This is a genomic window from Streptomyces sp. NPDC060000 (genome assembly GCF_042737375.1).
In the GTDB taxonomy this organism is placed as follows: Bacteria; Actinomycetota; Actinomycetes; order Streptomycetales; family Streptomycetaceae; genus Streptomyces.
This window is the reverse complement of the sequence record NZ_JBHWUU010000026.1, coordinates 1-55,074: the sequence shown is the minus strand read 5'-3', so window position 1 is coordinate 55,074 and position 55,074 is coordinate 1. Positions and strand designations below refer to the sequence as shown.

The following is a 55,074-nucleotide window of genomic DNA, read 5'->3' as shown; positions in this document are numbered from 1 at the left end:
GAGAGAGGTGGCGGCAGGCCATGGCGGACACGGGCACGACGACCCCGCGCGAGCGCTATCGCGCCCAGGTGCGGGCGGAGGTCAAGGAGCGCGCGTGGGAGCAGATGGCCACGGCCGGAGCGTCCGCGCTCTCCCTCAACGCGATCGCCAAGCAGATGGGGATGAGCGGCCCCGCGCTGTACCGGTACTTCGCCGGCCGCGACGAGCTGATCACCGAGCTCGTCCGGGACGCGTACCGAAGCCTCGCCGACGCCTTCCGCGCGGCCTCGGCGGCCGGTCCCGGCCTTCCCGGACTGGCACACGCGCTGCGTGACTGGGCCCTGGACGATCCCCAGCGGTACTTCCTCATCTACGGCACACCGGTACCCGGCTACCACGCGCCCGACGACGTCACCACGATCGCCGGCGAGATCATGACGGCCCTGCTCGACGCCTGCGCCGACCTGCCCCCGGACGGCCCGAAAACCCCGCTCGCCGCTCACCTCGAGGGCCTCGGCGACCGGTGGACGGGCGGCCACCCCGCCCCACCCGCCGCCCTCCAGCGAGCCCTGACCTGCTGGACCAGGCTGCACGGCGTCCTGTCCCTGGAACTCGCGGGCCACTTCACCGGAATGGGCTTCGACCCGGCACAGCTCTTCGCGGCGGAACTGACCTCCCTGACCGGCCCGACGGCGGACTGATCACTTCGGCGGCACCCTGACGCGGCGGGTCGACGTGTACGTCCACGGGGGAAATACCCGCAGGGCAAGGGGAGTTGAACGAGGTATGACTCAAGGTCCCGCGCCTCGCACGTTGTCCGACGAAGCTCTGTCCGACCTGCTCGGCCGACAGCGGTTCGGCACTCTCGCCACCGTCAGGCGCACCGGTCACCCGCATCTGACCACCATGGTCTACAGCTGGGACGCCGACGCCCGTATCGTGCGGTTCTCCACGACGGCCGACCGCATCAAGGTCCGGCAGCTGCGACGCGACCCGCATGCCGCTCTGCACGTACCGGGCGACGACGTGTGGTCGTTCGCCGTCGCCGAGGGCGAGGCCGAGGTCTCCGAGGTCACGGCGGTCCCCGGTGACGCGGTCGGGCGGGAGCTGCTCGGGATGATCCCGCTCGACGCGCGGCCGCAGGACGAGGGGGCGTTCCTGGAGCAGCTGGTCGCCGAGCGCCGGGTGGTCGTCCGGCTGAAGGTGGACCGGCTGTACGGGACGGCGCTCGACATCGACGGCTAGGACCCGTCCCGGACCGGGTGTACGGGTGCGAGGACGAGGCCCCCGCACCCTTACCGGCTGCTACAGCGTCACCCTGCTGCCGCCCAGCGTCACCACCAGTTGCCCGTTCGAGGCGAAGGACCAGGCGAGCGCGCCACCGTAGGAGGAGGCGCACCGCGAGCCGTTGGTGCCGGTCCAGAACTGGTTGGTGCTGTCGGCGTCACCGACGGTCTTGTCGTTGGAGCCGCTGACGTTGTAGCGGCAGGACGTGTCGGTACGGAACACCGAGGTCCCCGCGTCCCACGAGTAGTTGCGCTCGGCGTTGTCGATGCTCAGGTTGTTCGACACGGTCATGGAGCCCGGGTTGCTGTTGTACGTGAACCCGTGATGGCCGTTGTGGTAGGCGATGCTGCGCCGTACGACGTGGTTGACGGCGATGTCGTCGCCGCCGAGTTTGTAGCCGTTGCGGTCGCCGTTGGAGTTCACGGTGCCGTCGGAGAGGGTGCCGTTGTTGTAGGAGAGGGAGTCCTCGATGGTCACCGGGCCGATGGCTCCGGTGTCCGTCTTGGTGTAGAGGTCCCAGCCGTCGTCGATGTTGTTGTGCGAGACGGCGTACCGGAAGACGTTGCCGGTGCCTGTGGTGAGCTTCGCGGCGAAGCCGTCGGCGTCCTCGCCGTCGGAGTCGGCGTTGTCGTGCGACTCCGCGCTCAGGATCAGATTGCGGGCCGGCCACTGGGCGGCAGGGGTACTGGAGGCGATCCGGCCGAGCTGGAGCCCGGTGTCGCGGTTGTAGCGGGTGACGGTGCGCTCGATGACGTTGTCGCTGCCGCCGACGTAGATCCCGTTGTCACCGGCGTGTTCCACCACCAGGCCGTACACATGCCAGTACGAGCCGAACAGCTGGAGCCCGCGGTTCGACGAACTCTCGCTCTGCGCCGAGAAGTTGAGCACAGGAGTCTCGCCCGGGTAGGCGGACAGGGTGGTGAGCGCGCTCGCCGTACCGCTGCTGGTCGCCGGGACGGTGACCGTCGACGAGGGCGTGTACGTCCCGCCGCGCAGGTAGATCGTGCCGCCCGCGGCGACGCGGCTGATCGCCGAGGTGAGGGTGGTCGGGGCCGACTGGGTGCCGGCCGCCGCGTCGGTACCGCTCGGCGAGACGTAGAGCGCGCCGCTCGCCGGGGGTGTGGTGCTGTCGGCGGTCGTCGCCTCCAGGTAGTCGACGTTGGGCAGCCCGTCAGCGGTGGTGGGGCTGAGCCGGATCGTGTTGCTGCCCGCGTTCAGCGTGACGGTGAGCGTCTTGGTGACCCAGGTCGACCAGGCGCCCGTGGCCTCGAAGGACGGCGTCTGCACCGTCGTACCGTTCACGACGAGCGAGGCCGCTCGCGCGGCGGTGGTGCCGTTGGCGAAGCGCACGTTCAGCGTCGCCGTGCCGGCCGTGGCCGCGTTCACGGTGAACTGGGCGTAGCCGCTGGTCGCGTTGGTGCCGTTGCAGAATCCGCTGCCGGAGTAGCCGGCCCAGTCGGAGTCGATGGTGCCGGTGCAGACCGCCGGGGAGGTCTCGGCCTCGTAGCGGGTGGTGGTGGCGGCCTGGGCCGTGGTGCCGGACAGTGCGACGAGCGCGCCTGCCACCAGGCTGACGCAGGCCGTGAGGGATCTCAGCTGCATGGGTCATCTCCAGGAACGGAACGGAACGAGTGCGGGTCGGCCGAACCAGAAAGCGCGCTCGGGGAACGTAACGAGAAAGCGCTTTCTCTCGGAAGTTAGAGGCGTGACTTGAGCACGTCAATAGACGCGTACCTGTTTTCCGTTCACATGGATGGACGAGATCTGTGCGTGTTCTCCATCCCCTCAAGGGATCCGTGCAGGAGCGTCACACAGACTGCACACAGTCTTTCGAACGACTGGTTAGCGTTGCCGCCCATCGGATCCCCGCGTAGGAAGACCGCAGATGGACTACTGCTCCACGTGTCGCCGGCATCTCAACGGCGCCCTGGTGTGCCCTGGATGCGGCGCCTACGCCCCGGACATCGCGCCGATCAGGGTCGAGCGCGGCATCGCCCCGGCCCGGGCCGCGATGTCGACGACACCGCTGACGCCGCCGGCACCGCTCACGCCGCTGACGCCATCGGCACCGCCCCCGGAACCGGCATCGACTCCGGCGTATGCGGGTGCCGGACCCCGCACCGCCCCGGCACCACAGCCCCAGCCCGAGCCCGAGCCCGAGAGTGTGCCGTCCGGGCCGTCCGTTCCGTACGCGCCGCAAGGGCGGGCGGCGCGGCGGCGGCAGCTGGCCCGCTGGAAGAAGAACCAGCGCCGGGCCGTGGTCGCCACGGCCGTCGCCCTCGTCGGCGGCGGGCTGACCTTCGCCGCGCTGGACCGGCAGACCGGCGACCAGGCGCAGGCGGCCACGACGCCGGAGATCCCGCCCACGGCGGGCGGGAAGGAACCGACGTCGGAGCACACCCGCCCGACGGTGAGCCGGTCCGACGCGCACCGGACCCCGCCCTCCGCCGAGCTCCCGGCGCAGTCGCCCGCGAACACCCACCCGGACTCGCTGGCCTCCTCTCCCGCGACGGCACCGGCGGTTCCCCAGCAGCGACGAGCCGGGTCCTCGTCCTACGACGGGACGGTCACCGCTCGCACCGGCGGTACGGGCACGTCCGGGACGGCCGGCACAACGGGCAAGACCGGGACGAGCGGCTCGACCGGTCAGCAGTCGTCCGCTCCCGCCGCCGGTGACGGCACCGGGTCTTCGACCTCGACCTCGAACACGTCGTCTTCGTCGAACTCGTCGTCTTCCTCGAACTCTTCGACCTCTTCGAACTCGTCGAACTCTTCGAACTCGTCGTCTTCCTCGACGGGCACCGCGCCCGCGGGGACCTCGCCGTCGGACGTCTGTCTGCTGGGGCTGATCTGTCTCAGCTGACCTGATCGGGCCTCGCCCGACCCCAGTTCACGGACGTGCACCGGGCCCACGACGGACGCGCGCGACGGGTCCCGTTCCAGGAAGCAGGACGCTCTTGGTAGCGGGACCCGGCTCCGGTAGAGACGCGCCCCATGATTCACGAGCCCTTGGTGCGACGCCTGGTCATCGACCTGTGCCGACGCCCGGCTGCGTGTTGTTGATCCCGCGTTGCTGAAGCCTCTCCCCCGCCGTGCGGTCGTGCGACCCGACGGGTCCCTTCCCGGTATTCCGGCGCCCCTGGGAGGCCGCCCGTGTCCTCGACACGCTCTCCTTCCCGAGCCGCGCCCGCCGCCGACCCGACCCCCCGAAACGGTTTCCGCGAACGTCAACCCACCTGAGCTCCGCCGCACTTGGGCCCGGTCGCGCCAGGTGCGGCACCGATGGCGGCCCGGGGACATGGCCCTGGGACAACCGCCGCACGACCCACCGCGCCAACCGCGACTACGGCGAGCAGCACCGCGTCGCGCACCGCATCACGCTGCGCGGGGACGAGCCCCTGGGAGCCGGGGCTGAGACGACGAGGCAGGCAGGCAGGCAGGCAGGAACCGAGGGAACTTATCGGGGTGGCCACTAGTTTCTACGGTGCTGTGGATGTGGCTGTGGAGATGGCCGTAGACACTGATCCCCCCCCGACCTTCTGGAGTTCTCATGGCCCTGTGGGACCGCGTCAAGGAGTCCGCGTCGACGATGCAGACCCAGCTCGTGTCGAAGAAGAACGACCTCAAGAGCGGCGCCTTCCGCGACGCGAGCATGGCGATGTGCGCTCTGGTAGCGGCGGCCGACGGCACCATCGACCCCGCCGAGCGGCGCCGGGTCGCGCAGCTGATCGCCACCAACGAGGTGCTGCAGAACTTCGACGCCACGGATCTCCAGCGGCGCTTCGACGAGAACCTCAACAAGCTGACCACCGACTTCGACTTCGGCAAGGTCAGTGTCCTCCAGGAGATCGCCAAGGCGAAGAAGAAGCCGGCCGAGGCGCGGGCCGTCATCCAGATCGGCATCGTCATCGGCGGCGCCGACGGCGACTTCGACAAGACCGAGCAGGGTGTCGTACGAGAGGCGTGCTTCACCCTCGACCTGCCCCCGCACGAGTTCGACCTCTGAGCGACAGGCCGGCCGGGTGGAGCACACATCCCACCCGGTCGACCCCGTCGGCCCTGTCCGAATCGTCGCCAGACCGGCCGCCACCGGCCACCCGCCGCCGGGCCTCACGCCAGGCCGGACGCCAGGCCGTTCTCGTCCCAGCGGACCTCCAGGACGCGGACCACGGCGTCCCGGCCGATCGGTCCGAACACGTGCGGGAACAGGGTGCCTTCGGCGACCCCGGGCGGCGGAGCGGGCGCGGCCGCCTCCCACTCGACGGTCGCGGTGAGCCGCTCCTCGTCCAGGACCAGCGCCAGCAACGGCCGGGGACCGGTCCGGTAGAACGCGTTGACGACGGCTAGCGTGACCCCCTCGTCGGGGGAGCAGTGCACGAACCCCTCCTGCGCGAGGGAGGCGGGCGCATAGGGCCGGTCGGGCGCGGTGTTCCAGTCGTCCAGCGGCACGACGTGATAAATCATGACCCGGTTATACAACGGGCGTTCAGGCGTTCACGGGCCCTCGGGGATCGCGATGACCGCGCCGTTCTCGTCGAGGGTGTGGGTGCTCCAGTAGGTGTCCCACCGGTCGCCGACCTTCTCGGGAACCTTGCCCTCGGGATAGCGGGCCCAGCCGTCCGCCGGCTCCTCGCCGTCCGGCACACAGTCACTGCCGGCGCTGTTCACGGCCAGCACCGGGTACTGGCCGCCGCCGCAGCTCGCCTCCTCGATCCGCAGCGAGCAGCCGGTCAGCGCCACGACGGCCCAGACGGCCGTCGCGGCCGCCACGGCCGCTCCGGCCGGCCTGCGGCCCACGCCCGCTCGGCCCCTGGTCATGCTGGTTCTGCGCACGGTCGGCTCCTCTGCACGGGTGGACAACTGTGCCGGGCTGCACCGGCTGTGCGCTCAGCTTGCCGAGCGGTAGGAGTGTTCCTCTTGAGTACGGGTACTCATCTGTTCGGGTGGCGTCCCCAGGGCGCGCGTCGAGCTGTGCCACTCCCGGGCCCCGCATCCGGACCTGTGCTACCGTGAGAAAAGTGGCAGTTTCGGTTACCAGAGACTTTTGAGTGCTCTTCGACCTTCCGTCGACGGGCACTCTTTCTGTTTCCGGGGCTTTCCCGATCCTGCTACGCCGGGTCCGTAAGGTGCGGACTCCGGGCATTGCCCCATAGGGAGATTCAACATGGCATCTGGCACCGTGAAGTGGTTCAACTCGGAAAAGGGCTTCGGCTTCATCGAGCAGGATGGTGGCGGCGCTGACGTGTTCGCCCACTACTCGAACATCGCCTCGTCCGGCTTCCGTGAGCTTCAGGAAGGCCAGAAGGTTACCTTCGACGTCACTCAGGGCCAGAAGGGCCCGCAGGCGGAGAACATCCAGCCCGCCTGAACCGCCTGACGCCGCCTGACGCTGACGCTGACGCGATCGGCTGCGCATCACGCGGACTACGTGGCCGGGGCCCGCACTCCTGAGTGCGGGCCCCGGCCCATGGCATTTTCCAAGTTCGAGGAAGGTATCGGATGAACCGCAACAGCTCCGTCCGCTCCCGTACGGACAGGCGCCAGGGCGCCCCCTCCCGTTCGGCCAAGCCGGGGCGGAGCGGGCGCGGGAGTCGTCCCGCCGCGTCCGGCGGTGAATTCGCAGTACCCGTCAGCCTCACCCCGGGGCTGCCGGCGGTCGAGGCGTTCGCCGAACTCGACATGCCCGAGCGGCTGTTGACCGCTCTTGACGCCGAGGGCGTGACCACCCCGTTCCCCATCCAGGCCGCGACGCTGCCGAACTCGCTGGCCGGCCGGGACGTCCTGGGCCGTGGCCGCACCGGTTCCGGCAAGACCCTCGCCTTCGGCCTCGCTCTGCTGGCCCGTACGGCCGGGCAGCGGGCCGAGCCCCGGCAGCCGCTGGCCCTGGTCCTCGTCCCGACCCGGGAACTGGCCCAGCAGGTCACCGACGCCCTCACCCCCTACGCCCGCGCGCTGCGGCTGCGGATCGCCACGGTGGTCGGCGGTCTGTCGATCGGCCGCCAGGCGAGCGCCCTGCGCGGTGGCGCCGAGGTCGTCGTGGCCACGCCCGGCCGGCTCAAGGACCTCATCGACCGGGGCGACTGCCGCCTGGACCAGGTCTCCATCACCGTCCTCGACGAGGCCGACCAGATGGCCGACATGGGCTTCATGCCGCAGGTCACGCAGCTGCTCGACCAGGTGCGTCCCGACGGCCAGCGCATGCTGTTCTCGGCGACCCTGGACCGTAACGTCGACCGGCTGGTGCGCAACTACCTGCACGATCCCGTCGTCCACTCCGTCGACCCGTCGGCAGGCGCCGTCACCACGATGGAGCACCACGTGCTGCACGTGGAGGACGAGGACAAGCACGCCACGACGACGGAGATCGCCGCCCGCGAGGGTCGCGTGATCATGTTCCTGGACACCAAGCACGCGGCGGACCGGCTGGCCAAGAAGCTGCTGGCGGTCGGGGTGCGCGCCGCGTCCCTGCACGGCGGCAAGTCCCAGAACCAGCGGACCCGGACCCTGGCCCAGTTCAAGGACGGCCATGTCACGGTGCTGGTGGCGACCAACGTCGCGGCCCGCGGCATCCACGTCGACAACCTCGACCTGGTCGTCAACGTCGATCCGCCCGCCGACCACAAGGACTACCTGCACCGCGGCGGTCGTACGGCACGCGCCGGCGAGTCCGGCACCGTCGTCACGCTGGTGCTGCCCAACCAGCGCCGGGAGATGACGCGCCTGATGGCCGACGCGGGCATCACCCCGCAGACCACCCGGGTCCGTTCGGGAGGCACCGAGCTGAGCCGTATCACCGGTGCTCAGGCGCCCTCCGGCGTGCCCGTCGTCCTCGCTCCGCCGGTGGCCGAGAACCGTCCCGCGCGCACTCCTTCCGCCTCGCGCTCCCGTCGTGGCCGTCCCGCCGGCCAGGGCAGCGGCCGTCCCGCGGCCCAGGGCAGCGGCCGTCCCGCGGCCCAGGGCAGCGGCCGTCCCGCGGCCCAGGGCAGCGGCCGTCCCGCGGCCCAGGGCGGGCGGCCCGCGGCCCAGGGCAGCGGCCGTCCCGCGGCCCAGGGCGGGCGGCCCGCCTCCCAGGGCCGCCGCCGCTCCTCGGCGGGCGGCAACGGCAACGGCAACGCCTCGAACGGCCGCTGAGGCCGGGCCCGGTCCCGGTCGGCGCCCGGCCGGGGCTCACTCGCCGGCGTCCTCCGCCAGCGTGTGCGCGACCAGCGCGTTGGCGTGGCCGTGGCCCAGGCCGTGCTCCGACTTCAGCCAGGAGACGAGCTCCATGTGCCGGGTGAGCGGCGAGGTGCGGATCAGCGCCTTCCACTCGGCGATCGGACGCCCGTACTTCTTCTCGATCGACGGGAAGTAACTGGCGGGGCCTTTCACGGGCGTGGTCATCTCGGTGGGTCCCTTCGTCTCCGGCAAGGCATGCCGGTGTCTGCGTCGACGTTTGCGTCTGCGTTCTTGTCTGTGTCTGTAGATACGACGGGCGGGGACCCGGTAAGTGAGCGGGACGTGAAGGTGACCTGTGTCACGGTGGATATCCCGGTGCGGGCCGTGCGGGTCTCGGGGGCGAGCCTGCCTGGCGGTTCGATCGCTGGGCGGCGGACGGCAGGCGCAACGCGGCGGGAGCGGGCGCTCGGAGCGGCCAGACGGTCAGAGCGGTGAGAGCGGTCAGAGCGGTGCGCCGCCGAAGCCGAGCTCATTGCCGTCGGGGTCGTGATAGGTGACCTTGCGTACACCGTTGGCGTAGGTCTCGCGGTGGACGGGGGCCAGGCCGCGGCCGGTGATGGCGGCGACCCGGGTGTCGAGGTCGTCGACGAAGAGGGTGTGCATGGCGTGGCCCGCGCGGCCGGGGCGGTGCTCGATGTAGAGGTAACGGTGTTCGGCGAGTTCCCAGACGGCCTCCGTGTCGTTCGGGAGGAACGCCGGCGGGGCGCCGAGCAGCCGCTCGTACCAGGCGAGGGCCGCTGCGTAGTCGTTGACGGGGATGCCTGCGAAGAGGTCGACGGCCATGACCTCATCGTAGGTCGGGCGGCCCGCGGCGACCCGGCGCCGCGCAGCCGCCTCAGTCGCCCGGCAAGCCCCCCAGCACGCCCCGCAGCTCGCCTCTCCGCCGTATCCCCAGCTTCCGGTACGTGCTGGTCAGGTGGGTTTCCACGGTGCGGCGGGCCACATGCAGGAGGTCCGCTATCTCGGTGTTGGTACGTCCTTCCGCCGCGAGTTCCGCGATCCGGCGTTCGCTGCCGGTGAGCGCCCCGGAGCCGGTGTGGGCGGGGGTGGTACGACGCCCGCCCGCGGTACGGAGGGCCTGTTCGGCGTGGGCCAGGAGACGGACGCTGCCCAGCCGTTCGGCGCGTTCGGCGCCCTCACGCAGGTGGTCGCGGCCCCGCCCGCGCTCGCCCGCGGCGGTCAGCTGCCGGCCGTGGGCGAGGAGGGAGGCCACGAGTTCCGCCTCGGCCGGGGAGTCCCGCAGGACGGCCACCGCCTCCTCGCCCAGTTCCAGGCCGCGCCTGCCCCGGGTCGCCCGGCCCAGGACACGCAACGCCCGCCCCGTCGTGCGCGGGGTGTTCCACACCCGGGCCAGCCGTAGCTCCTCCGTCGCGAGGGCCAGCGCCTCCTGGGGGTTGCCCAGCGCCAGCCGGCACTCGGCGGCCGCCGACCGCCACGGCGTGACCACCGGGCTGAGGACGGCGCGCGCGGACTGGCGGCGGCCGCACTCCAGGAAGTCGTGCAGGGCGCCCGCGACATCCCCTTCGGTGAACCGCAGCACGCCCCGGGCGTACAGGAAGCGGTTCAGTTCCCAGGAGTCGGGCGTGTCGCGGAGGTCGAAGGTGTCGGCCAGGCCGCGGGCCTCCGGCAGGCGGCCCGTCTCGACCAGGGCGAGCAGGGTGTGCGCGTCGGCGTTGACGGGACCCGCGCCGCTACGCCGGGCACGGGTCGCCTCGGGACGGCCGGCGAGCAGGGCACCGTACGCGCCCCGGGCCGCCACGATGTCCCACCTGGTGTCCACCAGGGCCTGCTCCATCGGGTGCAGGAGCGACGGGTGCTGACCCGCCAGACCGCGTTCCACCAGGCGTTCCGCTTCGTCGAGCTCGTCGGCCCACTGCGCCACCGCCGCGGCCGTGCCCAGCAGGAACGGCTCGGCGAGGGGATCGGCGGGTTCCGTCAGCAGGGTGCGCAGCCGTCGCATCGCCTCCCGCGCCGGAAGGTCGCCCGCGGTCGCCGCGTACCGCACCAGCAGGGCCTGGCCGGAGGCGCCGACGAGTTCCGGGGACCGTTCGGCGGTGTCGGTGAGCCAGCGGTAGGCCTCCCGGCGGACCGTCTGGTCCTGGTCGGAGAGGAGCGCGGACGCCGTCTGGAGGGCACGCGCCAGGTCGGGGTGGCCTGCCAGCCGGGATTCCAGCCCGCGCAGCACCTCCACCGCCGTGCGGACCTCCCCCCGGCCCACGAGCGCGGTGCCCAGCGCGATGGCCGTACGCACCTGGTCGCGGGGTTCGGCGGGCAGGTCGAGCGCCTCGGCCAGCCGTGGGATGCCCGCCGGGGTGTCGGCGGAGGCGTACTCCAAAGAGCCGAGTTCGGTGAGCAGGCGCTGGCGCAGGTCGTCGGGCAGCGGTTCCTGGAGGGCTCGGCGCAGATAGCGGACGGCGTCGTCGGGGCGGGCCTCGCGCGCGGCCACGGTGCCGGCGTCGCGCAGCACGCGCAGTGCCCAGGACAGGCCCGTGGGGGCGCTGCCCAGCAACTGCCGGGCGACGGCGTCGAGATGGTCGCCCCGGCGCAGCATCGCCTGGGCCACCGCCCGGTGCGCGTCCTGGCGGCGGGCGGTCGCCCAGCCGCTGAGGACGGCGTCCCGCAGGAGGGGGTGGGCGTAGCGAGGGCGGCCGGCCGCGTCCGGGCGCAGCACCCCGAGCCGCGTCATCGCGGTGAACCAGCCGGAGACGCGGGCCGGGTCGGCGCCGGAGGCGTCGGCGACGAGGGCGGCGAGGCTGTCGGCGGCGAGGACGCCGAGGGTGTCGACGGCGAAGGGGTCGTGAGGGTCGGTGGCGTGGGTGTCGTGAGGGTCGGCGGCGAGGGCGCCGAGGGGGTCGGTGGCGGTTACGGAAGAGGTGCCGGGGGCGTAAGGGGTTTCGGGTGCCCTGCCGTAAGGGGTGCCGGGGGCTGTGCCGGAAGCGGTTTCGGGTGCCCTGCCGTAAGGGGTGCCGGAAGCGGTTTCCAGGGCCGCGAGGGTCCGGGCCACCTCCGCCGTCGCCGGGCCCGCGCTGTCCAGCCACCAGGACACGGCCGCCGGGTAGGAACCCGGGTACAGCGCGGCGCACGTCCTCGGCACGGCGGTCGGCGGCGGGGCGCCGTCGAGGTCGTCGAGGAGGGCGTGCAGCAGCAGCGGGCTGCCCGCGCCGGCCCGTACGCACTCCGCCGTCCACCGGTCGGATGCCGTCGGGAAGGCGGCCCGGACCAGGTCGGCCGAGGCGTGGCCGGTGAGCGGGCCGAGGGTGTGGGTGCGGAACGCGGAAGGGGACAGGGCATGGGTGAGACCGGTGGGACGCGGGCCGATGTCGTACTGACTGCGCTCGGTGGCCACCAGGAGTACCGGTAATCGGTCGATACGGCGGGCCGCCTCCACGAACCAGCGGCGCGAGGCCTCGTCGGCGAGGTGGACGTCGTCCACCGCGACCATGAGCGGCGTCTCGTCCGCGTACGAACGCAGCAGCCGCCACAGCCGGGCCGCGCTCTCCCGGTCGTCGCCGCCCGGTCCGAAGTCCGCGAACTCCGGTACGGAGCCGAGGAGATGCAGCACCGACGAGAACGGCAGCGCGGTGTCCTCGGGGGAACAGCGGGCACGCAGGACGCGCAGGCCGAGCTGGGTGGCGTGCGTGGCGGCGGCCTCCAGGACGGCGGACCGGCCGGTGCCGGTGGCCCCGCGCAGCAGGACGAGACGGCCGCCCCCGGCGCGGGCGCGCTCGGCCTCCGCCGCGAGCAGCGCGTGCGCGTCCTCGCGTTCCCGCAACGGTCCGGTCATCCCTGCCTCCTGTTGTCGGGCACATCGGACTTGTCCATGTACACGTAGAGGTCGTGCGGTTCGGTACGGGTCCGCGCGGCCGCTGTGTCGAGGCTCACGGTCGTGTGGCACAGGACGATACAGACGGCTCTGACCTGCGATGACGCAGGCGAACCGTGGTGGTCGGGGGCTTGCTCTCGTGGTCCGCCTCGTGGTGCTCCACGATTGCGCGCGCCCCAGCGGTCGCAGAAGGCTGGACCGGACCCACCCGTCACCGGTCCCCGCCGGAGGGCGGGCTCGTGAACATGGGGGATTCGGTTGCTCAGCTCACCACGGACACCAGAGACCGGCGCCGCGGGTATCGCGGCCGCGGGTACCGCCGCCCAGGGTGCCCCTGCCCTCGGCACCACCGTCGGTAGTGGCCTCGGCAGCGGCCTCGGCACCCGGCGGCGGATTCCCGTGGCCGTCCAGGCATCGGACCCGCTCTCCCGCGACGGCGCCGTCAGCCAGTTGCGCGGGCGTCCCGAGGTCGAGGTCCGCGAGGAGGTCTCGGCCGCCGCGGGCACGGTGGCGCTGCTGATCGAGGACACCCTCGACGAAGCGGCGCTGGCCCGGCTGCGGCGGATCGTGCGCAGCGAGGGGGCACGGGCGGTACTCGTCGTGGGCACGATCCGCGAGACCGAACTGCTGGACGTCATCGAGTGCGGGGTCGGGGCCATCGTCTGGCGCCGGGAGGCCACCGCGCACCGGCTGGTGCAGGCGGTGCTGGCCGCCCACCGCGGCGACGGCGACCTGCCCGCCGACCTGCTCGGCAGGCTCATCAGCCAGGTGGGCACGCTGCACCGCGGTACGGCGGGCCGGCCCGGCGCCCCCTCCCTGGGACTCGCGCCCCGGGAGGTGGACGTCCTGCGGCTGGTCGCCGAGGGCCTGGACACCGGAGAGATCGCCAGCAAGCTGTCCTACTCCGAACGAACCGTCAAGAACGTCATGCACGGACTCACGACGCGGTTGCATCTGCGCAACCGGGCGCACGCGGTGGCATATGCCCTGCGGGAAGGCTACATCTGACCGAACGGGCAATCGAAGGCGGACACGCGGGCAGCATGCCCTGCCCGGCCGCCGACCCTGTCGTGCCTGCGGATCCGTGGCCGTCCGGGGCACGATCGTCGGACAGTGGGTGCAGCACGGCAAGTTGAGGAGCACGACGGTGATCCACGAGGTGGACGAGGTCCTCAAAGAGCTGCTCGGAGGTGGCGCGCTCGCGGGTTCCGGCATCGACGTCTCCTTCGAGGCGCCGACCCGCGACTGGGCGGCCCGTCGCAACGCCCCTGTCATCAACACCTACTTGTACGACATCCGTGAGGACGTGACCCGTCGGCAGCGCGGCCAGATGGCGGTGCGGGACGAACGGGACATCGTCGTGAAGCGCCGTCAACCGCCGCGCTGGTTCCGGCTGTCGTACCTGGTGACCGCCTGGACGCGGACCCCGCAGGACGAACACCGCCTGCTGTCCGCCGTGTTGGCGACGCTGCTGCCGCGCGAGATGCTGGCGGCCGACGAGCTGCCCGGCTCTCTGCGCGCGTTGGGGCTGGCGATGCCGGTGACGGTGGCCGGGATCCAGACCGAGTCGCGTTCCCTCGCCGAGATCTGGTCCGCGCTGGGCGGCGAACTCAAGCCGTCCCTGGACCTGGTCGTGACGGCACCCTTCCCCGCCTACCCCGAGTACGACGCCGGGCCGCCGGTCACGGAGGGTGCGGCGGTCCGCCTGCGGGGTATGGACGGCGACCCCCCGGAGTCCGGCGAACGCGCCCATCGCCCCCACCAGGTGGCCGCGGCCCGCGCCGCCCGCGAGGCCGCCGCCCGCCGCCCGGACCAACGGTGACCGACGCCTACGCCGGGGCCTCCGCACCCGACGTCGAGGCACCCGACGTCGAGGCGCTCGCGGCCCACGCCGACGCGGCCCCACCCCACGCCGATACGTCCGCGGCCGACACCTTCGACGCCTACACCTTCGAGGCCGACACCTTCGAGGCCGACACCGGCCCGGCCGTGGCCGGCCCTGGGGGGCGCGGGAGGCTTGGGGCGCACAGCGTCCCCGGGGCCGGGCTCGGCCTCGCTCTCGGGGACAGCCCCGGCCCCGGCCCCGAGAACGAGGCCGTCGCGCTGCTCGTGCGGCTCGGTGCCCTGCGGGATCGTGTCGGCGCGCGGGTCGACCAGCGCCCCGCCGTCGACCCGACGGCCGCCGACCCGCTGCGCGGCCTGTACCTCTCCGAGGAGGCGGTACGTCACCTGCTCGTGCCGGTCCCGTCGGCGGCGCACCCGCCGCGACACCGGCCCCGGCCGACTCGTTCACCGTCCCCGGAGGCGCCGCCCCCGCTCCCGCCGCGGCGCCGGCCGCCGCCGACTCGCTCACCGTCCTCGCCGCGCGTCTGCGGCTCACCGAACTCGACGCCGCGATCCTCCTCATCGCGCTCGCGCCCGATCTGGACCGGGATTTCGAGCCGCTCTACGGGTACCTCAACGACGACGTGAGCAGGCGGCGGGCCACCGTGGGGCTCGCCCTCGAACTGTGCGGGGCGCCCGCGCACCGGGCCGCGGCCCGGGCCCGCTTCCACTCCTCGGCCCCGCTGCGCGCGTACGGCCTGCTGGACGTCGAGGAGCCCGAACGGCCTTTCCTCTCCCGCACGTTGCGCGTGCCGGACCGGCTGCTCGCGCATCTGCTCGGCGACGACACCCCGGACTCGGCCCTGCACGGACACCTGTGTCCGCTGCCCCCGCCGCTGCCGGCCGACGACGAGGACTTCGTCCGACGGCTGGCGCACCGGATGCGGGACGGCGGCCCGCTCGTCGTCTACCTGCGTGAACACCGGGAGGGCGACGGCCTGGCCGCGATCACCTCGGCCCTGCTCGCCGCCGGGATCGGTGGCCTCCGCTTCACCGGACCCGACGACCGGGTGCGCGGACTGCTGCGCGAGGCGCGCCTGGGCGGCCGGGCGGTCGTACTGTCCGGGCTGCCGGACCGGCCCGAGCCGCTGTTCGGGGCGCTGGCCGAGGCGACGGACGTCACCGTCCTCCTCACGGACCCGCGCCCCTACGACCCGCACTGGTCCACCCACGACCCGCTCGTGCTGGAGGCTCCGCGCCGCCGGGCGGGCGGGACGGCCGCCTGGGCGGCCGCACTGGACTCCGCCGGCACCCCCGCGACCTCCCCCGGCTTCGACCTCGCCGCCGTCGTCGCCCCCTACCGCCTCGGCGGCGAGCGGGTCGCGCGGGCCGCGCGGGCCGCCTCCGTCCTGGCCGCCTTCGACGGCGGGCCGCTCACCGCCGACCATGTGCGGCTGGCCGCCCGGCAGCAGTCGGCGTCCGGACTCGAACGGCATGCGCGGCGGATCCGGCCGGACGTCGGGTGGGAGGATCTCGTGCTGCCCGAGCGGCCGTTGACCCAGCTGCGCGAACTCGCCCTGCGTGCCCGGCACCGCGACCGGGTCCTGGGCGACTGGCGGCTCAGCGCCGGCGGCGGGCGCGGCCGAGGAGTGCTCGGACTGTTCGCGGGGGAGTCCGGCACCGGCAAGACGCTGTCCGCCGAGGTCGTCGCCGCCGAACTCGGCCTCGACATGTACGTCGTCCAGCTGTCCTCGGTCGTCGACAAGTACGTCGGCGAGACCGAGAAGAACCTGGAGCGCATCTTCTCCGAGGCCGACCGCACCGACGCCGTGCTGCTCTTCGACGAGGCCGACGCCGTCTTCGGGAAGCGGTCGGAGGTGAAGGACGCGCACGACAAGTACGCCAACATGGAGAGCGCCTACCTGCTCCAGCGGCTGGAGTCCTTCGACGGCATCGCGCTGCTCACCACCAACCTGCGCGCCAACATCGACGAGGCGTTCACCCGGCGCCTCGACCTGGTGGTCGACTTCCCGTTCCCGGACGCCGGGCAGCGGCTCGCGCTGTGGTGGCACGGGTTGCGTCATGTGCCGTGCGCCGCCGGCGTCGACCCCGGGCCGCTCGCCAAGGACTTCGAGCTGGCCGGCGGTTCGATCCGCAGCGCGGTCGTCACCGCCGCCTACCTCGCCGCCGGACGCGACGAACCGGTCGGCGACGGCGACCTGTTGGAGGGGGCCCGCCGCGAGTACCGCAAGGCGGGCCGCCTGGTCCCGGGCGAAGCCAACTGGTAGGCGTCGCCCGGCACCAGGCGTTTCCTCGCCGTGCCTACTCGGCGCGCCACTTCTGGTTGGGCGTCCCCGAGCACGTCCACAGCTGGAGCTTGGTGCCGTTGCCGGTGCCGTTGTCCTTCGCGTCGACGCACTTGTCGGCCTGCGGGTTGACCAGGTCGCCGTCCTGGCTGAGCACCCACTGCTGGGCGGGGTTGCCGGAGCAGTTCGCCACCTGGATGACCGCGCCGTCGTCCTTCGACCCCCAGGCGACGTCCATGCACAGACCGAGCGCGCGCACCGTGCCGTCGCTCTTGAACACCCACTTCTGATTGGCCGAGCCGGCGCAGTCCCACAGCTGGAGCGGGGTGCCGTCCTTGCCCTTGCCGTTCTTGGCGCCGGTGATGTCGACGCACCGGTTCGAGGCCTTACCGATGATCACCGCGCCGGGTACCGGAGCCGTCGTCTTCGAGCTGCCCGAACCGCCGGACCCGCTGCCACTGCCGCTGCCGCCGCCCGATGCCGGGGCACCGCCGGACCCGGAACCGCCGCTGCCGTCCTCCTGCTTCGCCGGGGCGGAGGAGGTCTGCTGCTCGGGCAGCGGTGCGGCGGAGGCGTCCACCTTCGGCGCGGACGGCGCGGAGACGGACGGGCTGGGCAGCGCGGTGCTGCCGGCCTCCGCGAGCTTCTCGCTCGCGCTGGTGGTGATGTGCGGCTTGTGCGCCAGCCAGATCATCACGAACGCGATGCCCAGGGCCAGCGTGAGGCTGAGCGCCGTCGCCAGCCAGCGCGGCAGGAACCCGCGCTGCACGAAAGTGCCGTCCACCGACAGCGGCACCGCGCCCGACCGCTGCACGCTCACCGCGTACGGCCGCTGCTCCTTCGAGCCGAACCAGATGATCTGCCGGGGGCGCAGCGTCGTGTCCACGAACACCGCCCGCCCCGGCTCGATCTGCACACTGCCCGGCCGGAACTCGTACCCGAGGTGGTCGCCCATGTCGGTGCCCGCGACGGACGCCGTCACGCGCGTGTTGCCGAGGTTGTCGATCGCGAGGCGCGGCCGGCCGCGGAACCGGCCCTTCACGGTCGGCGGGACCAGTTCCGCGCGGACCTCGGTGAAGGGCGTGATCGTCAGGTTCCCCTCGGGGACGGTCACCGCCTCCGGATGCTCGGTCGGCGTGATGCGTACGGCGTAGGGGTTGGGGCCGGCCGTCGCGTCCGGGGTGCGCGGCGGGGCGAAGGTCAGCTCGACCGTGCCCGTCGTCCCGGGGTACAACCGCAGCGTCTGCGGCTCCACCGTCGTCCACGGCGCGATCGCGCCGACCGGCTCGAAGCGGTACTCGTCGACGACGTCACCGGTGTTGCGCACCCGCAGCCGTACGGTCGTAGCACCGCCGGGGTCCACGGTCGCAGCGGCCGGTTCCAGGGAAGTCCACAGAGTCACACCTGTCGACGCTATGAGCGGGGCGCGCGGCCGTCAGGAGGCCGTGGGGCACGACCGCTGCCCGAAAGGGCCGAGCGGCCGTGCCCTTCACACGATTTTCGGACCCTGCGTCAGACCGTGAGGCGGACGGCTTCCAGTTGGAGCTTCTGATCCATCGGGCTGCCGGCGTACATCCACTTGCCCGCCGGGGTGCAGCCCATCGCCAGCCACCCCGTGTTCTTGATGTGCGTGCTCTGGCAGACGGAGCCGTCCGTCACCTCGATGGTGAACCCCTCCATCGGCGAGAGCGCCTCCTTGGTGCTGCCGATGTACATGTCGACGCCGTCGGCCGCATGCGACCACTTGGCCCCCGTGGGCCAGCCCTCGACCACGTGCGCGCCGTTGCCCGCGACGCCCTTCGTGCCGGACACGGCGATGTTGAGCGCCTTGATGGGGATGCCCTTGCCGGTCGTGCCCGCGATCGCGCCGTCGCAGACCGGGTCCTGCCAGCCGTTGTCCGCCACATAGGCGCGGTAGCAGATGTGCCGCCCGTCGCTGCGCGCCGCCAGCTTCGCCACGGCGACGGCCGCGGTCTCCTGCTTGGGCTTCGCGGGCGCCTTCGACTCGCTCCCGCCGCCACCACCACCGCCACCGCCACCGCCACCACCGCCGCCACCAGCGGCGGCGGTAGGAGTGGTGGCCGGGGCCGCGGGTACGACGGCGGCCGTCGGGGTGGGCACCAGGGGCGGGGCGCTGGGCGCCGCCGAGGGGCTGGGCGCCAGGGTGCTGACGCCGGCCTCCGCGAGCTTCTCGTTGGCGCTGGTCATGACCCGGGGCTTGTACGCGAGCCAGATCATCACGAACGCGATGCCCAGGGCGAGCGTGAGGCTGAGCGCCGTCGCCAGCCAGCGCGGCAGGAACCCGCGCTGCACGAAGGTGCCCTCCACGTCCAGCGGGTGCGCGCCCGACCGGCGCACCGCCAGGCTGTACCGCTGCTCCTCCTTCGAGCCGAACCAGATGATCTGGCGCGGGCGCAGCGTCGTGTTCACGAACACCGCCCGCCCCGGTTCGATCTGGACGTTGCCCGGCTGGAGTTCGTACGACAGCCGGTCACCGGTGTCGCTGCCGCTGAGCGAGGCGGTGACCTTGGTGTTGCCGAGGTTGTCGATCGCGAGGCGCGGCCGGCCGCGGAACCGGCCCTTCACGGTCGGCGGGACCAGTTCCGCGCGGACCTCGGTGAAGGGCGTGATCGTCAGGTTCCCCTCGGGGACCGTCACCGCCTCCGGATGCTCGGTCGGCGTGATGCGTACGGCGTAGGGGTTGGGGCCGGCCGTCGCGTCCGGGGTGCGCGGCGGGGCGAAGGTCAGCTCGACCGTGCCCGTCGTCCCGGGGTACAACCGCAGCGTCTGCGGCTCCACCGTCGTCCACGGCGCGATCGCGCCCACCGGCTCGAAGCGGTACTCGTCGACGACGTCACCGGTGTTGCGCACCCGCAGCCGTACGGTCGCCCGGCTGCCGGGGTCCACGGTGACGGACGTCGGCTCAAGAGATGTCCACAGGCTCACGCACCGACGTTACGGGGAGGTCGGCGGCCGGGGTCAGAGGCGAGGGGGCAGGGTGTGTGCCCCGCCGGGCCCCGGCCGGCTGCCCGAGCGGACCGCGCGGCCGTGCCTCGCCCCCCGGGTCCGGTCCCGTGCCCCCGGCCGGGACACCGCCGGGCCGGTACCGACGAGGGCGCACCGGCCGGACGGGGGGACGGTGCGGGCCCGTCCCGGCGGCCCGCACTGCCCCCGAGGGCAGGAGCCGTGCCCCGAACCGTGCACCGGAAGCCGTTTCGACGGACGCGCTTCGCGCGTGACGGTGAAAGACGTCCTGACGCGTACCCCGAGGAGAGCACAGCATGCCGTCCTACCTGTCGCCCGGCGTATACGTCGAGGAGGTGGCCAGCGGCTCCCGCCCGATCGAGGGGGTGGGCACCTCGGTGGCGGCCTTCGTCGGGCTCGCCCCGACCGGCCCACTCAACGAGCCGACCCTGGTGACCAACTGGACCCAGTACGTGGCCGCGTTCGGTGACTTCACCGACGGCTACTACCTGGCACACTCCGTCTACGGGTTCTTCAACAACGGCGGCTCGGCGGCGTACGTCGTCCGCGTCGGCGGTTCCGCGGCCGGTGCCGCCGGGGACGACCGGTCGCCCGCCGCGGTGACCGGTTCCGGTGCCGCGCCCGCCGCCCTGCCGGCCGGTGAGCCGAAGCAGCTCGGCACGTTCACGGTGACGGCCGTGGCGCCGGGCGAGAGCGGCGGCCCGCTGAGCGTCGAGGTAGCGGACGCGGAGGGCGAAGGCCCTGCCGAGCGCTTCAAGCTGATCGTCAAGGACGGCGACAAGGCCGTCGAGACGTTCGACGTGTCGGCGAAGAAGGGCAACCGCTCCTACGTCGTCACCCAGGTCAAGGAGCGCTCCAAGCTCATCACCGTGGCCGAGGCCGCGCCCGCCGCGCAGCTCGCCCGCCCCGACAACCAGACGGTCGCGCTGGCCACCCCGCCCGCCGGGGCGCCGGCCGGCGCCACCGGTGCGGTCGAGGCCGCGCAGCCCGTCGGCCCCGCGCAGTACCTGGGCGACAGCTCGGACCGCACCGGCTTCGGCGGCCTGGAGGCCGTCGACGAGGTGTCCATGGTCGCGGTGCCCGACCTGATGGCCGCCTACCAGCGCGGCGCGATCGACCTGGAGTCCGTCAAGGCCGTCCAGCTGGGTCTGATCGCACACTGCGAGCTGATGGGCGACCGCGTCGCCATCATCGACCCGCCGCCCGGCCTCAACGCCCGTCAGATCCGCGTCTGGCGCCAGGAGACGGCCGGTTACGACTCCAAGTACGCGGCGCTGTACTACCCGTGGATCAAGGCCTTCGACCCGGCCGCGGGCAAGGCCCGGCTGATCCCGCCGAGCGGTCACGTGGCCGGTGTGTGGGCCCGCAACGACTCCGAGCGCGGTGTCCACAAGGCCCCCGCGAACGAGGTCGTGCGCGGCGCGGTGGACCTGGAGATCCAGATCACGCGCGGTGAGCAGGACCTGCTCAACCCGATCGGCGTGAACTGCATCCGGGCGTTCCCGGGCCGGGGCATCCGCATCTGGGGCGCCCGCACCCTCTCCTCCGACCCGGCCTGGCGCTACCTGAACGTCCGCCGGTACTTCAACTACCTGGAGGAGTCGATCCTGATCGGCACCCAGTGGGTGGTGTTCGAGCCGAACGACCACGCCCTGTGGGCCCGGATCCGGCGCAACGTCTCGGCGTTCCTCGTGAACGAGTGGCGCGCGGGCGCGCTGTTCGGCGCCCGCCCCGAGGAGGCGTACTACGTCAAGTGTGACGAGGAGTCCAACCCTCCGGAGTCGGTCGACCTCGGCCGTGTGATCTGCGAGATCGGCATCGCACCGGTCAAGCCCGCCGAATTCGTGATCTTCCGGCTGGCCCAGTTCTCCAGCGGCAACGGGGAGCTGGAGGAGTAGGCGGGGCGCAGGCCCCTCCGCTCCACCCCCGTACCGCCCTCCGCACCACACCTAGAAGGAAAGCCAGATGAGTCTCCAGCCGGGTGACGCCCTAACTTCACACAATTTCGGCCTCCAGATCGACGGCGTGATGGTCGAGTACCTCGCCGAGGTCAGCGGCCTCAGCCTCGAACAGGACGTCATCGAGTACCAGCAGGTCTCCGCGCAGGGCAAGCCCGTCACCAAGAAGCTGCCCGGCGTGAAGAAGGCGGGCACCTGCACGGTCGTGCGCGGCATGACCCAGTCCGCGGCGTTCAACCAGTGGATCACCGAGTCGATCAACGGCGTGATGGGCACCGCCCGCAAGAACGCCACGATCATGGTGATGGACTACCAGAACAACCCGGTCAAGCGGTACAACATGCGCAACGCCTGGTGCAGCAAGATCGACACCAGCTCGGTGAAGGCCGGCGAGGCCTCCGCGCTGACCGAGACCGTGACGATCACGTTCGAAGAACTGGTCATCGAGTAATGCGGCGCACGGCTGTCCGGGCGGCGGCGGCGAGCGGGGAGCCGCAGGAGGCGCTCCCGGCCACCGCCGTGCCCGAATCCACGTCCGGAACCGGGACCGGGTCCGCGTCCGCGTTCTCCGCGCCGGGTGCGGCTGCCGCCCCGGCTCCGGCGGCGTACCGGCTCCAGACGGAGTTCCCCTTCGAGCTGCCGCGCGGTTACGTCGACGACGCGGGCACGGTCCACCGCGACGGCGTGATGCGGCTGGCGACGGCGCGGGACGAACTCGTCCCGCTCCGGGACATCCGCGTCCAGGAGAACCCGGCGTACCTGTCGGTGGTGCTGCTGGGCCGGGTCATCACCCGGCTCGGCAGCCTCCCCCTGGTCCACGACGGCGTCGTGGAGAACATGTTCGCCTCCGACCTGGCGTTCCTCCAGGACTTCTACCGCCAGGTCAACGCCGAGGGGCACACCCGCGCCTCGGTGCAGTGCCCCCACTGCTCGGAGCCCTTCGAGGTGGAACTCGGCGGGAGCCGCCTGGGGGAATCGTGACGTACGCGACCGACCGGCTGCACGAGGAGATCGCGTACGTCGCCTACCACTTCCACTGGGGCCAGGACGAGATCCTGGACCTGGAACACCACGACCGGCGCCGTTACGCCGACCAGATCGCTTCCCTGGTGACCCGGGGCGGGGCGGAGGGCTGAGCCATGGGGTTCATGGAACGGTTGCGGGGCCGACGCGGGGACGAAGGCGGGCGCGGGGGTGGCGCGGGTGCGTCGCCGGACGGGTCGTCGGCCGTCGGGTCGTCGGCCGTCGGGTCGTCGGCCGTCGGCCCTGGTGGTACGTCGTCCGCGGGCGCCGGCGGTTCGGCTCAGGTTCCGGCGAGTGGCGCCGGTGCGGCGCCCCGCGTCGTCACGGCCGCCTGGCCGACGCTTCCGCCCATCCAGCGTGCGGCGGCCGGGGGGACCTCGGGTGTCGCGGACGCCGGATTCGGCGGCCGGCTGGCCACCTGGCAGAACCCCTCCTTCACCGGTACGGGCTTCCGCGCGGTGCTGGACGCGGCGCCGGGCGGCTCGATGAGCAGCCTGCGGGCGGCTCCGCCCTCCGCGGAACCGGAGCGGGCGGTCGCGCCGCCCCGGCCGACACCCCTTCAACGAGCCGTACCCACGTCCCCGGCGACCGGTCCTCGTCCGGCTGCTGCGGCTGCTCCGGGTGCGGCTGCTTCGGGTGCGGCTGCGCCGGGTGCGGCTGCTTCGGGTGCGGCTGCTTCGGGTTCGGTTGGGCCGGGTGCCGCGCCGCTGCCGTCCGGGCCCGCCACCGCCGCGTACCCGACGCCTTCCGCGACAGCGGCGGCTCCGGTTCCGCCGGTCGCGTCCCCGGTGCCCGTGGTGCCGTCGCGACCGACGCAGCCGTCCACTCCCGCTGCCGCCCAACGGTCACGGGGCATCCGGGTGTCCCCGGCGAACCCGGTCCCGTCAACGGGTCCGGCCCCGTTGACGCGGTCCATGGCGGCGCCGGTACAGCGACGCAGCCTGCCTGCCCGGCCGGCGTCCCCGGCCACCTCTGCGACCCCGGCTCCGTCGCCGTCTGCCGGGAGCGGTTCCGCCCAGGGCTCCGGCCGGGGTACCGGCACCGACGGCGCAAGCCCGGCGACCGGCAAGGAACCCGCTCCCGGCCCGCGACGGGCCCCGACCGCCGCCGGGAGTTCCACGGTGGCCACGAGCACGAGTACGAGTACGAGTACGAGCACGACGACCGGCGCCGACTCCGCTGTTGGGACGGCCCGTACGGCTTCCCACCCACCTGTCGGACTCCAGCGAGCGGTGCCCCGGCACGAGGGCTCGGCGGCCGGCGGCGACCCGGTACGAGTACAGCGAGCGGTACCTGGCACGGGTGAGGTCGGTACGACTCCCGGCCCGTCGGCGGTGGGCGGCGCCACGCCCGCCGTGCCCGCCGTGCCCGCCGTGCCGACCGGTTCAGCCCCGCCGTCGTCGGCGAAGTCACCGACGGTGTCGGGCGGTTCGGCGTCGGAAGGTGCGTCGGGGGTCGCGAGGACTCCGTCGGCCGCTCCCGCCGGTTCCCCTGCGCCGGGCGCCGGGCACAGCGTGCAGCGTGCCGTTCCGGCGCGTACGGCACCTTCCTCCTCACCCGGTGGGACACCCGGGGGCACGGGCACGCGGACCCCGGGCAGCGGTCCCGCCGTTCCCCGGCCGGGCGCGGGCCAGGGGCGTCCCGGCGGAGCTGCGGGTGACGTGTCGCCCACACCCACCCACGGTCCACCCGCCGCGACCACCCCGCGCTCCGAAGGGGCCACGCCGGTCCCCGTGAGCAGACGCCTCGCCCCCCGCACAAGCTCCACTTCCAGCGCCGACAGCCCCAACGGGCCGTCGGCCGAACGCAGTTCCGGCTCCGGTTCCGGCAGCATCCCGATCTCCCCTTCCGGTTCCGGCTCCGCCCGCATCCCGGGCTCCCCTTCCGGCTCCGGTTCTGCGACGGCCCATGGCTCCGGCTCCGCCTCCGTCCCGAGCGCCGGCCCCGGTTCGCCCACTCGGCCCGGATCGGCTTCCGGTGGTGGCGGTCGTACGTCGTCCCCCAGCGTGCAACGGGCGGCAACTACGCCGGGTCCGGCCTCGGGCCCCGGCTCGTCCTCGATCAGTGGTGGCCCCGCGTCGATCCCCGACGTGCGGCGGGCGGCCGCAGCCCCGACTTCGGGCGCCGGTGCCGGTGCCGGTGCCGCCTCGGTGCCGGGCCCCACCGCGGGCTCCGGTGATGGTGGCAGCGCACCGGCCCTGCCCGTGCAACGAGCGGCGACGTCACCGTCCTCGGGCCCGGCACCCGGCCCCGCCCCGTCCTCAACTGCTGGTGGCCGTACGTCCGCCCCCGGAGTCCAGCGCGCGGCGACCACCCCGCCCTCGGACCCCGGCTTCACCTCGGGCGCAGCCCCGACGCCGAGGCCGAACTCGACGCAGGGCCCGGACCCGATCCCGGTCCCGCCCACCGGCGCTCGTACGCCGTCCACCGACGTGCAACGTGCGGTGGCCGCCCCCGTTTCGGTCACCCCGCCGGCGCACCCCGCCCCGGGTACCGCCCGCCCTGTGAGCGGCGCAGGCGGTCCGGCGCCGAGCGGTTCGGTGCCCAGTGCTTCGGTGCCGAGCGGTTCGGTGCCCATCGGTCCGGTGCCCAGTGGTTCGGTGCCGACAGGCGCAGGCCCGGCGCTCCCGTCGCGGCCCGTCGCCAACTCCCCGGCGTCCGACCCTGGTTCGGTGGCCCCTCGCGCGCCCAGGACCACGTCCCCGGTCGCGCCCGCACCCGCTTCCGCTTCCGCTTCCGCTTCCGCGACGAGCGTCCAGCGGGCCCCCTCCGGTACGGCCGCCGCCCCGCGTCGCGTGGGCCTCGGGGCCCCCACGAAGAACCCTCCCCCGGGTCGATCGCATCCGACGACACCGTCGAACGCGTCCTCGGTGGGTCCGACGGCTCCCGCACCCGGCACCACCGCCACCCCGGCGTCCCGCACGACACCGGCCCCCACGACACCGGTCCCCGCGACACCGGCCCCCGTCGGTGCGCTCCCCGCCGCCGCGGCCGCCCACGGCGCCCCGGGTGCGCGGACCGAACCGCTGCCCGCCCTTCAGCGTGCCACTCCCCTGGGCGCCCCGGTCCAGCGTGCCGCCCTGCCGGTCGCCGCCACCGGGCAGCCCTCGCGCCCCGCGTCCGCCCGCCCGGCGCTGGGCGCCCCCCTCTCCTCCCGCCCCGCCGACGCCACGCCCCTCGACGCGCCGAGCGGCATCCCGCTCGCGCCACCGAGCCCCGCCCCCCGTACGACGGCGGGCCCCGGAGCCGTCACCGCCGCCTCCTCGGGGCGCCCTCCGCTCCCGTCTCCCGCGGTACAACGCAGCACCGCGACACCCGGCGCTCCCGCACTCCCGGTCCCCACCCCCGCGTCCGCGTCCGGCCACAGCACCGGCACCGCCACCGGCACGCCCGCACACGGTCCGGCGGCCCCGCTGCCGCACAGCCTCACCGCCGCCCCCGTAAGCTCCGGCTTCGTCCCGCGCACGGTCCGCCCCACCACGACGACCGGAGCCGGGCACCCTCTGCGCCCCGTCTCCCTCGCCGGCGGGCCCCCGGTGTCCCCGTCGTCCGGGAGCACCCCGTCCGCCGTGCAGCGCAGCGCGGTCAAGGCCCCCGTGCCATTGCGCCGGACGGCTCCCGGCGTGCCCGGCACGGCCGCGGGCCGACCCGTGGCCCGCCCCTACCCGACGCCAACCTCCGCCTCCGCCCCCGCCCCCGACCTCGGTCCTGCGCCGGCTCCCGGTGCTGCGCCCGCGTCCGCAGCCCCGTCGGTCCCGGGCGGGCTCGTCTCCCCGTACCATCCGACCACCTCCGTGCCCCCCGTCGTCCAGCGACGGCCGCTGTCCGCCCCGGTGTCGGCGGCCACCGGCCCCGTACGTCCCGCGATCCCGACCGCACCGTCGGCCCAGGGGTCGCCGGTCCCGCTCCCGGTCCCGGCGGTCGCCGCGCGGCCGCTGCCCGCACCGCCCGTGCCCCCCACTCCCGTGGTCCAGCGGCGCGCCGCCCCACCGCCTCCCGCACCGCCGAAGACGCCCCGTGCCGCCGCCGGTCCGCTCCCCGACGCCCCGCTCGGCGCCGACCGGGGTGCGACGGACCCGGTTCCCGCGAAGGCGCAGCCCGGCTTCGATCCCCGCGCGCTCACCGACTTCCAGCTCGACGAGCTGACGCACCGCCTGACCGGCCGCATCACCCGTCTGCTGCGCACCGAACTGCGGCTCGACCGCGAGCGCGTCGGCAGACTCCGCGACCCCCGCCACTGACCCCTGACCCCTGACCCCACAGTCCTGACCCCACAGTCCTGACCCCAGAGCCCTGCCCCCAGGCCACTGGCCGCCCCCGCCGCCCCTCTCCCAGAAAGGCCAGGCTCCCGATGCCGTCCGATCTCGACCCCGGCTCAACCATCTTCTTCACCCTGACCATCGACGGCGAGAGCCTCGGCTACTTCAACGGGTGTGAGGGGCTCTCGTCCCAGGTGGAGATCGAGCACCGCCAGGAGGGCGGCAACAACGGCTTCGTCTGGCAGCTGCCCTCCCGGGTCACGTTCTCCACGATCCGGCTGACCCGTCCTCTCACCCCGGACACCACCAAGGTCGCCAAGTGGATCTCCTCGGTCACCACGGGCGTGACCCGGCCGACCGCGCAGATCGCGGCGCTGCGCGCGGACGGTTCGGAGGTCGCCCGGTGGGGCCTCATCGACGTGCTGCCGGTCAGCTGGCAGGGGCCGTCCCTCAGCCCGGACAGCCCGGGTGTGGCCACGGAGGTCCTGGAGATCACCCACCACGGCTTCACGGACTGACCGGACAGGACCTCGGCAGCCCAGGACCTGAGCGGCGGGACGCGATCAACAGGCCTGAGCAGCACGACGCGAACAGCAGGACCAGAGCAGCAGGACCAGGACCAGGACTAGGCAGGGAGTACAAGCCATGGCCAAGGGAAGCAAAGGCGGCGCCGGCAAGAGCCTGGTCCGTGCCACCCTCGCGATCCACGAGCCGCCGGTGGGCACGAGCACGACCCCCGGCGGGCTGATCAAGTCCTTCGGGTTCGACTTCAACCCGTCACAGCTCCAGCTCGGCCGCCGGGCCCAGTGGAAGGTCACCCCCACGGCGGCCGTCCGGGACGGCTCGGTACCGGAGTTCATGGGCCCGGAGCCCCGCGAGATGACCGTCGAGATCTTCCTCGACACCTCGGACCAGCCCGGCAGCAACTCCGTGCTGAAGAAGGTCGAGTCGCTGCTGGAGTGCTGCGAGGTCACCACCAAGAGCATCGCCGCCAAGCAGCCCTCGCCGCCGTGGGTGGTGTTCCAGTGGGGCTCGTTCTCCACGGCCCGCTTCACCGCCTACGTCAGCAGCATCGACGTCACGTACTCCCTCTTCGGCACCACCGGCGTCCCGATCCGGGCCACCTGCCAGGTGCGTCTGCACGAGATCCCCAGCAAGACCAAGGGCCAGAACCCGACCTCCGGCGCCCTCACCGCGCAGCGCGTGCACCGGGTCGTCGCCGGGGACTCCCTCCAGTCCCTGGCCTGGCGCGAGTACGGCGACGCCGCCGCCTGGCGGTCCATCGCCGAGGTCAACGGCATCGACGACCCCTCCCGGCTGCCGACCGGCATCGAGCTGGTCCTGCCGGCCGCCGAGGAGGTGCGCCACTAGTGGTCCAGTCCGCGTTCTCCAGCGTCATCCAGGTCACCCTGGGCGGCGACCCCCTGCCCGCCACCGTCGCCCCGCTCCTCGTCGAGGGCTGGGTCGACCAGGGCCTCGGCGTGCCGGCCGCCTTCCGGCTCACCTTCCGCGACCCCTACCACCAGGTCCTCGGCAAGCTGCGCGTGAAGTTCGGCACGCCTGTGGTCCTGGCCCCGATCGCCGACGGCAAGGGCGCCGCCGATCCGCTCCTGACCGGCGAGGTGTGCGGCCTGGAGGTCGACTACGACGGCACCGGCACCTTCACCGTCATCCGCGGCTACGACTTCGGCCACCGTCTGATGCGCCAGCGCCGCGTCGCCGCGTACCGCAACCAGAGCGCCTCCGACATCGCCCGCAAGCTGGCCGCCCAGGCCGGCGTTCCGGTCGGGAAGATCCAGTCCACGAAGACCGTCTACGAGTTCATCAGCCAGGCCAACGTCACCGACTGGGACTTCCTCGCCCGGCTGGCCGACGAGAACGAGATGGTCATGTCCGTCGACGCCAAGGGCAAGTTCCAGTTCGTCAAGCCGGACCCGGCGTCCGGCGCGCCGCCCACCTCCACCCCCGGCGACAAGAGCCCCTTCGTCCTCGAGGCCGGCACCGACATCCTCCGGCTGCGCGCCGCCGTCACCGCCGCCGAGCAGGTCGGAACCGTCGAGGCGCGCGGCTGGGACGTGACGACCAAGAAGGCGCTCACCGCGACCGCGCCCGCCAAGACCAACCCCGGCATCAGCATCGGCACCACCCCCGGTGAGGCCGCCGCCAAGTTCAAGCCGGCCAAGCTGGTGGACGCGCAGACGCCGTACGACCGGCAGTCGGAGGTGAAGTTCGCCGCGGAAGCGCTCGCCGACGACGTCACGGGCTCCTTCGCCGAGCTCGAGGTCATCGCGCGCGGCACCCCGAAGCTCCGCCCCGGCCTGCCCGTCACCCTCGCCGACGTGGGCGCTCCCTTCGAGGGCAAGTACACCGCCACCTCCGTACGGCACGTCTTCGGCGACGGCAAGCACTACGAGGCCTGGGTCACGGTCAGCGGGCGCCAGTGGCGGTCCCTGTACGGGCTCACCTCCGGCGGCGGCGGCACCAACGGCCTGAACCTCCCCGGCACCGCCAATGCCCTGGTCACCGACGTGGGGGACCCGCTCAGGCAGGGACGCGTCAAGCTCCAGTTCCCCTGGCTCGACGACGCCTACGTCAGCGACTGGACGCGCGTGGTGCAGTGGGGCGGCAAGCGCGGCGGCTCGATCTTCCCCCTCGACGTCGGCGACGAGGTGCTGGTCGGCTTCGACCGGGGCGCCCTGGACCACCCGTACGTCATCGGCGGCCTCTACAACGGCAGGGACAAGCCGACCCCGGTCAAGGACGTGCCCCTGCACGACGGCGCCCGGCAGCGCGCCTCCCGGCACACCCTGTCCGACCGCGAAGGCAACCGGGTGGACCTGCTCAGCCAGCGCGTCGGCGGCAAACAGGGCGTGCGGCTGACGAGCGGCGACGACAAGCTCGTCATCAATCTGGACCGGGCGCAGACCGAGATCACCGTCGACAGCAAGGGCACCGTCAGCATCACGGGCAGCCGCTCGGTGTCCGTCAAGGCGGGCACCGACCTCACCCTCACCGCGGGCCGCAACATCGCCATCCGAAGCGGCGGCTCCATCACCCTGCGGGGCAACCTGGTCAACATCAGGTCGATGACGGGCATGGTGTCGGTGGACGCGGCGGGCCTGCTCAACCTCAAGGCGGGCGGCGCCGCCACGTTCAGCGCGGGCGCCGCCGTCCAGATCAACTCCACCGCCAACGTGGGCATCCGGGCCGCGACCCTCATGCTCCAGGGCGTGGTCATGGTCAACGCCAAGCCGTACCCGCTGCCGTGACGCGCAGACCGCACGCCGTGAGAATCAGGAAAAGGCAGGTGGCCCTCTGATGGCCGAGCAATTCGTCGGATCGGGCTGGGCGTTCCCCCTCCGTATCGGCCCCACCGGGGGCATCGCCCTGGTCAGCGGGGAGCGCGAGATCGAGGAGGCCATCCGGCTGATCCTCGCCACCTCGCCGGGCGAACGTCCCATGCGCCCAGAGTACGGCTGCGCCATCCACGACCTGGTCTTCGCCCCGGTCAACGAGGCGACCGCCGGGCGCATCCAGCACGAGGTGTACACCAGCCTGGACCGCTGGGAGCCGCGCATCGAGGTCACCGACGTCGAGGTCACCGCCGGCGCCGAACAGGGCGTGCTCTTCATCGACGTCCGCTACGCGATCCGCGGCACCAACAATCCGCGCAGTCTCGTCTTCCCCTTCTACGTCATTCCGTCCCATGACGAGCCGGGTCTTCCCGGCCCGTCCGGCACGGCTTCCGAAAGCGACCGCTGATGGCCCTGCCCTCCCCGAACCTGGACGACCGCCGCTTCCAGCAGTTCGTCGACGACGCCAAGCGCTACATCCAGCAGCGCGCACCGGAATGGACCGACCACAACGTCTCCGACCCGGGCGTGACGCTCGTCGAGACGGTCGCCCACATGGCAGACCAGATCGTCTACCGCCTCAACCGCGTCCCCGACAAGAACCACCTTGCCTTCCTGGACCTGGTCGGCATCCGGCTCTTCCCGCCGTCGGCCGCCCGCACGGAGGTGACCTTCTGGCTGTCCGCGCCGCAGGACGAGCCGGTCCTCCTGCCGGTGGGCACCGAGGTGGCGACGGTCCGCACGGAGAGCGAGGAAGCGGTCGTCTTCGCCACGGAGCGCGAACTCGACGTCGTGCCCAGCCGGTTGCGCCACCTGGTCGTGCAGCACCGGGGCGAGCCGGTCACCGACCGGACCAGCGACCTCACCGAGGGCAAGGACCTGCTCTGCTTCGCCGAGGCGCCGCAGCCCGGCGACTGCATGCTGTTCGGCCTGAGCGCGGCCGTCCCGCACTGCGCGGTGGTCCTGGAACTGGACAGCCGCGTCGACGGTGTCGGCGTCGACCCGCGCCAGCCCCCGCTCGTCTGGGAGGCGTGGACCGAGGACGGCTGGCAGGAGTGCGAGATCGACCGCGACGGCACCGGCGGGCTCAACCGCCCCGGCGAGGTCGTCCTGCACATCACCGGCGGCCACGTCCTGTCCCGCTCCGGCGGCCAGGAGGCCGGCTGGCTGCGCTGCCGGGTCACCGAGCCCCTGCCCGCCCAGCCCTTCTACACCACCTCCCCGACCGTGCGCTCCGCCGAGGTCTTCACGGTCGGCGGCACCGCCCCCGCCGTGCACGCCGAGACCGTCTACGACGAGGCCCTCGGCGAGTCCACGGGCCTGCCCGGCCAGCACGTCGGCCTCGCGCACGCGCCCGTGGTCGGCGACGACCCGCCGCTCCTGCTCCAGACCGCCGAGCACGAGGGCTGGATCGACTGGCAGGTAGTGCCGCACTTCGCCGCCTCCGGCCCCGACGACCGCCATGTCACCCTCGACGCGGCCACCGGCGAGATCGCCTTCGGCCCGTCCGTCCGCGAACCCGACGGCAGACTCCGCCAGTACGGCGCCGTCCCCGCCAAGGGCTCGGTCATCCGGGCCCGCCGCTACCGCACGGGCGGCGGCCGGGCCGGCAACGTGGCCCGGGGCGCGGTCCAGGTGCTGCGCACCTCCGTCCCGTACGTCTCGGAGGTCGTCAACCGGGAGGCCGCGCGCGGCGGGGTCGACGGCGAGACGGTGGAGGAGGCGAAGCTCCGCGCGCCGATCACCCTGCGTGCCCAGGAGCGGGCCGTGACCCTGCGCGACTACGAGGAACTGGCCCGCCGCGCCGCCCCCGAGACCGCCCGTATCACCTGTCTGGAGGGCGAACCTAACGAGCACGGCTCCTACGCCGTACGGGTGTTGGTGGTCCCGCAGGCCGTACCGGACCCCGGCGGACGGCTCCGCTTCGAGCAACTGGTGCCCGGCGACTCCCTGTTGGACCGCATCACCCGCCACCTCGACGAACGCCGCCTGATCGGCACCAGGCTGGCCGTCGGGCCGCCGTACTACCAGGGCGTGACGGTGGTGGCGACGGTCCACGCCTTCCGGGGCGTCGACACGGACCGCGTCCGCCGCCAGGCCCACGACGCCCTCTACCGCCATCTCGACCCGCTGACCGGCGGCGCGGACGGCAAGGGCTGGCCCTTCGGCCGTCCGGTGCAGTCCGGCGAGGTCTTCGCCGTCCTCCAGCGGGTCCCGGGCGTGGAACTGGTCGACCAGGTCACGCTGCATCCCGCCGACCCCCTGACGGGCAAGCGCGGCGAGGCGACCGACCGCATCGACCTGGCCGCCCCCGCCCTGGTGTTCTCCTACGACCACCGGGTGCGAGTGATCGGGGACGGCGCATGAGCATCGCGAACTCACTTAAGGAGACGGGGCGTTGAGGGGCTCGGTGGACGGACTCGGCTCCTCGGTCCCGATCGGCGGGATGCTGCCGGCCGTCTTCGCCGACGACGATCTGGCACAGCGCTTCGTCGCGGGCCTGGACGAGGTGATGGCCCCCGTCCTCAACGTCCTCGACTGCCTGCCCGCCTACTTCGACCCGGCCCTCGCCCCGGTCGACTTCACCCGGTGGCTGGCGACCTGGGTCGGCGCGGAGACCGACGGCACCGAACCGGAGCGGAGGCTGCGGGCCGCCGTCGCGGCGGCCGCGTACCTGCACCGGGTACGCGGCACCCGGCGCGGCCTCTCGGAGACGGTCCGGCTGGCCTTCGGCGTGGAGCCGGAGATCTCCGAGAGCGGCGGCGCCGACTGGAGCGCCCGCCCGCTCGGCCCGGTCCCCGGCGCACACCGGCCGCACCTGCACGTCACGGTCCGCCTGCCCGACCCCGGCCCGGCGGACGAACACCGCCTGGACACCCTCGTGGCCGCCGCCCGCCCCGCCCACATGCCGTACTCGGTCAAGGTGACCGCCGCCGAAAGGACCCCGGAGAGATGACCACCCAGAACTGCGCCGAGTGCGGCACGCGGGCCGAGCCCGGCCAGTCGTTCTGCGACGCCTGCGGCGCCGTACTGAGCTGGACGGACCGAACCCCGGCCCGCAGCACCGCGGGCACGGGCACGGGAACGGGCTCGGGGTCGGGGTCGGGTTCCGGAACGGGTTCGGGGCCGGGGGCGAACCCCGTTGCCGGTGCCGGGTCGGCTTCGGGCGCCGGGTCCGCTTCCGCTTCCGGTCCCGGTCCCGGTCCCGGGTCGGCTTCCGGTCCCGGGTCGGGCTCGGCCGCCGGGTCGGCTTCGGGCGCCGGGTCCGCCACGGGCACTGGGTCCGGGACGAGTTCCGGGTCGGCGTCCGGATCTGGATCCGTGTCCGGGTCGGCATACGGATCCGCGCCCGGGTCGGCTTCCGGCTCCGGGTCGGCGTACGGATCAACGTCGGCGTACGGGTCCGGGTCCGGGGCGGATTCCCGGTCAGGCGCTGGGTCCGCTCACCGACCCGGGACGGCGCCGGGTTCCGGCTCCGGATCCACGTACGGATCCGGGTCGGCCACCGAGGTCGGCTCCGGCACGGACGCGGCGTACGGGTCCGGGCCGGGCTCCGGCCCGGGGTCGACGTACGGCTCCGGGGCCGGTGGCGGCTCCGGTGCCGTCAGTGGTGGCTCCGGGGCCCGGTACCGCTCCGGGGAAGGCGGCGGGGAGCCGTCGGGCACCGCACGGCCGGAGGCCGGTGCGGTCTCCCGTGCGGCCTCCGCCACCAGCGCCCCGCGCCCCGCCCCCGTCCCCGGTACGGCGGTGGACAACGGAGCCGTATCCGCCTCGCCCCACGCCACACCCGACCCCACTCCCCAGGCCGCCGCCCCGGCCTCCGACGACGACCACGACCTGGACGACGAGGACACCACGGAAACTCCCCTGCCGGTCATCCCGCCGGAGGACGGCACCGCCGCTCCGTCAGGCACCGCACCGGCCCCCGCGCACACTCCCGCCCCCGACGCGACCGCCCCCACCACACCCGTACCGGCGGCAGCCGCCCCCGCTCCCGCTCCCGCCCTCGGCGACACGATGGCCGCCCGGGCCCGCTCCCTCCTGGTCCCCGTCGCCGACGCGGAGCCCCGCCCCGCCGTGCCCCCGTCCGTGGCCCCGGTCCTGCCGGGCAGGCCGGTCGCGGACCGGCCGCAGGTACGCGCGCCCGGCCCCGTCCAGGGCGAGCAGCACGGCGTCGCGTGTCCCTGGTGCGCCACCCCCAACAACCCCGACCGGCACTTCTGCGTCCGCTGCGCGATGCCCATGACGCTGGAGGACCGTTCCTCGGTCCGCCTCCCCTGGTGGCGCCGCCTGTTCAACCGCAACGGCGAGGCCCACTGGGCCGGCGACCGCCCGCGTCTGCGCCGTACGTTCGACCGCATCCTGAGCTGGGTGGTCGCCGCGGTCGTCCTCACCCTCCTGATCATCGCGGGCGTGAACACACCGGCCGCGATCCAGGCCACCCGCGACCACTTCGCCAAGCGCGCCCCGGTCGCCCCGGACTCGTTCGCGGCCTCGCGCTCCTACCCGGGGCACAAGCCGGAGCTGGCCTTCGACAAGATCAACAACTCCTGGTGGGGTCCCGGTGTCTCACAGTCGGGCGAGGGCGAGTGGATCGAGGCCCGCTTCGACGAGCCGACCCGCCTGCTGGACCTGATCATCACCTCGGGCACGTCGGTCCGCCCCGACCAGCTCAGCCAGTCGGCGCTCCCCCACCGCATCAAGGCGACGATCACCTTGAAGAACGGCAAGACGACGACCCGGGAGATCACCCTGGACCAGAGCGCGGGGCCCCAGCCGCGCGCCTTCCGCGTGGGCGAGGTCACCAAGGTCCGCTTCACGATCGAGTCCTCGTACATGGCCTCGGGGAGCAAGCAGGTGTCGATAGCCGAGATCGAGTTCATCGGCCCGTCGAGCGCCAACGCGACGTGACGGCCTGACGGCCCGACCTGGTGGTTCAGGGCCCCGGGGTGGCCGGAAGGAATGTCTTCCGGTCACCCCGGGGCCCTTCCCTCTGAGCACGTACTTGCGTAAGTCAAGCAAGCTCTTTATGGTTGCCTGAGTTAAGCAATCTACTTGCCCGCTGTGGAAGGAACCGCCGTGAAGTCGCTGACCTCCTTCGCCCGCTTCGTGGCCTTCGGCGGCGGCACCGGAGTCCTGTCCAGCCTGGCCGTCCCGCTGCTGGCGGTCCTGATGCCGTGGACCGTGTCGAACGCGCTGATCACCCTCGCCTCGACCGTCCTGTGCACCGAGCTCCACGCCCGCCACACCTTCCGCACCGGCCGCCACGCGGGCTGGCGCCGCCACTGGCAGTCCGCGGGCTCGGCGGCGGCCGCCTACGCGGCGACCTCGGTGGCCGTGTTCGCCCTCCACGCGGTCCAGGCCGCCCCCAGCATGCTCACCGAGCAGCTCGTCTACCTCTCCGCCTCCGGCCTCGCGGGCATAGGCCGCTTCATGATCCTGCGCCTGTTCGTCTTCGCGACGGCGGACGACCACGAGACGCCGAAGACGCACAAGACGGCAGAGCCGGCCGGGACGCCCGGTGCCATCAAGGCGGCCGAGCCGGCCAGGATGCCCAGTGCGATCAAGCCGGCCAAGGCGCCGACGGTCTCCCGCCCCACGGCCTCCCGCTCCACGATCTCCCGCCCCCGCCGGACGCCGGCCCCCGCCACCACCCTGACGGCGGTCCTCATCCCCGGCTGACCTGGCCGCACCGTCACCCTCACCGGCCGGCACCAGCACCGGCCCGCACCCGCACCGGGTACGCGCCCGCCCTCACCGTGCGGCCCGGCCCGCCCTTCTCGCCTCGCGGTCGATCGCCCAGGCGTCCGCCACCGGGCCCAGGTGGGCGAGCTTGTCGGGGTTGATCACCAGGCGGATCGCGCGGATGCGCCCGTCGAGTGCGTCGAGCGCCAAGGTGTGGAGCACCCTGCCGTCCCGGTCGCGGAAGACCGCGCCGGGCCGGCCGTTGATCTCGTGCGGCTCGAACGTCACGTCGACCCGGGCCAGCAGGGAGGAGAGGGTGGCGAGCAGCCGGGCCACCTTCTCCGCACCGGAGACGGCCCTGGCCAGCTGCGGGGCCTTGCCGCCGCCGTCGCCGACCATCGACACGTCGGCGCCGAGCAGTTCCTGAAGGCCGGCGACGTCCCCCTCCCGCAGGGCGTCGAAGAACCCGGACGCCAGTTCCTCCCGCTCCCTGCGGTCGGCCTCGAAGCGGGGCCGGCCCTCGGCCATGTGGCGCCTGGCCCGCACCGCGAGCTGGCGGCACGCCGACTCGGAGCGCCCCACGGCCGCCGCGACCTCGGGGAAGCCGAAGGCGAACACCTCCCGCAGCACGAAGACCGCCCGTTCGAGCGGGCTGAGCCGCTCGAGCAGCAACAGGGCGGCCACCGACACCGAGTCGGCCAGCTCGGCGGACCGCGCCGGATCCTCGTAGGGGTCGCTGAGCAGTGGCTCGGGGAGCCACTCACCGACGTACTCCTCCCGCCGGACGCGGGCCGAGCGCAGCACGTCGATCGAGAGCCGGGTCACCACGGTCGAGAGGAAGGACCTGGTCGACCGGGGCGAGGTCGGGGAGGCCTCGAAGCGCAGCCAGGTCTCCTGGACGGCGTCCTCGGCCTCACCGACGCTGCCGAGGATGCGGTAGGCGATCGAGAAGAGCAGCGGCCGCAGCTCCTGGAACTCCTCGGTCCTGCCCATACCGGTCCCCCTGAAGTCACCCACGCGGTCGGATACCGAAGCGGCCCCATGCGATGAACGCCGCCCCCGCGAGGTAGACCAGGTTCAGCACCACCAACTTGGCTTCGCCGAGGCGGCCGTGGGTAATCATCGCGCCGACCATCAGCAAGATCCAGCAGACGGCGGTCACCGGCACCAGAACCGGTGCGATACCGAGCGCGGCGGGCAGGATCAGACCTGCCGCGGCCAGCAACTCGAGGATGCCGAGGCTCTTGACGAAGCCGACGCCGACGTCCGCGGTCCATCCGCCACCATGGGCGGCGGCCAGCGTCTCCTTGGGCACGAACGTCTTGGTGACGCCGCCGGTCAGGGCCACCGCGGCCAGCAGTCCGGCGGCGATCCACAGCGCGAGGTCCATCGTCCACTCCTTGATCGAGGCTTGTCCTGCCTGCACCTCGTAGACGAGACAGCGGCCTCCATCCGTGACATCCGCACCCCGCGACCGCCCGAAAGGCCTCACGCGCCGGACGGACCTCCCTCCACCGGTGTCCCCGCCTGGGTGACGAAGTCGTCGACGAGGCGGTGGAAGAGGGCCGCGAGCTGCCGCAGGGCGTGCGGCGCCCAGTCGGCGAGGGCCATGTGCCTGGGTGAACCTCCTTCCTGGCAACCTCGTTCGAGGCGGCCGGGCTCGAGGTCACGCCGCACACCGAGGGCGAACCCGGTCCGATCACCGCAGGCGCGGAACTCACGGCGTACCGGCTCGTCCGGGAAGCCCTCACCAACGTCACCCAGCAGCACGCGGGTGCCCGCAAGGGCGGCGATACGGCTTGTCTACGCGTACGACCGGCTGACGGTCACCGTCACGGACGACGGCAGCACGCAGCCGAACGCCCCGGTCGCCGCGGGAGGGGGTTACGGCCTCATCGGCGTGCGGGAACGGGCCGGCTCGGCGGGCGGTCGGGTCGGTACGGGACATCGGCCCGGCGGCGGCGTCGAGGTCGTCAGCGAACTGCCCCTGCTCGCACGGAAAACGAACGAGTCCCACCCCGCCTGACACGGGATGGGACTCGTTCTCGATGGAGCGCCGGGCAGGCCTTGCACCTGCATTTCCCCGCAGGAAGCGGGGCGTCTTTCCTTGGACCACCAACGCAGAGGTCGTTCACCGTTTTTCTTTCCGGTGACCGGCTCAAGATCAAGCTTACCCCATCTCCGACGTGCTGTTGACCGTGTACATCGTCAGGCCATGACCACCGTCGGGGCCTGCCCGCCGTCAGGCGACGTCGCCGATCTTCAGCTCGGGTCCGACCACCAGGGTGACGACGCCGGGGGCGGCCGACGTGTCTGCCGCGGGCCGCAGACCGGGCAGCCGGGAGGCGAGGACGGCGGCCTGGCTGTCGAGGCCCGTCGGATAGGTGACGGTCGTTTTGGGGACCGTCCCGCCGGGGGCGTTGCCCGTGCCGGTGACGGTGTAGCCGGCGTCCTTCAGCTTCTCGGCGACGGCGGCGGCGCGTCCGGAGACCCCGGTGCCGTTGAGAACCTGGACCCGCACGCTGGAGGCGTACACCACGTTCTTCTTCGCCGCCTCCAACTGCGGCTTGGTGACCTCCTTGTCCTTGGCCAGGGAGGTGAACAGGTCGGCGGCCTGCGGGTACTGCCAGACGACGTTGGCCTTGTCGGTGGGCTGGTCGGCCACCCGCCCGTAGTTGGGCACGGTGAGGAAGCTCAGCCGATCGCTCGGTATCCCCTTGAGCTCGTCGGCGAGCCCGTACAACTGCTTGATGCCGGCCATGTCGGGGTCGGTGGTGAGGGACTTGGTGATCGACTGGAGGAAGCCGTACATCGCGTCGGGACTGGTGAGCTTGGACTTGGCCTTCTTGGCCAGCGCGTCCATGAACTCCTGCTGGCGCCCGATGCGTCCGATGTCGGAACCGTCGCCGACGGCGTAGCGGACCCGGACGTAGCCGAGCGCCTTCTCGCCCTTGACGGTCTGACAGCCGGCCTCCATGTCCAGGTGGGCCTTCTTGTCGTGGATGGCCTGTTTCGGGCAGACCTCGATGCCGCCCAGCGCGTCGACCATGCCCTTGAAGCCGGAGAAGTCGACCGACATGAAGTGGTCGATGCGCAGACCGGTGTTGGCCTCGACGGTCTTGATGCTGCACGCGGCGGCCTCGCCGACCTTGTTGTTGCTGCCGCCGATCGCGAAGGCCTCGTTGATCTTGAAGTGGTGGGGGGAGGACGAGCTGCCGTCCCCCTTCTGACAACTGGGTATCTCCACCCATGAGTCGCGGGGGAAGGAGACGACCGAGGCCCACTTACGGTCGGCCGGTATGTGCAGCACCATCAGCGTGTCGGACTGCATGGTGGTCAGGTCCTTGCCGTACTTGGCGTTGGCGCCGTCACGGCTGTCGGATCCGACGATCATGATGTTCTTGGAGCCGGGGCTGAGGTTCTCCGGGCGGTCGCCGCCCAGCTTGTCGTCCACGGCGGCGGAGTTGATGTTGTTGTTCAGGTCGTTGTAGACCCAGGCGCCGACCCCGCCGACCCCGAGGACGACGACGGACGTCACGCCCGCGCCCCACACGAGGATCCGCCCGCGCCGCGTGAGCCGCGTCCTGCCGGGCCCGACCGTCCTGCCACCGGTTCCGTCGGCCCTGCCACCGGGTCCGGGCGTCCTGCCGACGGGTCCGCCCGTCCTGTCCCTGCTGCCGCGGCCGGCCGCCTCCTCCGGAGTACGCCCACGCCTCCTCGTTCCGCTCACCGGCGCTCGCCCCTCCGCCTCGGCTGATTCACCCCGTACACCGTGCTCGGATCGCCGGCGTTGGTCACCGCCGAACGTCGGAACCCTACACGCGTGCAGGAATACGTCCGAAAAGCACAGACGACTCAGGAGACGAGTGGAGACGCACAAGGGTTGCCCCGGTACGGGGGGTCAAGACGGTTGGGACGAGACAGGCGGGACGAGACAAGTGAGACGAGACAGGTGGGCGAGACGGGCGAGACGGGTGGGGCGGTGGGCCGGGCGCCAGGGGGCAGCGCGTCGATCACCCGGGCACCCGGCCCGCTCAGGCGGGCCGGGTGCGGGGGGACGCGGTAGGGCGGCCGGTCGCAGGCGTCGGCGTCGGCGTCGGCGTCGGCGTCGGCGGCACCCGCGGGTGCGGTGGATGAGCGCGCAATGCCGCTCATCCAGGCATGTTCACCACCAACGCCCCTGCGGACTAGGGCGCGTTGACGAGGTCGACCGGCGGGACCGACACGGTGCGGGCGCCCGCGGTGCCGCCCAGGACGACCTTGCGCAGGGATACGTTGTTCTTGGTGTTCGTCTCCTGGAGACGGTTCGCCGGGTTGGCGATGACCTGGATGTAGTAGGTGCCGTTCGGCAGGTCGGTGACGTCGAAGGACTGCCCGGGACGGTACTGGGTGTACGTGTCGCCGGAGCCGACGTCGAGGACCTCACGCACGGAGATGGAGTTCTGCTGACCGCAGGCGGTCGACAGATCGGTGTTGTTCGGGTGCCAGTTGGCGTTCTTCACCGTGTAGTCGATGGCGTCGGTGTTGGCGAGGCAGAACGCCTCCTTGCCGCTCTTCACGATCTCGTGCTGGTCGGCGGCGAGCAGCCGGTAGCTGGCGAAGTCGGTGAAGTGCCAGTGCTCGTGGCCGATGCGCGGGTCCCACTCCATGGTGCCGGCCGGGGCGTAGCCGACCTGCTTGCCCTTGGCGTCGTAGAAGTACTGGTACGAGTCCATCAGGTCGGCGCCCGGCTTGCGGAAGCCGTCCACGACGAGCGGCGCGGGGCCGGCGTTCCAGACGTTGGCGCTGAAGGCGAGGTAGTCCTTGCCGGCCGCGTCGCCGTCCTCGCCGTCGGTGACCGCGATGTCCCAGGCCGGCAGCGAACGCAGGTCGGGCTTGGGCACGTTGGCCGCGACGCCCGCGCGCCCGGCGGGCCGCTTGGTGGCGGGCTTCAGCGCGGGCGCGACACGCGAGCCGTCGGTGTGACCGGCTCCGTCACCCAGGTGGTGGGCGAGACCGCGGGCCTCCAGGGCGTGCGAGAGCGCGGAGGGCGTGGGAGCGTCGGCCCCCCGGGGCCCGAAGTGATGCCCACCCCCCATACCCGCCATGCCGTCCATGCCCGCCATGCCTGCCATGTCGTGCGAAGCGCCATGCCCGCCGCTGCCGGCGGGCGCGCCGGGCGCGGTCCGGGCGGTGAGCCCGACTCCGCCCACTCCCCCTTGGCCTCCCCCGCCGTCGCTGATCTCCCGGACGGTCAGCTTGATGGTCGGCTGGTCGTTGGGGATGCCGAACAGGTCGCGGTACTTCTTCGCCACCGCCACCTTGACGGTGTACTCGCCTGCGGCCAGGTCGACGGGCCTGTCGTAGTCGAAGGCGGAGGTGTTGGCCGCCCAGCCCTTCTCGACGCCCCACACCGAACCGAGCGTGAAGGGGTTGGTGGAGCAGCTCTCGGGATAGTGCGAGGTGGCCGGGGCGTCGGGACGCAGCCGGCCGGAGGCGTTGTTCGGGCAGAAGTTGCTCTTGCTCTTCTGCACCTCCACCCCCGCCGCGTTCTTGATGGAGATCTCCAGGAAGTCCGGCAGGCCGCCGAAGTCCTTCACGAGCCCGGCGGGCAGCGCCTTCGTCGTCACCTTCGACCCGTCGCGCAGGATCTGCTGAGCGACGATCGGGTCCTTGTAGGACTTGCGGGTCACCTTGAACTCCAACGGAGCGTTGTCGACGGTGACATACGTGCCGAGGTCGAGATAGACCCCGGCGTTCCCCTCGTACCGGTCGGCGGTCACGGCCTTCGACGCGGCGACGAGCTTGAGCTTCGGCGTGCCGGGCGTGCTCGCCGGCGCGGCTCCGGCACCGGGAGCGGACCCGGTGACGGCGGCTACGACGGTGAGCGCGGCCCCGGCGGCGAACGCCGTGCGCTTGAGTCCCTTACGGTCTTGCGATCTGGTCATCGGTTCCTCGTCTGCGAGTGCCATGGTCAGTGGCATCGGACTGGACAGCCCACCGTCCGACCGGCGTACCGGCGCACCCCCACGCGCCCCGGCCGACTCTGTGAGCACACTGTGAGAGCCCCAATTGGCCTCTCCGGGTTGCCTGTTGTCGGCAACCGGCCGGAAGGAGTCCGCGAAGGCCCGACCACGACCGCCGGAGCTCACCCGGCTGCTGGAGGCCGCCGAGAAGCGTCTTGACTCGACCTACCCCGTGGTTCGAGGTGGAGGACGGGTGCCGGTTCTTCGGCCGGCACCTGAAGTGAGACCGGGCCGTCAGGCCGGCGGCGGGCGGCAGGCGGCACGCGGCACGCGGTCGGCGGTACGCGGTATCGGCCGGGACGCCGCTCATCGAGGACAGTCACGTCCGACCCCGATGAGCGGTGGCCGGCAGACGCACGACCGCCCCGCTCGTGGCGGTACCGGCCATCGGCGGTACCGGCCCGGTCGGGGCGGCGCCCTGTCCCGACCGGGCCGGTACCGGGATCTGGCGGCGCACATCCCGTGAGAGGCAATCGGTGGGGCGGCGGCCTTGGCACGTGTCGTGGGGTGGCGGCCATTACCTCTGGAGTAATCGCCCCGTCCAACCACCCTCGACTACGTTCTGGTCATCGCCAACACCCCCGGAACGAAGGAGCCTTGTGGTGTCCGCTTACGGCTTCGCTCATCTACGCAGCCGCCGGAATCACTCCGACGTCATCGAGTACCTGGAGCGCGTCCAGGCGACCCTTGACCCCTTCGCGGGCCGCTTCGTCATCCACGGTCCGCCGACCGAGGTCGTAGAGGGTACGTGGCCCGGCAGCATGGTGCTGATCGAGTTCCCCGGCCTTGCCGAAGCCCGTGCCTGGTACGACTCTCCCGCCTACCGGGCCATCCTGCGTCTGCGGACCGATCACATCGAGGGCGACCTGCTGCTGATCGAGGGCGTCGGACCGGACTACGACCCGGCCCAGCGAGCTCGCACGTTGCGAGCAGAAGCCGACCGGGCGGGCCGGTCGGCCACGTAGTCGCGTACCCGTACCGGTGCCCGTACCCGTCCCCGGTCCGGGTGGTTCCGTGCCGGGTTCGGGGTGGAGGAAGGGACGGCGGCTCCATCATGAGCCGGTGTTTCGCACCCCTCGCGCCCCTCGCGCCCTTCACTCCCCTACCGCCCTTCACTCCCCTCGCGCCCCTCGCAGCCGTCGTGGTTTTCGCGCCCTGCGCGGCTCCCGGACCTCGCTGACCGCGTTCCTCCTCGCCTTCGCCCTGCTCGCCGGGCCCGCCTGTGTTCCCGTCGGGCGGGATGCCGGCGCGCCGCCCGGCGCCTTCGGGGCGTACGTCGGGTACGACGACGCCGGTGTGCGGCGGACAGCGGCGCTCGACCGGTGGCTCGGGGCGGCCACGCCCAGGGTCGGGCACGCGTATCTGCCCGGGGACCGGTGGAGCAACATCGAGGGGGCGCCCAGGTATCTGGAGCTCTGGGCGCGGTGGCGGCAGGAGCGCGCCGACCGGATGTTCGTGCTCAACGTGCCGATGCTGGAGCGGACCGAGGAGCACGTGCCCGACCAGGTCGTACGGGAGGAGCTGCGCAGAGGGGCGCGCGGTGACTACGACGAACACTTCCGGGTGCTGGCCCGGCGGCTCGTCGCGCTCGGGGTGCCCGACGCCGTGCTGGTGATCGGGTGGGAGATGAACGGGATCACCTACACCCATCGGTGCGGGCCCGATCCGCAGGCCTGGAAGCGGTACTGGGCGCGGATCGTCGACGCCATGCGGTCCGTGGGCAAAGGGCAGCGGTTCCGGTTCGAGTTCACCCCCAGTCGCGGGCTGGACGCCGTCCCCTGGACCGCGTGCTATCCCGGCGACCGGTACGTGGACGTCGTCGGCATGGACGCCTACGACCAGCCTCACGGCATGTCCTTCGAGGAGCAGGTCGCGGAGCCGTACGGCCTCGCCGCGCAGGTGCGGTTCGCGCGGGCGCACGGCAAGCCGGTCTCGTATGCCGAGTGGGGGCTGTACCGCAACGGGGACAATCCCGAGTACGTGCGGGGCATGCTCACCTGGTTCGCCGAGCACCCGCCGCTGTACCAGACCATCAGCGACTACTGTCCGCACGGCGTGTGGCGGTGCTCCGGCAATCCGCGGTCGTCGGCCGTCTACCGCGCCCTGGTCGGAGGGCCGTACGGCTGAATCGGGCCGCCACGCGGGCCGCGTGCCGTACCCGGCCGCCCCATCGGTCCGATGATCACACGATGGGACGAGAACACCACGCGCGCCTCCCACGAACGCGGGCCCGCCTCCATGCGGCGACCGGCGCCGCCCTGTTCGCCCTCCTGCTGCTCGTGCTCACCGCCGTGCCCGCAGGCGCCGGGAGCGACGGGTTCCGCGGTGAGACCGCCAGGGCCGTCCGTGCTCACGAGAGGGCCCGCGAACGGGTCGACCGGCTGCGCGAGGCGGACGCCCCCGCCACGGAGGTCAAGGACGCCGAACGCCGCCGTAGGGCCGTCCGCGCCGGGCTGTGGGACCTGCTCTGGTCGACGGGCAGGAACTCCGGCGATCCGGTCGCCGTCGATCCGTCCGGACGGGACCGCCACTGCCCGTTCGGCGACCGGAGCCGCCCGCCCACACGGCGCGCCCGCCCCTGGACGGCCCCGACCCACCGCTACTGGCTCTCCGCGGGCTACGCCGAGAAGGGCTCCCGCTGGGCCCACCGGCACACCGGCCAGGACTTCGCCGTGGACTCCGGTACCCCCGTGTACGCCGTCGGCTCCGGTACCGTCCGCGCCACGACCTGCGGCGACGGCTTCGGCAACCAGGTCCTGATCCGCCACCGCGACGGCTACTTCACGCAGTACGCCCATCTGTCCCGCATCGACGTACGCAAGGACGGGCGCGTGACCGCCGGCCAGCGCATCGGCCTCTCCGGCGCGACCGGCAACGTCACCGGACCGCACCTGCACTTCGAGGTACGGATCACCCCCTACGTCGGATCCGCGGTGCCTCCTCTGCCCTGGCTGCGCCGGAAGGACGTCCGCGTCACCGGAGCGGGAGCGTTCGTGACTCCACGACTCCGTGACTCCCTGACTCCGTGACTCCGTGACTCCACCGCCCCGGTCGTGGGCGGTGGCCGGGGAGGTACTACGCCCGGTGGGGGTGGTGGGCGGCCAGCGCCCAGATCACGAACACGTCGATGGCGATCTGGATGACCGCCCAGAACGGCGCGTACGGCAGGAACAGGAACTGGAGGACCAGGCTCAGCGAGGCCAGCACGATGCCGCTGATCCGGGCCCATCCGGCCCACTCGCCCCCGCTGAGCAGCCCGTAGCCGGTCACCGCCGCCACGACGCCCACGATCAGCAGGAACCAGCCCCAGCTGGTGAGGCTCATCTCGTAGACGTAGTGGCCGACCCGGGCGTAGACGTCGTCCTCGGCGATCGCGGCGATGCCCTGGAAGACGGCGAGGACACCGCTCACGAACATGAGCACGCCCCCGAAGACGACCCCGCCGGCGGCCAGTCCACCCCCGGTCGGCGGAGGCGTGGTCCGGCCCGGCGAACCGGTGCCCTGGTGGGACGGGTCCCACACCCGGGGCCCCGGTGTCGGCTGGGAGTGCGGCTGGTCACTCATGAGCGCTACCCGTCTCTGTGTCGGCGGCGGTCCTGCTACGGCCTGCTCTGCCCTGCTCGGTGCTTCACGTGCTTCACGTGCTTCACGTGCTTCACCGACCATCCGTCCGGCCGAGGGCCGCCACCACGGGGGTGCGCCGTACGGGTGACCCGGCATGCGGACGGGCAGGACCGCCCCTTCACTGGAGGAAGGCCCGCGCAACGCCGGGACCCCTCAGGAGGAGACAAGATGCCACGCACCAAGGGCGTGCTGCTGACGGCGGCGGCGGCGATCTGCTGCGCCACCGCGCTCACCGGCTGCTCGGACGACAACACCCCCTCGTCGGTGTCGTCCGCCGCCAGCAAGGCCGCCTCCGCGGCCGAGTCGCTGGGCAGGGAGGCCACCGCGGCCGCGTCCTCCCTCGCCTCCGGCCTGGCCTCCGATCTCGCCACCGAGGCGTCGTCGGCGCTCGCTTCGGCGTCGGCGGAGGCGAGTCGCAAGCTGGGCGAGATCAAGGACGGCGCCGACGTGAAGTCGGACGTGAAACTCGGCACCCCGGGCACGGACAAGGACGGCCGGGCGACCGTCGAGGTGACCGTCTCCAACACCAGCGACGCGTCGAAGTCCTTCGCCGTCCAGGTCGACTTCACCGACCCCGCCGGCAACCGGCTCGACACGGTCGTCGTCACCGTCTCCGACGTGGCCGCCGGCAAGACCGGCAAGCAGACCGCCCACAGCAACCGCGACCTGTCCGGCGAGGTGAAGGCGAAGGTGGCGAGAGCGGTGCGGTACTGACCGCGCCGCTTGCGTGGCGGGGCTCAGGCCATCCAGAAGAAGACGGCCGTCATCCGCTTCTCCTCCAGCGTCGTACCGGAGTAACCGGTGGCGCTGTGCACGAGGTTGGCGTTGTAGAAAAGCAGCCGGTTGTGCTTGTGGGGCACCCGTACGTCCTCCTCGAAGGCGTCCGGCGCGACGAACCGGGTGCCCAGGGCCTCGACGAGGTTGTTGTGCGGGGCCTGGACGACGTTGCCGCCGAGCCGCCCGCCGGGCAGGGACTGCCGGTAGAAGCTGGTCCCGCAGTCCTTGGGTACGGACGGGTTGAGGTACAGCACGGCCGCGTACCGGCACAGCGCGCGCGAGTCGGAGTGCGGCCTCGGAGTGCTCTCACCCTCCCCCACCACCTGGATGCAGTTGTGGTTGAGCGTCCCACCGCCGGGCGCCTGCTGCACCCACAGTTTCCGGGCCCCCGTGGCGTTCCTCACCAGCCGCTCCACGCGCCCCAGCTCACCGGGCTCGAGACCCGGCATGGTGCGCAGTCCGGGCCAGCTCTCCGAGGTGTACGGGTAGCCCTCGACCCAGTCGTCCTTGGTGAGACAGCGGTCGCGGATCGCGGTGATGTCGGCCTCGGGGAAGACGTCGTCGATCACCCAGTAGTCGCGGCCCTTGGTGGGCTTGCGGTAGGGGAGCACGGGGAGCGTGGCGGCAGCCCGGACGGGCTGGTGGGGCCGCTGTGGCATGGACATGCGGTGAATCTAGGACGGGGGTCCGTCACGACTCGCCCTCCCTTTCGTCCGCACTCCTCCGCGAAGTGGTCAACAGTTCGTCGAGGCGGTCAACGGCTCACCAACCGAGGAAGCCCCGGTGTCATCCGTTCGGGTCCGCGAAGAGGTCGTCGGCGGTGGTGGCATGCACCGCGCGCTGCGACCAGGTGGTGAGCTGATCGAGGTCGGTTCATCGCGGTCATGAGATCCCTCCACGTCCGTTGCGCCTGAGGATTGTCCGACGTGATCAACGAGCTACGCCGCGCTCAGCTCGCACCACACGAGCTTGCCCCTGTGACCCATGCGCGACAGCGGCTGCCAGTGCCAGAGGTCGGAGCAGGCCCGGACGAGGGCCATGCCGCGTCCGCTCTCGGCTTCGGTGAGCTCCTCCAACAGGCATGGTGGCCTGGGTGGTTCGGGGTCCGCGTCCCACGCCCCGATCTGGAGGACGCCGTCCCGGAAGCGAAGACGCAGACAGGCGGGGCCTTTCGTGTGCAGTACGGCGTTGGAGACCAGCTCCGAGGCGAGCAGCTCCGCTGTGTCGACGAGGTGGACGAGCCCGTGCAGGGTCAGGATCAGGCGCAGGGTGCGGCGGCAGACGGTGACGGCACGGGGATCGCGGGGGATGTACAGGGAGTACTCCCAGGGGTCGGAAGTGGTGGGGGCGGGGACGGGGGCGGCTTCGGGCATGGGTCGGCTCCACAGGTGGGGGCGGGATGTGCGCACGGTGGCATGCCTCAGCCGTCCCGGCAGGACGGAGCGGTGCACTTCCGCAGCGTGTGCGTTACGTCACCGACGGTAGGCCTAAAGCTTCATACCAAGCAAGCCGATCGCGTAATCTTGCCCTCGAACGAGTCGCGTCCGCGGGCGCGTTGGCCCGAGGAGCAAGTCAATGGCGCTGAGGCACGAACCCACCGCACGTCAGCAGCGCCTGGCGGCCGAGCTGCGCAGACTTCGCGAAGCGGCCGGCCTCACCGCTCGCGAGGCGGCGGCACTGCTCGGAGTGAGCCCCGTCCAGATCAGCCACATCGAGTCCGCGCTCGCGGGTGTGAGTGAGGAGCGGCTTCGCCGCCTGGCGTCCCACTACGCCTGCACGGACGGGCAGTTCATCGACGCCCTGGTCGGCGTGGCCACCGATCGGACGCGGGGGTGGTGGGAGGAGTACCGGGGACTACTGCCGACCTCGTTCCTGGACCTGTCGGAGCTGGACCACCACGCGAAGTTCAGACACGACATGGCCGCCTTGTACGTACCCGGCCTGCTCCAGACGGAGGACTACGCGCACGCCGTCTTCTCGTCGAGGGTCCCCGAACTCACGAAGGAGGAGATGGAGTTGCGCGTCCAGCATCGCAGCGCCCGCCGGGTGGTCGTAGAAGGTCCTGCGGCCATCCCGTACAGCGCGGTGATCCACGAGGCGGCTCTGCGCATCAGAGTCGGCGACCGTATGGCCTCACGCGCTCAACTCACCCGGATTCTGGAACTCTCCGAGGCGGTCAACGTGAGCGTACGAGTCATTCCGTTCGACCTGGACAACTTCACCCGGGCCGGGAGCGCCATGACCTATGCGGGGGGTTCCGTGCCCAAACTGGACACCGTGGTTCGCGACACCCCCCTCGGCACGGTCTTCATCGACTCCGAGGCCCAACTCAACGCCTCGCGAACGATCTTCCGTAAAATCGAGGCCGCATCACTAGGCCCTGACCGCTCGCGTGACTTCATCCACAGGCTCGCCAAGGAACTGTGAGGCCCACCATGAACCCCGACAATTGGCAGAAGTCCTCCTTCTCCGGCGGCGGCGACGGCAACGACTGCGTCGAACTGGCCTCCACCCCCGCCACGCTGCACCTCCGTGAGTCCGACGCCCCCGCCGCCGTCCTCACCACCACCCCGGCCCCGCTCACTCACCTTCTCCACGCCATACGCACGGGAACCCCCGGAATTGTGGCCTCCACCACAGCACACCCGGGCGGCGCCTGCTGAAGTGACCGAATGATCGGTCTCCTGCTCCGCGTCCTCCCGTTCTGGGTGCGCGAGCCCCTGCTCGCCGTCTTCGGCGTCGTCTTCAGCGGCTTCCTCTTCTACGCGGCCATCCGGGACAGCGAGTGGGTGATGGCCGCCATCGGCGCCGCCGTCGCCGTGTTCACCGCGATCCGCGTGCACCAGATCAACCGCGCCCTCCAGGCCCGCCGCCAGCTGAAGGCCATGGAGGGCGCGCAGCGCACGCAGGGCATCTAGCGGCTCTCAGTCGTCGACGTCGACATGGTCGAACGTCCTCAGCATCTCCGTCAGCACCCGGACGCAGGCCCGCACCTCGGCGTCGGTCAGTTCGCCCCCGACCTCGCGGTTCAGGGTGTGCTCGCGGTCCAGGACGGTGGCGATCAGGGTCCGGCCCTCCTCGGTGATCCGAATCAGGGACGAGCGCTGGTGCGCGGGGTTGGGCAGGGTCTCCACCCACCCGTGCGCCACCGCGTCGTTGACCATGCGCTGCACGAACTGTCGGCTCAGCGCCTGGATCCGGCTCAGCTGGGGGACCGTCAGATCTCCCTTGCGGCACAGCAGATCGAGCACGGAGCGCACCCCGACGGAGGCGCCCTCGACGGCCTCGCCCTGTTCGACCTTGCGCAGGGCGCGGCGATAGAGGGGGCCGACCAGGTCGAAGACCTCGGTGAGCCGGTGGCCGAGTTCGTCGGGCGGGAGAGGGGCGCCGGCGAGAAGAGACGGGTCGCTGTCGTTCACACCCAACATGATGCACCCGGAGAATATGACACCTTGGTTGCCAAAAACCGTCCGGGGTGACACCTTGGTTGTCATGACTGCCGCTTTGGACATGAAGTACTTCGCCTCCGCCGACGGGGACCTCGCCTACCGCGAGGCCGGCACCGGAGAGCTCGTGGTCCTGCTCCACTCAGGATTCTGCGATCACCGTGTCTTCGACGCGGTGACCCCGGCGCTCGCCTCCACCCACCGGGTGATCGCGCCCGACGTACGGGGCCACGGCGCCTCCGCCAACGCGACCCGGCCCTTCCGCTGGGCCGACGACGTCGCCGCGCTGCTGCGCCACCTCGACGCGGGCCCCGCGGTGCTGGTCGGAGTCTCGATGGGAGGCGTGATCGTCAGCGACACCCTGCTCGAACATCCGGAGCTGGTCCGCGCGGGCGTCGTGTGCGGTGCCTCGACCGGCGAGTTCGAGGACTCCGACCCCTGGCACCGGGCGATCCAGGCCGAGACGGCCCGTGCCCTGGCCGCCGGTGACATCGAGGGCTGGCTGAAGGCCTTCCTGAGCTATGTGCCCGGCCCGCACCGCACCCTCGACGAGGTGGACCCCGACATCCCGCGCCGGCTGAGCGAGATGGCCCTGAACACGATCTCCAAGCACACGCCCGGCGAGAAGGACCGGCTCGTCCGGGTGACCGACACCTGGCCGCGGGTCCCGGAGATCGACGTCCCCGTGCTCACGGTGAACGGCGCCCTGGACACCCCCGACGTGATCGCCGGGGCGCAGCGCCTGGCCGACACGGTCCGCGACGGCCGGTCCGTGCTCATCGACGGCACCGGGCACTACCCCAACATGGAGAAACCCGAGCAGTTCACCGCAGTCGTCGCGGACTTCCTGCGCACCCTCTGAGCGCGAGTTTTAACCTTGGAGGTCATCCAGTGGCTCATGTGCGCAGGTCGGCCTCTGGGCTGCCGCCTGGCGGCGGGCTGGGCTCAGGTTCAGGGACGCCCGCTCGCCGAGTGCTCGTCCCTCCGGTGTTCCATAACCTCCTCCTGCCCGGGTACCGGGCCACTGAGGGCGGTAGCCAGAGCCTGGGCTTGGTACTGCGTGATACCGAGGGCGAGCGGCACCTGGCGGGGGCTGTACGGGGACGAGCACACGGCGATCGGGTTGTCGCCGGTAGGGGTCCACCGGGATCCGCCGGCCGAGTCCCGCTCCCCCAGCAGAGTCGCGGCCAGATCGCTGGCAGCATCCGTGCGTATCCCACAGTGGGACAGCGCGCGGGCCACGGTGTCACGCGCCTCGCCGGGCATGTCGGCGTCGCCGAGCATGGGCAGCAGGAGCAGGAGGCGCTCGGATGGATCGGTCAAGCCCTCGCTGCCTTCCTGCGTACTCGTGGCGAGAGCGAGGAGCTCCGTCCAGGACAGGCCAGGGCCAGCCTCGTCGGCGCCGCACTGGCCGAGATGGCCAAGGCGCCCCCACTTGGGATGGCGGATGAAGAAGTCGACGTTGTTCTGGTCCTCCCAGTTGGCAAAGACGGCATAGGCCGTATGCCCACCGTCGAAGCAGACCCGCAAGACAGGCCAGGGCTGTTCGGGGTCACTGAGGCGATCCACCATTTCGTCGTAAGCCGACGCGTCCACCCCGTATGGCTCGGCTGGTTCGCCGGGATCGCCCATCGTCAACAGGACATGAGCGAGCCAGAAAGCGGGGTCTCGCGCGAGGTCCTCACTCGCAGACAGCTCGCATTCCTGCAGATACTCCGGGATATGTACGCCGGTGCTCATGGGAGGAGGTTAGGGAACACCGGAGAGGCGACCTTGCGCGGGGTTGTTCCCAAAGCGGTGGGCAGAGAGGCAGACCTGCACGAACAGGACGCCCTCAAAGGACGTACGAGGTTGAAACTCAAGCTGAGCAGCCGCGGGGCCGGCAGATATCCGATGGATCAGGTGGGCCGCGAGTGGCAGGCTGCGGCCCATGGGGAACAGCCGTGGGTGGAGACCGGGTTCCGGACGACCGCCGGCCCGGTCCGCGGCAGGCGATCGGCCGACGGCGTCACCGCCGTGCTCGGCATCCCGTATGCCGCCGCACCGTTCGGTGCGAACCGTTTCCGTGCGCCGCAGTCCGTACCCGACTGGAGCGCGCCGCGCGACTGCACGAAGTTCGGACCCGTCGCGCCGCAGTCCGCGGAACTGCCCGGCGCACCTGTGTGGCGCCCGGGAGACGAGGACGTGCTCACGGTCAACCTGTGGGTACGGCCCCCGGCGGACGGCGGGCCGCTGCCGGTGCTCTTCTGGATCCACGGCGGCGCCTACACCTTCGGCTCCTCCGCGCAGCCCGACTTCGACGGCGGCGCGCTCGCCCGGGCCGGGGTGGTCGTGGTCAGCTGCAACTACCGGATCGGTTTCGAGGGGTTCGGCCATGTGCCGGGCTTTCCCGACAACCGCGGACTGCTCGACCAGGTGGCCGCGCTGCGCTGGGTCCGGGAGAACATCGCCGCGTTCGGGGGCGATCCCGGCAACGTCACGGTCGCCGGGCACTCGTCCGGCGCGGGGCTCGGCCGTCTGCCTGATGGCCATGGAACGGGCGCGCGGGCTGTTCCGGCGAGTGATCGCTCACAGCGTGCCCCACGCCTTCTTCGACGTCGAGGTCGCCGACGCGATCGCGTCGAGGATCGCGGCCCAGGCCGGGGTGGCCGCGACGGGCGCCGGACTGCTCGCCGCCTCGCCGCACACGCTGGTGGCCGCCTCCGACAAGGTCGCCGAAGAGTGCATGGACTATCCCGTGACGGCGGGCCAGGCCTACGACCCGGTGGTCTTCCAGCCTGTGATCGACGGCGAGGTACTGCCCGTGGACCCGCTCACCGCGCTGGCCTCCGGCATCTCCCGTGAGCTCGACCTCCTGGTGTGCCACACCCTGGAGGAGTACTGGTTCCTGCACGAGGTCGGCGCGGTACGGGAGGTCGTCTCGGAGTCGGAACTCTCCGACTTCGCCGAGGCCCTCCGCCTGCCCGCCCGTCTCCTCGCCGGCTACCGCGCGCTGATGCCCGGCGCTCCGGTGCTGGACCGGTACCTCGCGATCTTCGGTGACGCGGAGTTCGGCGAGTACGGCAGCCGGCTGGCCGAACAGCACGCGCGGGCCGGCGGCCGGGCTTATCTGTCGCGTTTCGCCCGCAGACGCGACCGTGCCGGTGGTGTGGCCAGGCCCTGGCACACCGCCGACGTCCCGTTCGCGTTCGGCAACCTGGACGCGCGGGGCGCCGACTTCCTCATCGGCGGCGCCCCCGACGAACAGGACCGGGCCCTGTCCCGGCGCATGCTGCGCGCGTGGGCCGACTTCGCCGCCTGCGGTGACCCCGGCTGGCCCGCGGTGACCGCCGACGGCACGACGGTGAAGGCCTGGGCCGTGCCGGACGATCAGCTGTCCGACGACAGCACGTCCGCCGTGCGCGCGTTGTGGCGGGGAGTCTCTTTCGAACCCGTACTCACCACCACCTCGTCCGTCACCACCTCGTCCGTCACCACCTCGTCTGTAAGCACCTCGCCCGTAAGCACCTAGTCCGCCACCACCACTCCGTCTCTCACCACCCCGTCCCTCACCACTTCAGCTGTCACCACCACCTCGTCCCCCACCGACACCCGACCCGCTCGCCGTACCTCGAAGTAGGCGCCGAAGGCGACTCCGCCGCCGTCCGCCCGGCGGTAGTCCGCGAGGGTGCGCAGGGGTTCCGGGCCCTCGCGGCGGCCGGTCCGCTGGTCGACCATCGTGATGGCGCAGCGGATCGTGTCCTCGGTGAAGGCCAGCTCCGTGTCGCCGATGGTGAGACGGGCGGCGCCGTCCTCCCTGTGGGGCGTGTCCCAGCCGTCCACCACCAGGTTGGGGCGGAAGCGGTCCATCGGGAGGGGCGTGGCTCCGCGTTCGGTGATCCGGCGGTTCAGGGCGTCCAGGCTGGCCCGCGAGACGAGGTGCAGGCGGCCGTTGTTGCCGGCCGGGGGCCGGACCAGGGTGCTCGGGGTGCCCAGTACGTCCGTGAGCCAGGCGTGTACGTCCGCGCTGTCCGCCCGCACCGGGTCCCGCCCCGGCGCCCGCAACATCAGCCCGTCCTCGGTCGGTTCCGGGGTGATCAGGGCAAGAGCGGGGTCGCCCCACTGCCAGCGCAGGTCGCCCTTCTCGTCGGCGATCGCGTAGGTGCGGTCGTGCAGCAGACCGCCGCCCGTCAGCGTCCCTTCCGGGAGTGCCGTCCCCGCGCATCCCTTCACCGGGTAGTACGTGATCCCCACCAGTCTCGCGACCGTCATCCCCAACGCCCCCTCGTCAGTCCGTCACCAGCGCAAGCACGAAGTCGTCATACCCTTTTTCGCCCACCGTCCGCACTGCGATCGGATGCAGCAACCTGCCCTGGTTGGACGCGACTTGGTGAGTCGTCAGGCCCGCCGTCTCGCTTCCCCGGCCGGCCGCCCGCAGGGCCTCGTCCTCCTCCACCAGCAAGCCGTTGAGGTAGTCGTCGACGGCGGTCCAGGTCTGCTGCACCACAGGTCCGTTCGTTGCCCGGCAGGGCATTTACTGAGTTTCTTATGGGAACTTACCTGTACGTGTGATGCGCGTCCATCAAGTTCACAGCATTACCGGTGAGTCGGATCGGCTCCGCGTCCGTACTCCTGTGTGTCCGCCCCCAACGGGCACAACACATCGACATATCGGCGGAATCCCCGACCGGGCAGGAGGCACGGTGCCACTTTCGCGAAACATGATGGGAACCCTGTTCGTCGGCGGTGCGCTGGCTGTGACACTCAGCGCGCTGGCCTACCCATCGATGCTCGGGATCACCACCGTGTCGACCTCGGCCGACCGGATCATCGCCAACACCCAGTGGGGACCCCTGACCGAGAGCGACCGCGCCTTCGTGGTGGCGGTGCGGGCGGCCGGACTGTGGGAGTACCCGGTCGGGCAGATCGGGCTGCAGAAGGGCCAGAGCAAGGGGGTCCTGACCGCCAGCCAGCACCTGATCGACGGGCACGCGGCGCTGGACGAGTCCTGCCGCAAGATCGCGCCGATGCTGAACGTCGTCCTGCCCAACATCGCCAGTCCGCAGCAGGAGGGGTTCGTCGCCACCCTCAAGGCCGACCAGGGCAAGCAGTTCGACGTGGACTTCGCCAACATCCTGCGCATGACCCACGGGTCGATCTTCAACACCGTGGCGAAGGTCCGCTCGACGACGAAGAACACACTGGTGCGCGCCCTGGCCGACCAGGCCAACAACACCGTTCTGGACCACATCACGGTGATGGAGAAGACCGGTCTGGTCGACTTCGACACCACGCTGTTCACCCAGACCACCCCGCCGAAGCTGCCCGCGTCGGACGTGACGGCGCCGGTCCCGCCCGCCGGTCAGCCGCTGGTCGTCCTGACCCCGCCGCCGAACGCCACGTCCACCCCGGTGGACCTCGGCGCCGCCGTGGTGAACAACGGCGGATAGCCGCGGACGTACGCAGGGTGAAGCGGCCCCGCCCGCCGGGGGGGGGCCGGGCCCGCCCTTTGCGCCCCGGGCCCCCCCCCCCCGGCGGGGGGGACG

Annotated in this window: 53 protein-coding genes and 2 pseudogenes; 32 read left to right on the top strand and 23 right to left on the bottom strand. The window is 72.2% G+C overall.

Translation table 11 applies throughout. The features are described from left to right. Positions 1-20 precede the first annotated feature (20 nt). Both ACFWBB_RS16160 and ACFWBB_RS16155 read left to right on the top strand, forming a co-directional pair. Positions 21-680 (top strand): TetR/AcrR family transcriptional regulator, encoded by a 660-nt coding sequence (locus tag ACFWBB_RS16160; protein ID WP_385271733.1) that lies wholly within the window; start codon positions 21-23, stop codon positions 678-680. A gap of 85 nt (positions 681-765) precedes the next feature. After that, positions 766-1,224, top strand: coding sequence for a pyridoxamine 5'-phosphate oxidase family protein (locus tag ACFWBB_RS16155; RefSeq protein WP_385271730.1), 459 nt, complete (start codon positions 766-768; stop codon positions 1,222-1,224). A gap of 60 nt (positions 1,225-1,284) precedes the next feature. Here the strand turns inward: ACFWBB_RS16155 and ACFWBB_RS16150 are convergent, their stop codons facing one another. The 3 genes from ACFWBB_RS16150 to ACFWBB_RS16140 all read right to left on the bottom strand — a co-directional run bounded on the left by ACFWBB_RS16150 (position 1,285) and on the right by ACFWBB_RS16140 (position 4,170). After that, on the bottom strand, positions 1,285-2,868 hold the full coding sequence (locus ACFWBB_RS16150) for a carbohydrate-binding protein (protein ID WP_385271727.1): 1,584 nt from the start codon (positions 2,866-2,868) through the stop codon (positions 1,285-1,287). 348 nt (positions 2,869-3,216) lie between these two features. Next, a complete protein-coding gene (locus ACFWBB_RS16145; RefSeq protein WP_385271724.1) occupies positions 3,217-3,666 on the bottom strand; it encodes a hypothetical protein in 450 nt (149 codons plus the stop codon). A gap of 246 nt (positions 3,667-3,912) precedes the next feature. Beyond that, complete coding sequence (locus ACFWBB_RS16140) at positions 3,913-4,170, bottom strand: hypothetical protein (RefSeq protein ID WP_385271721.1); 258 nt, start codon at positions 4,168-4,170, stop codon at positions 3,913-3,915. Between the two features lie 646 nt (positions 4,171-4,816). Here ACFWBB_RS16140 and ACFWBB_RS16135 point away from each other — a divergent pair. Next, positions 4,817-5,272: a tellurite resistance TerB family protein gene (locus tag ACFWBB_RS16135; RefSeq protein WP_385271718.1), complete on the top strand. Its 456-nt coding sequence runs from the start codon at positions 4,817-4,819 to the stop codon at positions 5,270-5,272. A 104-nt stretch (positions 5,273-5,376) separates the two neighbouring features. Here ACFWBB_RS16135 and ACFWBB_RS16130 read toward each other — a convergent pair whose 3' ends face one another. Both ACFWBB_RS16130 and ACFWBB_RS16125 read right to left on the bottom strand, forming a co-directional pair. Then, positions 5,377-5,730: a DUF952 domain-containing protein gene (locus ACFWBB_RS16130; protein WP_385271715.1), complete on the bottom strand. Its 354-nt coding sequence runs from the start codon at positions 5,728-5,730 to the stop codon at positions 5,377-5,379. 30 nt (positions 5,731-5,760) lie between these two features. After that, on the bottom strand, positions 5,761-6,084 hold the full coding sequence (locus ACFWBB_RS16125) for an SCO0607 family lipoprotein (RefSeq protein WP_385271836.1): 324 nt from the start codon (positions 6,082-6,084) through the stop codon (positions 5,761-5,763). 346 nt (positions 6,085-6,430) lie between these two features. On the opposite strand from ACFWBB_RS16125, the gene ACFWBB_RS16120 reads away from it, so the two are divergent. Beyond that, positions 6,431-6,634, top strand: coding sequence for a cold-shock protein (locus tag ACFWBB_RS16120; protein ID WP_385271712.1), 204 nt, complete (start codon positions 6,431-6,433; stop codon positions 6,632-6,634). A 131-nt stretch (positions 6,635-6,765) separates the two neighbouring features. Next, positions 6,766-8,397 (top strand): DEAD/DEAH box helicase, encoded by a 1,632-nt coding sequence (locus ACFWBB_RS16115; RefSeq protein WP_385271710.1) that lies wholly within the window; start codon positions 6,766-6,768, stop codon positions 8,395-8,397. Between the two features lie 36 nt (positions 8,398-8,433). Here ACFWBB_RS16115 and ACFWBB_RS16110 read toward each other — a convergent pair whose 3' ends face one another. The 3 genes from ACFWBB_RS16110 to ACFWBB_RS16100 form a co-directional block, all read right to left on the bottom strand. After that, positions 8,434-8,646: a DUF4287 domain-containing protein gene (locus tag ACFWBB_RS16110; RefSeq protein WP_385271707.1), complete on the bottom strand. Its 213-nt coding sequence runs from the start codon at positions 8,644-8,646 to the stop codon at positions 8,434-8,436. 276 nt (positions 8,647-8,922) lie between these two features. Continuing rightward, the gene (locus tag ACFWBB_RS16105) at positions 8,923-9,264 is read right to left on the bottom strand and encodes a VOC family protein (protein WP_385271704.1); all 342 of its coding nucleotides are present in this window, start codon (positions 9,262-9,264) and stop codon (positions 8,923-8,925) included. A gap of 52 nt (positions 9,265-9,316) precedes the next feature. Then, positions 9,317-12,265, bottom strand: a complete 2,949-nt coding sequence (locus ACFWBB_RS16100) for an AAA family ATPase (protein WP_385271701.1) — start codon at positions 12,263-12,265, stop codon at positions 9,317-9,319. A 297-nt stretch (positions 12,266-12,562) separates the two neighbouring features. On the opposite strand from ACFWBB_RS16100, the gene ACFWBB_RS16095 reads away from it, so the two are divergent. The 3 genes and pseudogenes from ACFWBB_RS16095 (at position 12,563) to ACFWBB_RS16085 (ending at position 16,416) form a co-directional block, all read left to right on the top strand. Further along, positions 12,563-13,312 (top strand): LuxR C-terminal-related transcriptional regulator, encoded by a 750-nt coding sequence (locus ACFWBB_RS16095; protein WP_385271698.1) that lies wholly within the window; start codon positions 12,563-12,565, stop codon positions 13,310-13,312. A gap of 139 nt (positions 13,313-13,451) precedes the next feature. Then, positions 13,452-14,126, top strand: a complete 675-nt coding sequence (locus ACFWBB_RS16090; protein WP_385271695.1) for a DUF4255 domain-containing protein — start codon at positions 13,452-13,454, stop codon at positions 14,124-14,126. Between the two features lie 281 nt (positions 14,127-14,407). Next, positions 14,408-16,416 (top strand): annotated as a pseudogene (locus tag ACFWBB_RS16085) (ATP-binding protein). Between the two features lie 34 nt (positions 16,417-16,450). Here the strand turns inward: ACFWBB_RS16085 and ACFWBB_RS16080 are convergent. After that, a complete protein-coding gene (locus ACFWBB_RS16080) occupies positions 16,451-17,836 on the bottom strand; it encodes a ricin-type beta-trefoil lectin domain protein (protein WP_385271692.1) in 1,386 nt (461 codons plus the stop codon). Between the two features lie 110 nt (positions 17,837-17,946). Then, the gene (locus ACFWBB_RS16075) at positions 17,947-19,380 is read right to left on the bottom strand and encodes a hydrolase (protein WP_385271689.1); all 1,434 of its coding nucleotides are present in this window, start codon (positions 19,378-19,380) and stop codon (positions 17,947-17,949) included. A gap of 335 nt (positions 19,381-19,715) precedes the next feature. Between ACFWBB_RS16075 and ACFWBB_RS16070 the strand changes: the two genes are divergently transcribed. The 11 genes from ACFWBB_RS16070 to ACFWBB_RS16020 all read left to right on the top strand — a co-directional run bounded on the left by ACFWBB_RS16070 (position 19,716) and on the right by ACFWBB_RS16020 (position 32,968). Beyond that, positions 19,716-21,317 (top strand): phage tail sheath family protein, encoded by a 1,602-nt coding sequence (locus ACFWBB_RS16070; protein WP_385271686.1) that lies wholly within the window; start codon positions 19,716-19,718, stop codon positions 21,315-21,317. Between the two features lie 67 nt (positions 21,318-21,384). After that, the gene (locus ACFWBB_RS16065; RefSeq protein WP_020132887.1) at positions 21,385-21,828 is read left to right on the top strand and encodes a phage tail protein; all 444 of its coding nucleotides are present in this window, start codon (positions 21,385-21,387) and stop codon (positions 21,826-21,828) included. Next, entirely contained in the window at positions 21,828-22,358 is a 531-nt protein-coding gene (locus ACFWBB_RS16060; RefSeq protein WP_385271682.1) for a hypothetical protein, read from the top strand. Before ACFWBB_RS16065 ends, ACFWBB_RS16060 begins: the two co-directional genes overlap by 1 nt. Then, entirely contained in the window at positions 22,355-22,513 is a 159-nt protein-coding gene (locus ACFWBB_RS16055; protein WP_020132885.1) for a DUF6760 family protein, read from the top strand. Before ACFWBB_RS16060 ends, ACFWBB_RS16055 begins: the two co-directional genes overlap by 4 nt. Before the next feature lie 2,757 nt (positions 22,514-25,270). Then, on the top strand, positions 25,271-26,641 hold the full coding sequence (locus ACFWBB_RS16050) for a hypothetical protein (RefSeq protein WP_385271678.1): 1,371 nt from the start codon (positions 25,271-25,273) through the stop codon (positions 26,639-26,641). A 110-nt stretch (positions 26,642-26,751) separates the two neighbouring features. Continuing rightward, positions 26,752-27,177: a phage tail protein gene (locus ACFWBB_RS16045; RefSeq protein WP_093780725.1), complete on the top strand. Its 426-nt coding sequence runs from the start codon at positions 26,752-26,754 to the stop codon at positions 27,175-27,177. A 127-nt stretch (positions 27,178-27,304) separates the two neighbouring features. Next, on the top strand, positions 27,305-28,030 hold the full coding sequence (locus tag ACFWBB_RS16040; protein ID WP_385271674.1) for a peptidase M23: 726 nt from the start codon (positions 27,305-27,307) through the stop codon (positions 28,028-28,030). Continuing rightward, a complete protein-coding gene (locus ACFWBB_RS16035) occupies positions 28,030-29,928 on the top strand; it encodes a VgrG-related protein (protein ID WP_385271671.1) in 1,899 nt (632 codons plus the stop codon). The genes ACFWBB_RS16040 and ACFWBB_RS16035 overlap by 1 nt, the downstream gene beginning before the upstream one ends. Positions 29,929-29,977: 49 nt before the next feature. Further along, entirely contained in the window at positions 29,978-30,421 is a 444-nt protein-coding gene (locus ACFWBB_RS16030; protein ID WP_385271668.1) for a GPW/gp25 family protein, read from the top strand. After that, the gene (locus ACFWBB_RS16025) at positions 30,421-32,379 is read left to right on the top strand and encodes a putative baseplate assembly protein (RefSeq protein ID WP_385271665.1); all 1,959 of its coding nucleotides are present in this window, start codon (positions 30,421-30,423) and stop codon (positions 32,377-32,379) included. The genes ACFWBB_RS16030 and ACFWBB_RS16025 overlap by 1 nt, the downstream gene beginning before the upstream one ends. A 31-nt stretch (positions 32,380-32,410) precedes the next feature. Next, positions 32,411-32,968 (top strand): phage tail protein, encoded by a 558-nt coding sequence (locus ACFWBB_RS16020; protein WP_385271663.1) that lies wholly within the window; start codon positions 32,411-32,413, stop codon positions 32,966-32,968. A 487-nt stretch (positions 32,969-33,455) separates the two neighbouring features. Here the strand turns inward: ACFWBB_RS16020 and ACFWBB_RS16015 are convergent, their stop codons facing one another. After that, the gene (locus ACFWBB_RS16015) at positions 33,456-33,767 is read right to left on the bottom strand and encodes a hypothetical protein (protein WP_385271660.1); all 312 of its coding nucleotides are present in this window, start codon (positions 33,765-33,767) and stop codon (positions 33,456-33,458) included. Here ACFWBB_RS16015 and ACFWBB_RS16010 point away from each other — a divergent pair. Together ACFWBB_RS16010 and ACFWBB_RS16005 are read left to right on the top strand one after the other, a co-directional pair. Then, the gene (locus ACFWBB_RS16010) at positions 33,760-34,923 is read left to right on the top strand and encodes an NADase-type glycan-binding domain-containing protein (RefSeq protein ID WP_385271657.1); all 1,164 of its coding nucleotides are present in this window, start codon (positions 33,760-33,762) and stop codon (positions 34,921-34,923) included. The genes ACFWBB_RS16015 and ACFWBB_RS16010 overlap by 8 nt on opposite strands. A 168-nt stretch (positions 34,924-35,091) precedes the next feature. After that, on the top strand, positions 35,092-35,694 hold the full coding sequence (locus ACFWBB_RS16005; protein WP_385271654.1) for a GtrA family protein: 603 nt from the start codon (positions 35,092-35,094) through the stop codon (positions 35,692-35,694). A 72-nt stretch (positions 35,695-35,766) separates the two neighbouring features. Here ACFWBB_RS16005 and ACFWBB_RS16000 read toward each other — a convergent pair whose 3' ends face one another. The 3 genes from ACFWBB_RS16000 to ACFWBB_RS15990 all read right to left on the bottom strand — a co-directional run bounded on the left by ACFWBB_RS16000 (position 35,767) and on the right by ACFWBB_RS15990 (position 37,308). Further along, a complete protein-coding gene (locus ACFWBB_RS16000; protein ID WP_385271651.1) occupies positions 35,767-36,690 on the bottom strand; it encodes an RNA polymerase sigma-70 factor in 924 nt (307 codons plus the stop codon). A 16-nt stretch (positions 36,691-36,706) separates the two neighbouring features. Continuing rightward, positions 36,707-37,087 (bottom strand): DoxX family protein, encoded by a 381-nt coding sequence (locus tag ACFWBB_RS15995; RefSeq protein ID WP_385271648.1) that lies wholly within the window; start codon positions 37,085-37,087, stop codon positions 36,707-36,709. Between the two features lie 98 nt (positions 37,088-37,185). Then, the gene (locus ACFWBB_RS15990) at positions 37,186-37,308 is read right to left on the bottom strand and encodes a hypothetical protein (RefSeq protein WP_385271645.1); all 123 of its coding nucleotides are present in this window, start codon (positions 37,306-37,308) and stop codon (positions 37,186-37,188) included. A 163-nt stretch (positions 37,309-37,471) separates the two neighbouring features. On the opposite strand from ACFWBB_RS15990, the gene ACFWBB_RS15985 reads away from it, so the two are divergent. Further along, positions 37,472-37,723: a hypothetical protein gene (locus tag ACFWBB_RS15985; RefSeq protein WP_385271642.1), complete on the top strand. Its 252-nt coding sequence runs from the start codon at positions 37,472-37,474 to the stop codon at positions 37,721-37,723. A gap of 216 nt (positions 37,724-37,939) precedes the next feature. Here ACFWBB_RS15985 and ACFWBB_RS15980 read toward each other — a convergent pair whose 3' ends face one another. Then, positions 37,940-39,235, bottom strand: coding sequence for an LCP family protein (locus tag ACFWBB_RS15980; RefSeq protein WP_385271640.1), 1,296 nt, complete (start codon positions 39,233-39,235; stop codon positions 37,940-37,942). A gap of 649 nt (positions 39,236-39,884) precedes the next feature. Further along, on the bottom strand, positions 39,885-41,624 hold the full coding sequence (locus ACFWBB_RS15975) for a lysyl oxidase family protein (RefSeq protein WP_385271637.1): 1,740 nt from the start codon (positions 41,622-41,624) through the stop codon (positions 39,885-39,887). 680 nt (positions 41,625-42,304) lie between these two features. On the opposite strand from ACFWBB_RS15975, the gene ACFWBB_RS15970 reads away from it, so the two are divergent. The 3 genes from ACFWBB_RS15970 (at position 42,305) to ACFWBB_RS15960 (ending at position 44,731) form a co-directional block, all read left to right on the top strand. After that, on the top strand, positions 42,305-42,667 hold the full coding sequence (locus ACFWBB_RS15970; RefSeq protein ID WP_385271634.1) for a DUF1330 domain-containing protein: 363 nt from the start codon (positions 42,305-42,307) through the stop codon (positions 42,665-42,667). A gap of 190 nt (positions 42,668-42,857) precedes the next feature. Then, positions 42,858-43,829, top strand: coding sequence for a glycoside hydrolase family 26 protein (locus ACFWBB_RS15965; RefSeq protein WP_385271833.1), 972 nt, complete (start codon positions 42,858-42,860; stop codon positions 43,827-43,829). 62 nt (positions 43,830-43,891) lie between these two features. Next, positions 43,892-44,731: a M23 family metallopeptidase gene (locus tag ACFWBB_RS15960; RefSeq protein ID WP_385271631.1), complete on the top strand. Its 840-nt coding sequence runs from the start codon at positions 43,892-43,894 to the stop codon at positions 44,729-44,731. Positions 44,732-44,777: 46 nt separating this feature from the next. On the opposite strand, the gene ACFWBB_RS15955 is transcribed toward ACFWBB_RS15960, so the two are convergent. Continuing rightward, complete coding sequence (locus ACFWBB_RS15955; RefSeq protein WP_385271628.1) at positions 44,778-45,266, bottom strand: hypothetical protein; 489 nt, start codon at positions 45,264-45,266, stop codon at positions 44,778-44,780. A gap of 228 nt (positions 45,267-45,494) precedes the next feature. Between ACFWBB_RS15955 and ACFWBB_RS15950 the strand changes: the two genes are divergently transcribed. Then, positions 45,495-46,040 carry an FxLYD domain-containing protein gene (locus ACFWBB_RS15950; protein WP_385271625.1) on the top strand — a complete coding sequence of 182 codons (546 nt, stop codon included), beginning with the start codon at positions 45,495-45,497 and terminating at the stop codon, positions 46,038-46,040. A 23-nt stretch (positions 46,041-46,063) separates the two neighbouring features. Here ACFWBB_RS15950 and ACFWBB_RS15945 read toward each other — a convergent pair whose 3' ends face one another. Continuing rightward, complete coding sequence (locus tag ACFWBB_RS15945; protein WP_385271622.1) at positions 46,064-46,768, bottom strand: DUF6445 family protein; 705 nt, start codon at positions 46,766-46,768, stop codon at positions 46,064-46,066. Positions 46,769-47,041: 273 nt separating this feature from the next. After that, the gene (locus ACFWBB_RS15940; protein ID WP_385271619.1) at positions 47,042-47,476 is read right to left on the bottom strand and encodes an ATP-binding protein; all 435 of its coding nucleotides are present in this window, start codon (positions 47,474-47,476) and stop codon (positions 47,042-47,044) included. 202 nt (positions 47,477-47,678) lie between these two features. Here ACFWBB_RS15940 and ACFWBB_RS15935 point away from each other — a divergent pair, with 202 nt between their 5' ends. The 3 genes from ACFWBB_RS15935 to ACFWBB_RS15925 are packed head-to-tail and all read left to right on the top strand — an operon-like array spanning position 47,679 to position 49,021. Beyond that, positions 47,679-48,530 carry a helix-turn-helix domain-containing protein gene (locus ACFWBB_RS15935; RefSeq protein ID WP_385271616.1) on the top strand — a complete coding sequence of 284 codons (852 nt, stop codon included), beginning with the start codon at positions 47,679-47,681 and terminating at the stop codon, positions 48,528-48,530. 8 nt (positions 48,531-48,538) lie between these two features. Then, the gene (locus ACFWBB_RS15930; RefSeq protein ID WP_385271613.1) at positions 48,539-48,766 is read left to right on the top strand and encodes a DUF397 domain-containing protein; all 228 of its coding nucleotides are present in this window, start codon (positions 48,539-48,541) and stop codon (positions 48,764-48,766) included. 9 nt (positions 48,767-48,775) lie between these two features. After that, entirely contained in the window at positions 48,776-49,021 is a 246-nt protein-coding gene (locus tag ACFWBB_RS15925; RefSeq protein ID WP_385271610.1) for a hypothetical protein, read from the top strand. Between the two features lie 6 nt (positions 49,022-49,027). On the opposite strand, the gene ACFWBB_RS15920 is transcribed toward ACFWBB_RS15925, so the two are convergent. Continuing rightward, positions 49,028-49,531: a MarR family winged helix-turn-helix transcriptional regulator gene (locus ACFWBB_RS15920; RefSeq protein ID WP_385271607.1), complete on the bottom strand. Its 504-nt coding sequence runs from the start codon at positions 49,529-49,531 to the stop codon at positions 49,028-49,030. Positions 49,532-49,595: 64 nt separating this feature from the next. Here ACFWBB_RS15920 and ACFWBB_RS15915 point away from each other — a divergent pair, with 64 nt between their 5' ends. Continuing rightward, on the top strand, positions 49,596-50,411 hold the full coding sequence (locus ACFWBB_RS15915) for an alpha/beta fold hydrolase (protein WP_385271604.1): 816 nt from the start codon (positions 49,596-49,598) through the stop codon (positions 50,409-50,411). Between the two features lie 89 nt (positions 50,412-50,500). Here ACFWBB_RS15915 and ACFWBB_RS15910 read toward each other — a convergent pair whose 3' ends face one another. Beyond that, complete coding sequence (locus ACFWBB_RS15910; protein WP_385271601.1) at positions 50,501-51,289, bottom strand: hypothetical protein; 789 nt, start codon at positions 51,287-51,289, stop codon at positions 50,501-50,503. Positions 51,290-51,442: 153 nt separating this feature from the next. Here ACFWBB_RS15910 and ACFWBB_RS15905 point away from each other — a divergent pair. Then, positions 51,443-52,985: pseudogene (locus ACFWBB_RS15905) on the top strand (carboxylesterase/lipase family protein); the annotation flags it as partial. Positions 52,986-53,056: 71 nt separating this feature from the next. On the opposite strand, the gene ACFWBB_RS15900 reads toward ACFWBB_RS15905, so the two are convergent. Both ACFWBB_RS15900 and ACFWBB_RS15895 read right to left on the bottom strand, forming a co-directional pair. Then, positions 53,057-53,800 (bottom strand): MOSC domain-containing protein, encoded by a 744-nt coding sequence (locus ACFWBB_RS15900; protein WP_385271598.1) that lies wholly within the window; start codon positions 53,798-53,800, stop codon positions 53,057-53,059. Positions 53,801-53,816: 16 nt separating this feature from the next. Further along, positions 53,817-54,035 (bottom strand): hypothetical protein, encoded by a 219-nt coding sequence (locus ACFWBB_RS15895; RefSeq protein ID WP_385271595.1) that lies wholly within the window; start codon positions 54,033-54,035, stop codon positions 53,817-53,819. 217 nt (positions 54,036-54,252) lie between these two features. Here ACFWBB_RS15895 and ACFWBB_RS15890 point away from each other — a divergent pair, with 217 nt between their 5' ends. Continuing rightward, a complete protein-coding gene (locus tag ACFWBB_RS15890; protein WP_385271830.1) occupies positions 54,253-54,978 on the top strand; it encodes a DUF4142 domain-containing protein in 726 nt (241 codons plus the stop codon). The last annotated feature ends 96 nt before the right edge of the window (positions 54,979-55,074 follow it).

Bases quoted from the DNA above. Each gene is read 5' to 3' on its own strand.
- ACFWBB_RS16150 (WP_385271727.1), bottom strand. From the start codon at position 2,868: ATGCAGCTGAGATCCCTCACGGCCTGCGTCAGCCTGGTGGCAGGCGCG.
- ACFWBB_RS16030 (WP_385271668.1), top strand. From the start codon at position 29,978: ATGGCCGAGCAATTCGTCGGATCGGGCTGGGCGTTCCCCCTCCGTATC.
- ACFWBB_RS15960 (WP_385271631.1), top strand. From the start codon at position 43,892: ATGGGACGAGAACACCACGCGCGCCTCCCACGAACGCGGGCCCGCCTC.
- ACFWBB_RS16115 (WP_385271710.1), top strand. From the start codon at position 6,766: ATGAACCGCAACAGCTCCGTCCGCTCCCGTACGGACAGGCGCCAGGGC.
- ACFWBB_RS15935 (WP_385271616.1), top strand. From the start codon at position 47,679: ATGGCGCTGAGGCACGAACCCACCGCACGTCAGCAGCGCCTGGCGGCC.
- ACFWBB_RS15900 (WP_385271598.1), bottom strand. From the start codon at position 53,800: ATGACGGTCGCGAGACTGGTGGGGATCACGTACTACCCGGTGAAGGGA.
- ACFWBB_RS16045 (WP_093780725.1), top strand. From the start codon at position 26,752: ATGCCGTCCGATCTCGACCCCGGCTCAACCATCTTCTTCACCCTGACC.
- ACFWBB_RS15995 (WP_385271648.1), bottom strand. From the start codon at position 37,087: ATGGACCTCGCGCTGTGGATCGCCGCCGGACTGCTGGCCGCGGTGGCC.
- ACFWBB_RS15920 (WP_385271607.1), bottom strand. From the start codon at position 49,531: ATGTTGGGTGTGAACGACAGCGACCCGTCTCTTCTCGCCGGCGCCCCT.
- ACFWBB_RS16155 (WP_385271730.1), top strand. From the start codon at position 766: ATGACTCAAGGTCCCGCGCCTCGCACGTTGTCCGACGAAGCTCTGTCC.
- ACFWBB_RS16125 (WP_385271836.1), bottom strand. From the start codon at position 6,084: ATGACCAGGGGCCGAGCGGGCGTGGGCCGCAGGCCGGCCGGAGCGGCC.
- ACFWBB_RS16025 (WP_385271665.1), top strand. From the start codon at position 30,421: ATGGCCCTGCCCTCCCCGAACCTGGACGACCGCCGCTTCCAGCAGTTC.
- ACFWBB_RS16135 (WP_385271718.1), top strand. From the start codon at position 4,817: ATGGCCCTGTGGGACCGCGTCAAGGAGTCCGCGTCGACGATGCAGACC.
- ACFWBB_RS15940 (WP_385271619.1), bottom strand. From the start codon at position 47,476: ATGCCCGAAGCCGCCCCCGTCCCCGCCCCCACCACTTCCGACCCCTGG.
- ACFWBB_RS15930 (WP_385271613.1), top strand. From the start codon at position 48,539: ATGAACCCCGACAATTGGCAGAAGTCCTCCTTCTCCGGCGGCGGCGAC.
- ACFWBB_RS16160 (WP_385271733.1), top strand. From the start codon at position 21: ATGGCGGACACGGGCACGACGACCCCGCGCGAGCGCTATCGCGCCCAG.
- ACFWBB_RS15925 (WP_385271610.1), top strand. From the start codon at position 48,776: ATGATCGGTCTCCTGCTCCGCGTCCTCCCGTTCTGGGTGCGCGAGCCC.
- ACFWBB_RS16060 (WP_385271682.1), top strand. From the start codon at position 21,828: ATGCGGCGCACGGCTGTCCGGGCGGCGGCGGCGAGCGGGGAGCCGCAG.
- ACFWBB_RS15950 (WP_385271625.1), top strand. From the start codon at position 45,495: ATGCCACGCACCAAGGGCGTGCTGCTGACGGCGGCGGCGGCGATCTGC.
- ACFWBB_RS16040 (WP_385271674.1), top strand. From the start codon at position 27,305: ATGGCCAAGGGAAGCAAAGGCGGCGCCGGCAAGAGCCTGGTCCGTGCC.
- ACFWBB_RS15915 (WP_385271604.1), top strand. From the start codon at position 49,596: ATGACTGCCGCTTTGGACATGAAGTACTTCGCCTCCGCCGACGGGGAC.
- ACFWBB_RS16120 (WP_385271712.1), top strand. From the start codon at position 6,431: ATGGCATCTGGCACCGTGAAGTGGTTCAACTCGGAAAAGGGCTTCGGC.
- ACFWBB_RS16100 (WP_385271701.1), bottom strand. From the start codon at position 12,265: ATGACCGGACCGTTGCGGGAACGCGAGGACGCGCACGCGCTGCTCGCG.
- ACFWBB_RS16105 (WP_385271704.1), bottom strand. From the start codon at position 9,264: ATGGCCGTCGACCTCTTCGCAGGCATCCCCGTCAACGACTACGCAGCG.
- ACFWBB_RS16110 (WP_385271707.1), bottom strand. From the start codon at position 8,646: ATGACCACGCCCGTGAAAGGCCCCGCCAGTTACTTCCCGTCGATCGAG.
- ACFWBB_RS15975 (WP_385271637.1), bottom strand. From the start codon at position 41,624: ATGACCAGATCGCAAGACCGTAAGGGACTCAAGCGCACGGCGTTCGCC.
- ACFWBB_RS16070 (WP_385271686.1), top strand. From the start codon at position 19,716: ATGCCGTCCTACCTGTCGCCCGGCGTATACGTCGAGGAGGTGGCCAGC.
- ACFWBB_RS15910 (WP_385271601.1), bottom strand. From the start codon at position 51,289: ATGAGCACCGGCGTACATATCCCGGAGTATCTGCAGGAATGCGAGCTG.
- ACFWBB_RS16000 (WP_385271651.1), bottom strand. From the start codon at position 36,690: ATGGGCAGGACCGAGGAGTTCCAGGAGCTGCGGCCGCTGCTCTTCTCG.
- ACFWBB_RS15990 (WP_385271645.1), bottom strand. From the start codon at position 37,308: ATGGCCCTCGCCGACTGGGCGCCGCACGCCCTGCGGCAGCTCGCGGCC.
- ACFWBB_RS15890 (WP_385271830.1), top strand. From the start codon at position 54,253: ATGGGAACCCTGTTCGTCGGCGGTGCGCTGGCTGTGACACTCAGCGCG.
- ACFWBB_RS15955 (WP_385271628.1), bottom strand. From the start codon at position 45,266: ATGAGTGACCAGCCGCACTCCCAGCCGACACCGGGGCCCCGGGTGTGG.
- ACFWBB_RS15945 (WP_385271622.1), bottom strand. From the start codon at position 46,768: ATGTCCATGCCACAGCGGCCCCACCAGCCCGTCCGGGCTGCCGCCACG.
- ACFWBB_RS16130 (WP_385271715.1), bottom strand. From the start codon at position 5,730: ATGATTTATCACGTCGTGCCGCTGGACGACTGGAACACCGCGCCCGAC.
- ACFWBB_RS16065 (WP_020132887.1), top strand. From the start codon at position 21,385: ATGAGTCTCCAGCCGGGTGACGCCCTAACTTCACACAATTTCGGCCTC.